Raw genomic sequence first — 54531 nt, 5'->3', positions numbered from 1 at the left:
CCGGCCCGGCCATCATGATCTCCTACATCCTCGGCGGCCTGGCGATCCTGGTGATCATGCGCGCCCTCGGCGAGATGGCGGTACACAATCCGGTGGCCGGTTCCTTCAGCCAGTACGCCAAGGACTACCTGGGCCCGCTGGCGGGCTTCATCACCGGCTGGAACTACTGGTTCCTCTGGCTGGTGACCTGTGTCGCCGAAATCACCGCCGTCGCCGTCTACATGGGTATCTGGTTCCCCGACGTGCCGCGCTGGATCTGGGCCCTGGCGGCCCTGGCGAGCATGGGCACGATCAACCTCATCGCGGTGCGTGCCTTCGGCGAGTTCGAGTTCTGGTTCGCCCTGATCAAGATCGTCACCATCCTGGCGATGGTGGTGGTCGGCATCGGCATGATCGCCTTCGGCTTCGGCAACGACGGCATCGCCACCGGCATCTCCAACCTCTGGGCCCACGGCGGCTTCATGCCCAATGGCATCCAGGGCGTGCTGATGTCGCTGCAGATGGTGATGTTCGCCTACCTCGGGGTGGAAATGATCGGCCTCACCGCCGGCGAAGCGCGTAACCCGACCAAGACCATTCCCAGCGCGATCAACTCGGTGTTCTGGCGCATCCTGCTGTTCTATGTCGGCTCGCTGTTCGTGATCATGTCGCTCTATCCGTGGAACGAGATCGGCACCCAGGGCAGCCCCTTCGTGATGACCTTCGAGCGCATGGGCATCAAGACCGCCGCCGGGATCATCAACTTCGTGGTGATCACCGCCGCACTGTCGTCCTGCAATGGCGGCATCTTCAGTACCGGGCGCATGCTCTACAGCCTGGCCCAGCATCGCCAGGCCCCGGCCTTCTTCGGCAAGGCCTCGCGCAGCGGCGTACCGCGCCGGGCGCTGATCCTGTCGATCCTGGCGCTGCTGCTGGGCGTGTTGCTGAACTACCTGGTGCCGGAGAAGGTATTCGTCTGGGTGACTTCCATCGCCACCTTCGGCGCGATCTGGACCTGGGCGATGATCCTGCTGGCCCAGTTGCGCTTCCGCAAGACGCTCAGCCCGGCCGAGTGCGACAAGCTGCAATACCGCATGTGGCTGTACCCGGTCAGTTCCTACCTGGCGCTGGCGTTCCTGGTGATGGTGGTGGTGCTGATGGCCTTCTTCGAGGACACCCGCATCGCCCTCTACATCGGCCCGCCGTTCATCCTGCTGCTGACCGTCCTGTACTACGCCTTCAACCTGGCGCCGAAGGAGCCTGCCGGCACCGGCTCGGTAAGCCGCGCGGCGTCCTGAGCGGTGTAGCGCCGGAAAAGAAAAGGGGCCTCGGACGAGGCCCTTTTTTCGTTGCGCCGATATCCGGTCCGGTGCATCCGGCGGATAATGCCGTTGGCGTTATTCGCCCTACCCAGGCTGGGGCATCAGCCCGCCAGCATGCTCAGCATCACCGCCGCCAGCAGGCCGACGTACACCCGTGCATGCAGCGCATCGGGAATCCGCCCGATCAGCGGGGTCGCCAGGCGGATGCCGAGCCAGCCGCCGCCGGCCAGGGTGGCGAAGGCCAGCAGGTCGATGTAGCCGACGAAGCCTCGGCCCAGGCCTTGCTCCTGGTAGCCGGCCAGGACCAGGTAGGTAAGGGTGCCGCCAAGAGCCACCGGCAGGCTCAGCGGGTTGGCCATGGAGGTCGCCTGGGTCATGCTCAGCCCGCAGCGGCGCAGCAGTGGTACGGTCATCACGCTGCCTCCGACGCCGAGGAAGGTGGCGATCGCACCGATCAGCGTTCCGCCCAGGCGCGTCTCGCCGACGCCCAGCGGCCGCGCCTGGCGCTCCTCGGCGCGGCTGAGGAAGCCGCGACGCAACAGGCAGTCGAGGATGGTGATGGCGAGGTAGGCGACGAAGGCCAGGCGAATGAAGTCGCCGCTGGCCAGGCCGACCAGCGCCGCGCCAAGCACCGCGCCGATACCGATGTACGCGCCCAGCGGCCAGACATAGGCGCGCAGCAGGCTGCCGGCGCGCCGGTGGCGATAGGTGGCGAGGGCGGCGTTGACGATCATCACGCAGGTCGAGGTGGCCACCGCGACCTGCATGGCCGCCTGGGCCAGCGGGTCGTCGGCGGCGCGACCGAGTTGCAGCAGGTGATAGAGCAGCGGCACCACCACGAAGCCGCCGCCAAAGCCGAACAACACGGCGCTGACCCCGGTGAGGCAGCCGCAGAGAAAGAGCAGGAGATAGAACATGGCGGGTTTCCGGAGCGAGAGCGGAAGGCCAGCTTAGGCGTCCCGGGACTGGCCCGCTTCGCGAGGTTGGCCAATACTATTCGCGTTTCGGCCAGGTGCTTCGACCATGCGCAACGCTTCCATCGAGCAGTACGACGCCACGCCCCGGGCCGTGGTGGCCATGGGTACCGACTATCCCGACGGCTACCTGCTGCCGCGCCATCGGCATCGTCGCGCGCAATTGCTGTACGGTGCCAGCGGGGTGATGCAGGTGCGTACCGGCGACGCCGGCTGGGTGGTGCCGCCACAGCGCGCAGTGTGGATTCCGCCGGGCGTCGAGCACGAGGTGCGAATGCTCGGGGTGAGCACCCGCAGCCTGTACATCGAGCCCGGCAGCGCCATGGCGATGCCGGCGCACTGCCAGGTGCTGGCGGTGTCGCCGCTGCTGCGGCAACTGTTGCTGGCGGCGGTGGACATGCCCCTGGAATACGACACCGAAGGTCGCGACGGCGCGTTGGCGACGCTGTTGCTCCATGAGCTGGCGGCGGCCGAGACGCTGCCGCTGCACGTGCCCTTGCCGCCCGAGCCGCGCTGGCTGGCGCTCTGCGAGGCGTTCCTCGTCGAGCCCGACATCCGCGCCAGCGCCGAACGCTGGGCCGGGTTGCTGCATACCAGCCTGCGCAGTTTCAACCGCACCTTCCGTCGCTACACCGGCCTCAGCTTCGGTGCCTGGAAGCAACGCGCCTGCGTGGTGCAGGCACTGGCGCGGCTGGCCGGCGGCGAAACGGTCACCGCCATCGCCCTGGACTGCGGCTACCAGAGCCCGGCAGCCTTCTCGACCATGTTCCGCCGGGTCCTCGGCCAGCCGCCCAGCGCCTTCCAGGCGGGCGCGCTCAGATCGCCAGGAGGTCCATGAAGCGGTTCACCGGCGTGGCTTCCAGCGATGCCTGGTGGCTGCACAGGTCGAAGATCCTCTGGCAGCGCTGCGGCGGGAAGCGCGTGGCCAGGTTGGCCTTGAACTTCTCCTGCAGCAGCGGGATGCCTTCGGCGCGCCGGCGGCGATGGCCGAGCGGGTACTCCACGGCGACCTGGCCGGTGCTGCTGCCGTCGTCGAAGAACACTTCCACGGCGTTGGCGATGGAGCGCTTGTCCGCCTCCAGGTATTCACGGCTGTAGCGCGGCTCCTCGACGATCTCCATTTTCTCGCGCAAGCGGTCGATCAGCGGGTGGGCGGCGTGGAAGGCGTCCTCGTAGTGCTCGGCCACCAGGTCGCCGAAGATCAGCGGCACGGCGGTCATGTACTGCAGGCAATGGTCGCGGTCTGCGGGGTTGGCCAGCGGGCCGACCTTGGAAATGATGCGGATCGCCGACTCGTGGGTGGTGATGACGATGCGGCTGATCCGTTGCAGGCGGTCCTTCACCAGCGGATGCAGGCGCACGGCGGCCTCGGCGGCGGTCTGCGCGTGGAATTCGGCGGGGAAGCTGATCTTGAACAGCACGTTTTCCATCACGTAGCTGCCGTAGCCCTGGGGGAAGCTGAAGCGCCGCTTGTCCTCGGGCTTGGTCGCCAGGTCCTTGCTGGTGTGGCTGAACAGGACATCGTAGAAACCCCACTGCGGCGCGCTGAGCACGCCGGGGATGCCCATCTCGCCGCGCAAGGCGATGTCCGCCAGGCGCACGCCGCGGCTCGTCGCGTCGCCAGCGGCCCAGGACTTGCGCGAGCCGGCGTTCGGTGCGTGACGGTAGGTGCGCAGGGCCTGGCCGTCGACGAAGGCGTGGGAGAGGGCGGCCAGCAGTTGCTCGCGGTCGGCCCCCATCAGCTTGGCGCAGACGGCGGTGGACGCGACCTTGACCAGCAGCACATGGTCGAGGCCGACGCGATTGAACGAGTTCTCCAGGGCGATCACGCCCTGGATCTCGTGGGCCATGATCATCGCTTCCAGTACCTGGCGCATGCTCAGCGGCGCTTCGCCGTTGGCCAGGCGTTTCTGCGAGAGGTGGTCGGCGACGGCGAGGATGCCGCCGAGGTTGTCCGAGGGATGGCCCCACTCGGCGGCCAGCCAGGTGTCGTTGTAGTCCAGCCAGCGGACGATGCAGCCGATGTCCCAGGCGGCCTTGACCGGGTCGAGCCGGAAGGAGGTGCCCGGCACCCGCGCGCCGTGCGGGACCAGGGTGCCCTCGACCAGCGGGCCGAGGTGCTTGGTGCATTCCGGGAAGCGCAGCGCCAGCAGGCCGCAGCCGAGGGTATCCATCAGGCAGTTGCGGGCGGTGTCCAGGGCCTCCGTGGAATCGATGCGGTAGTCCAGCACGTAGTCGGCGATGTCCTGCAGGACGGCGTCGTAGTCGGGACGTTGGTTGAGATCGACGTTGGCACTCATCGCGTACTCCAGTGGTTCGTAAGTGGTGGGTTTCCTCTCGGTCAGGCTGGTTCGGGGATGGTTTTTCTTGTCGTGGCTGCAAGACGCCCCGGCCTTTCGCGGTGGCGGAAGGCCGGGGCAAGGATAGGTCGGTTCAGAAGGCGTCGCCGGGTACGCGCACCCAGCCTTCCATGAGGATTCGCGCGCTGCGGCTCATGATCGCCTTGGTCACCGTCCATTCGCCGTTCGCCTGGCTGGCCTCGGCGCCCACTCGCAGGGTGCCGGAGGGATGGCCGAAGCGTACCGCGCTGCGTTCGCCGCCGCCGGCGGCGAGGTTCACCAGGGTGCCGGGAATGGCTGCGGCGGTGCCGATGGCCACCGCCGCGGTACCCATCATCGCGTGGTGCAGCTTGCCCATGGACAGCGCGCGGACCAGCAGGTCGATATCGCCGGCCGCCACCAGCTTGCCGCTGGCGGTGCGGTAGTCGCGGGGCGGGGCGACGAAGGCGATCTTCGGCGTGTGCTGGCGGGTCGCGGCTTCCTCGGGGGTCTTGATCAGGCCCATGCGCAGGGCGCCGGCGACGCGGATCCGTTCGAAGCGCGCCAGTTGCTGCGGGTCTCCGTTGATCTCTTCGCGCAGCTCGGTGCCGCGGTAGCCGATCTCCTCGGCATTGACGAACACCGTGGGAATCCCGGCGTTGATCATGGTCGCCTTGAAGGTACCGACCCCCGGCACCTCCAGATCGTCCACCAGGTTGCCGGTGGGGAACATGGCGCCGCCGTCCTCGCCGTCGTCGGACGGGTCGAGGAACTCCAGCACGATCTCGGCCGCCGGGAAGGTCACTCCGTCCAGCTCGAAGTCGCCGGTTTCCTGGACTTGGCCGCCGCTCACCGGCACGTGGGCGATGATGGTCTTGCCGATATTGGCCTGCCAGATGCGCACCTCGCAGATGCCGTCTTCCGGTATCCGCGCCGGATCCACCAGCCCGGCGTGCAGGGCGAAGGCGCCGGCCCCGGTGGAGAGATTGCCGCAGTTGCCGCTCCAGTCGACGAAGGGCTTGTCGATGGAGACCTGGCCGTAGAGGTAGTCGACGTCATGGCCCGGCTGGCTGCTCTTCGAGAGGATCACGCACTTGCTGGTGCTGGAGGTGGCGCCGCCCATCCCGTCGATGTGCGCGGCATAGGGGTCGGGGCTGCCGATCACCCGCATGAACAGCCGATCGCGCGCCTCGCCGGGGACCCGGCAGGATTCCGGCAGGTCTTCCAGGCGGAAGAACACGCCCTTGCTGGTGCCGCCGCGCAGGTAGGTGGCGGGGATGCGGATCTGGGGTGGGTGGGCCATGCGTCGTCGTCCTCGGCAATCGAATTCAGGGGCAGCGGCTGCGTTCGACAGCCGCTGCCGGTCGTCGGCGGATGACGCTACGCGTCGTCCGTCCTACCAGGGTGTTTCGCCGGCGCCATCAGGCGCCGGCCGCCTCCAGGAAGTCCTGGGCGAAGCGTTGCAGTACGCCGCCGGCTTCGTAGATGGAGACTTCCTCGTCGCTGTCCAGGCGGCAGGTCACCGGCACTTCGAGCCGCTCCCCGTCGCGCCGGTGGATGACCAGGGTCAGGTCGGCGCGCGGCCGGCGAGCGCCGAGCACGTCGAAGGTCTCGCTGCCGTCGATCCCCAGGGTCAGGCGGGTGGTACCCGGCTTGAACTCCAGCGGCAGCACGCCCATGCCGATCAGGTTGGTGCGGTGGATGCGCTCGAAGCCCTCGGCGACGATCGCCTCCACCCCGGCCAGGCGCACGCCCTTGGCTGCCCAGTCGCGCGAAGAACCCTGCCCGTAGTCGGCGCCGGCGACGATGATCAGCGGCTGCTTGCGCTCCATGTAGGTCTCGATGGCTTCCCACATGCGCATCACCTTGCCTTCCGGCTCGACCCGCGCCAGCGAACCCTGCTTCACGCTGCCGTCGGCGTTGCGCACCATCTCGTTGAACAGCTTCGGGTTGGCGAAGGTCGCGCGTTGTGCGGTGAGGTGGTCGCCGCGGTGGGTGGCGTAGGAGTTGAAGTCCTCCTCGGGCAGGCCCATTTTCGCCAGGTATTCGCCCGCCGCGCTGTCGGCGAGGATCGCGTTGGACGGCGACAGGTGGTCGGTGGTGATGTTGTCCGGCAGCACCGCCAGCGGGCGCATGCCGCGCAGGGTGCGTTCGCCGGCGAGGGCGCCTTCCCAGTACGGCGGGCGGCGGATGTAAGTGCTCGTCGGGCGCCAGGCGTAGAGCGGGTCGACCTTCTCGCGCTCGCCGTGGGTGATGTCGAACATCGGGATGTAGACCTGGCGGAACTGCTCGGGCTTCACCGCCGCCCTGACCACCGCGTCGATCTCCTCGTCGCTCGGCCAGAGGTCCTTCAGGCGGATCTCCTTGCCGTCCACCACGCCGAGCACGTCGCGCTCGATGTCGAAGCGGATGGTCCCGGCGATGGCGTAGGCCACCACCAGCGGCGGCGAGGCGAGGAAGGCCTGCTTGGCGTAGGGGTGGATGCGCCCGTCGAAGTTGCGGTTGCCGGAGAGCACCGCGGTGGCGTACAGGTCGCGCTCGACGATCTCCTGCTGGATCGCCGGGTCGAGGGCGCCGGACATGCCGTTGCAAGACGTACAGGCGTAGGCCACCACGCCGAAGCCGAGGGCTTCCAGGTGCGGCAGCAGGCCGGCTTCGCGCAGGTATTCGGTGACCACCTTGGAGCCGGGTGCCAGCGAGGTCTTCACCCATGGCTTGCGGACCAGGCCGAGGCGGTCGGCGTTGCGCGCCAGCAGGCCGGCGGCGATCACGTTGCGCGGGTTGCTGGTGTTGGTGCAACTGGTGATCGCGGCGATGATCACCGCGCCGTCCGGCATCAGGCCCTCGGCTTCCTCGGCGCGGGCCCGCTCGAGGTTGCCGGCGATGCCTTTCGCCGCCAGTTCGCTGGTGGCGACCCTGGCGTGCGGATTGGACGGGCCGGCCATGTTGCGCACCACGCTGGACAGGTCGAACTTCAGTACCCGCTCGTACTCGGCGTCGACCAGGCTGTCGGCCCAGAGTCCGGCGGTGCGCGCATAGGCCTCCACCAGGGCGACCTGCTCGTCGTCGCGGCCGGTGAGGCGCAGGTAGTCGATGGTCTGCTGGTCGATGGCGAACATCGCCGCGGTGGCGCCGTATTCCGGAGCCATGTTGGAGATGGTCGCGCGGTCGCCGAGGGTCAGGCTGGAGGCGCCTTCGCCGTAGAACTCCAGGTAGGCGCCGACCACCTTCTGCTTGCGCAGGAACTCGGTCAGGGCCAGCACCACGTCGGTGGCGGTGATGCCCGGCTGGCGACGGCCGCTCAGCTCGACGCCGACGATGTCCGGCAGGCGCATCCAGGAGGCGCGGCCGAGCATCACGTTTTCCGCTTCCAGGCCGCCGACGCCGATGGCGATCACGCCCAGGGCGTCGACGTGCGGGGTATGGCTGTCGGTGCCCACGCAGGTATCGGGGAAGGCCACGCCGTCGCGCGCCTGGATCACCGGCGACATTTTCTCCAGGTTGATCTGGTGCATGATGCCGTTGCCCGGCGGGATCACGTCGACGTTGCGGAAGGCCTGCTTGGTCCAGTCGATGAAGTGGAAGCGGTCCTCGTTGCGGCGGTCCTCGATGGCGCGGTTCTTGGCGAAGGCCTCGGGGTCGTAGCCGCCGCATTCCACCGCCAGCGAGTGGTCGACGATCAGTTGCACCGGCACCACCGGGTTGACCTGGGCCGGGTCGCCGCCCTTGTCGGCGATGGCGTCGCGCAGGCCGGCGAGGTCGACCAGCGCGGTCTGCCCGAGGATGTCATGGCAGACCACCCGCGCCGGGTACCAGGGGAAGTCGAGGTCGCGCTTGCGCTCGACCAGTTGGCGCAGCGAAGCCTCCAGGGTCGCCGGGTCGCAGCGGCGCACCAGGTTTTCGGCGAGCACGCGGGAGGTATAGGGCAGCTTGGCGTAGGCGCCGGGCTGGATCGCCTCGACCGCCTCGCGGGCGTCGAAGTAGTCCAGGCGGGTGCCGGGGAGCGGTTTGCGGTGTGCGCTGTTCATGGCTCGGACTCAATCACGGGGTGTTCGGAAGCGTGTCGCTCGCGCCGTGGCGCAGCCCACGCCGGCCTTTCGAATTCTGGGTGCGGCAACCGTCCGGCGCGCTCGCGTTCGGCGCGCCGGACGGCATGGATCAGCGTTGCTCCAGCGGCACGAACGCGCGCTGCTCGACGCCGGTGTACTCGGCGCTCGGGCGGATGATGCGGTTGTTGGCGCGCTGTTCGAAGACGTGGGCGGTCCAGCCGCTGGTCCGCGAGCAGACGAAGATCGGCGTGAACAGCTTGGTCGGGATGCCCATGAAGTGATACGCCGAGGCGTGGTAGAAGTCGGCGTTGGGGAACAGCTTCTTCTGCTCCCACATGGTCTTGTCGATGGCCTCGGAAACCGCGAACAGGACCTTGTCGCCGACCTCGTCGGCGAGCTGCTTCGACCAACCCTTGATCACTTCGTTGCGTGGGTCGGAATCCTTGTAGATGGCATGCCCGAAGCCCATGATCTTGTCCTTGCGCTCGAGCATCTTCAGCAGCTCGGCGGTGGCTTCCTGCGGCGAAGAGAAGCGTTCGATCAGTTCCATCGCCGCCTCGTTGGCGCCGCCGTGCAGCGGGCCGCGCAGCGAGCCGATGGCGCCGGTGACGCAGGAGTAGAGGTCGGACAGGGTCGAGGCGCAAACCCGCGCGGTGAAGGTGGATGCGTTGAACTCATGCTCGGCGTAGAGGATCAGCGAGACGTTCATCACCTTCACGTGCAGCTCGCTGGGCTTCTTGCCGTGGAGCAGGGCGAGGAAGTGCCCGCCGATGGTCGGCTCGTCGCTGTTGCAGTCGATGCGCTGGCCTTCGTGGGTGAAGCGGTACCAGTAGGTCATGATCGCCGGGAAGGCGGCGAGCAGGCGGTCGGCGACGTCGCGCTGCTGGTCGAAGCTCAGCTCCGGTTCCAGGGTGCCGAGGACCGAGGCGCCAGTGCGCATCACGTCCATCGGGTGGGCGTCCTTGGGAATCCGTTCGAGAACTTCCTTCAGCGCCTGCGGCAGGTCGCGCTGGCCCTGGAGCTTCTTCAGGTAGGCGTCGAGCTGTTGCTTGTTCGGCAGTTCGCCGTAGAGCAGCAGGTAGGCGACTTCCTCGAAGATCGCCGCCGCCGCCAGGTCGCGGACGTCGTAGCCACGGTAGGTCAGGCCGGCGCCTTCCTGGCCGACGGTGGACAGGGCTGTCTGACCGGCCACCTGGCCACGCAGGCCGGCGCCACTCAGTACTTTTGCTTCAGCCATTGCTCTCTCCTTTCTTGAACTTTTTCTGGATGCTGCAACTCGGTTTCACGGGGTTCGCGGACCGGCGCTCAGGCGCACGCCGGGCTCGATGTTCAGGCGTTCTTCTTCTGCGCGAAGAGCGCGTCGAGCTTCTGCTCGAAGCTGTGGTAATCGATGCGATCGTACAGCTCCATGCGGGTCTGCATGGTATCGATCACATTCTTCTGGGTGCCGTCGCGACGGATCGCGGTGTAGACGTTCTCCGCCGCCTTGTTCATGGCGCGGAAGGCCGACAGCGGGTAGAGCACCAGGGACACGTCGGCGGAGGCCAGTTCGTCGGTGGTGAACAGCGGGGTGGCGCCGAACTCGGTGATGTTGGCCAGCACCGGCACCTTCACCGCGGCGGCGAATTCCTTGTACATGGCCAGTTCGGTCATGGCTTCCGGGAAGATCATGTCGGCACCGGCCTCGACACAGGCGCAGGCGCGGTCGATGGCGGCCTGCAGGCCTTCCACGGCCAGCGCGTCGGTGCGCGCCATGATCACGAAGGAGTCGTCGCTGCGGGCATCGACGGCGGCCTTGATGCGGTCGACCATCTCCTGCTGCGAGACGATCTCCTTGTTCGGCCTATGGCCGCAGCGCTTGGCGCCGACCTGGTCCTCGATATGCATCGCGGCGGCGCCGAACTTGATCATCGACTTCACCGTGCGGGCGACGTTGAACGCCGAGGAGCCGAAGCCGGTGTCGACGTCCACCAGCAGCGGCAGGTCGCAGACGTCGGTGATCCGGCGCACGTCGGTGAGCACGTCGTCGAGGCCGCTGATACCCAGGTCCGGCAGGCCCAGGGAACCGGCGGCGACGCCGCCGCCGGACAGGTAGATGGCCTTGAAGCCGGCGCGCTTGGCCAGCAGGGCGTGGTTGGCGTTGATGGTGCCGACCACCTGCAGCGGGTGTTCGGTGGCCACGGCTTCGCGGAAGCGCTGGCCGGGGGTAAGGGACGTCTGGCTCATCACGGACCTCTTAGACGGTGGAGGAAGCGGAGGCGAGCTTCGCCGGCTGGGGTTCCAGCTGGCGCTCGATATTGCGGCGCGACGCACTGATGTGGCGGCGCATCAGCAGCTCGGCCAGTTCGCCGTCACGGTCGGCGATGGCGTCGAGAATGCGGTGGTGTTCGGCGAAGGCCTGGCGCGGCCGGTTCGGCGTGGTCGAGTACTGGATGCGGTACATCCGCACCAGTTGGTAGAGCTCGCCGCAGAGCATGCGGGTGAGAGTGGCGTTGCCGCTGCCCTGGATGATCCGGTAGTGGAAGTCGTAGTCGCCTTCCTGCTGGTAATAGCCGCGCCCGGCCTGGAACGCCTCGTCGCGCTCGTGGGTGTCGAGCACCCGGCGCAACTCGTCGATCTCGGCCTGGCTCATGCGCTCGGCGGCCAGTCGGCAGGCCATGCCTTCCAGGGACTCGCGGATCTCGTAGAGCTCGATCAGCTCGGCGTGGCTCAGCGACACCACCCGCGCCCCGACATGCGGCACCCGCACCAGCAGGCGCAGGCCTTCCAGGCGGTGGATCGCCTCGCGCAGCGGGCCGCGGCTGATGCCGTAGGTGCGCGCCAGCTCCGGCTCGGAGATCTTGCTGCCCGGCGCGATCTCGCCGCTGACGATGGCGCTCTGGATCTTGCGGAAGACGTGTTCCGACAAGGTCTCGCCGTCGTCATGGGCAATCTCGAGAGGGGGCGGGTTCTGGGTCATGGTACTGGCTGTTCGGGTCGATGTGTCGACAATGTTTGCGAAAGCTACCGCCTGGATTGCGTGGGGTCAATCATTCGTCGCTTGATTGTCGACAATCGTCTAATGCATCGCTGGTCTATGCTTTCCCCTCCAGCCGCTGTGCCAGGAGAGAGTTTCGTGGGCATCTATGACCGTTACGTGTTGCCGCGCCTGATCGACTTCGCCTGCGGCATGGGCGACGTGATGAAGCAGCGTTCGCTGCTGGTGCCGCGCGCCCATGGGCGGGTGCTGGAGATCGGTCTGGGCACCGGGCTCAACCTGGGCTTCTACGACGCGGCGAAGGTGTCGGCGATCGTCGGCGTCGACCCGGCCGCGCAAATGCAGGCGCTGGCCCGCGAGCGCGCGGCGCAAATCGGCATCCCGGTGGAAATGGTCGCCCTCGAGCTTGGCGAGATCCGCGCCGAGGCGGAAAGCTTCGACACCATCGTCTGCACTTTCACCCTTTGCTCCATCGCCGCGCCGCTGCCGGCGCTGGGCGAGATGCGTCGGGTGCTGAAGCGTGGCGGCGAATTGCTGTTCTGCGAGCATGGGCGCGCGCCGGACGCCTCGGTGCTGGCCTGGCAACGGCGCCTGACGCCCTGGTGGAAACCGCTGGCCGGCGGTTGCCACCTGGACCGCGACATGCCGGCCTTGCTGCGCGAGGCCGGCTTTCGCATCGACGAGCTGGAACAGGGCTACCTGCCCGGGCCGCGGCCGATGACCTACGTCTACCGCGGCGTCGCGCGCTGAATCCGGGCGGCCCTCAGAGCGCGTTGGGCAAGGGCGCGAACAGCGCGTCGATATCGGCCTCGTCGAGCTTCCAGCCGTCGCCGTTGCCTTCGCTGAACAGGCCGTCGGCGAGGGCGGCCTTTTCCTGCTGCAGGTGCTGGATCTTCTCTTCCACCGTGCCGCGGGCGATCAGCCGGTAGACGAACACCGGCTTGTCCTGGCCGATGCGGTAGGCGCGGTCGCTGGCCTGGTTCTCCACTGCCGGGTTCCACCAGGGATCGTAGTGGATCACGGTGTCCGCCGCGGTCAGGTTGAGGCCGACCCCGCCTGCCTTCAAGCTGATCAGGAACACCGGCACCTTGCCGCTCTGGAAGCGCTGTACCGGGGCGCGGCGGTCGCGGGTCTCGCCGGTCAGCAGGACGTAGTCGACGCCGCGCTGGCGCAGGGCGTCCTCGATCAGCGCGAGCATCGAGGTGAACTGCGAGAACAGCAGGACCCGGCGACCCTCGGCGATCAGTTCGTCGAGCATGTCGAGCAGGTAGGCCAGCTTGCCCGAGCTGAGCGCCCGGCCGCTGCGCGCGCCGTCTTCCTGGCGTTGCAGCAGGCGCGTGTCGCAGCAGACCTGGCGCAGCTTGAGCAGCGCCTCGAGGATCACGATGCGGCTGCGCGCCAGGCCGCGCCGGGCGATCTCCTCGCGGACCTTGCGGTCCAGCGCCAGGCGCACGGTCTCGTAGAGTTCGCGTTGCGCCTCGCTGAGTTCGACGAACTGGGTGAACTCGCTCTTCGGCGGCAGTTCCGAGGCCACCTGTTCCTTGGTCCGTCGCAGCAGGAACGGCCGCAGGCGCGCGGCCAGGTGACTGAGGCGTGCCTCGTCGCCGTGCTTCTCGATCGGCGTGCGGTAGTCCTGGGCGAACTGGCGGGCGTCGCCGAGCCAGCCGGGCATCAGGAAATGGAACAGCGACCAGAGTTCGCCGAGGTGGTTCTCCAGCGGCGTGCCGGTCAGGCACAGGCGATGCCGTGCCGCCAGCTCGCGGGCGGCGACGGCGGCCTTGGTGGTGGCGTTCTTGATGTTCTGCGCCTCGTCGAGGATCAGCAGGTGGAACCGCCGCTTGCCCAGCTCGGCGGCGTCGCGTGGCAGCAGGGCATAGGTGGTCAGCACCAGGTCGTGCTCGTCGATGCGGGCGAAGTCGCGGCGCCGGCCGGCGCCGTGCAGGGCCAGCACGCGCAGATCGGGGGCGAAGCGCTCGGCCTCGTCCAGCCAGTTGGGGATCAGGCTGGTGGGCATCACCACCAGCGCCGGCGTGTCGAGCCGCCCGGCCTGCTTTTCCAGGAGCACGTGGGCCAGCGACTGCAAGGTCTTGCCCAGCCCCATGTCGTCGGCCAGCACGCCGCCGCTGTCGAGTTCGCGCAGGGTCTGCATCCAGCTCAGGCCTTCGAGCTGGTAGGGCCGCAGTTCGGCGCGCAGGCCTTGCGGCGGGGTCGCCGGACGAGCCTGGAAACTGCGTAGGCGGCGGGCGAAGTCGCGCAGGTTGTCGCCGCCTTCCCAGGCCAGCGGCAACTCGTCGAGATCGGCCAGGCGCGCCGCGTCCGGTGCGCCCAGGCGCAGCTTGCGCTGCGGTTCGGGGTCGCCCAGGTAGAAGTCGGAAAGCGCCGCCAGCACCGGCTTCAGGCGGCCGAAGGGCAGCGCCACGCGCAGCGGCGGGTTGAGTTCCAGGCGCAGCACCAGTTGCTCTTCGTCGGCGTGCCGGGCGAGGGCGCGCGGATCGAGCAGGGCCGGACTGCGGCGGATCAGTTCGGTCAGCGCCGGCAGCAGGCTGACCCGCTGGCCGGCGACCTGGATGCCCAGTTCCAGCTCGAACCACTGGCGGTCGTCGGCTTCCTCGACCTCGGCGTACCAGGCGTCGATGGGCGTCAGGTCGTAGGCGAAGTCGGCGCGGATGTCGATGAACCAGCCTTGCTGGCGCAGGCGCGGCAGGTCGTCCTGCATGAAGTGCAGCCAGGCGTTGTCGCCGGGCAGTTCGAACATCTCGCCGGCGCTCTCCTCGAGCGCGTCGCTGCGCCGGGTCGCCGGCTTGAAGCCGAGGCGGCGCAGGGTCTCGCGGTATTCCTGCTCGTGCGCCGGACGCCGTTCGATACGCCGCTGGGCCTCCCGTGGCTCGCTGCCGGGACGCCCGGAAACCGCCTCGCCGGCATAGATGAAGGCCAGCGCCGCACGGTGCCGGGAAATGCTCTGCATGCGTCCGCTGCGCAGGTCGTAGCCGCTGTGCACGTGGCTGCCGAGGGTCAGCCGCGCATACGGCCGGGCCGGGTCGATGGCCAGGCTGAGCTGGGTGTCTGGGGCGGAGGGTGAAGTCATCCGGTATGTCCTTCGGCGAAACCAGCCGAAACCGCAAACAGCCGATATTACCAAGCTCGGCGCGCTTGCGCAGAGCGGAGATGGACGTATGGCGCGGCGGACGAATGCGACGGGATACGACCCGCACTCGTCGGACCCCGGCAATCCCTGGCGCGACGCGACCTGGCGGTCGTCCGGAGCAAGTACAAATGCGAACGTAATTGAGATACAGTCGCAAACCTTCCGAATCGACGACCGCCTCGCCACCCGCGAGCGCGGCGTCGCCGTGCCAGCCAGACGAGGTAGCGACGATGCAAGGCCCAGTTTCCACCCGGGACGCCGCCCCATGACCAGCCAGGCCCTGGCCGGCGGACTGTCCGTCACCGGCCGCATCCTCGTCGCGGTCCTGCTTGGCTACGCGCTGGCCTATGCGGTCACCGCCTGCCTGAGCATCTACCTGCCGCTGCCGCGTCCCGACCGGGTCTCGTTCGGCAGCCTCGGCTGCTTCGCCGTGTGGGTCGCGGCCATCGTCTACGCCTTCGCCGCGCGCAGCGCCTGGCGCGCCTGCTGGGTGCTGGCGCTGGCCAGCCTGGCGCTGGGCGGCCTGGCCTGGCTCGGCCTCGACTACGGAGCGCGTCCATGAACCTGCGTCAATCGATGTCCGGCCTGCATACCTGGTCGGGGCTGCTGGTCAGCTGGCTGCTGTTCGTCATCGTCTTCGCCGGCAGCCTGGCCAGCTTCGACAAGGAGCTGACCCGCTGGATGCAGCCGGACCTGCACCTGCCCGGCGCGCAGTCGCTGGGCGCCGACCAGGTGCGCGACTGGTTGCGCCAGCGCGCCCCCGATGCCCATGCCTGGTGGATGCTGCCGCCGAGCGAGCGGGCGCCCTACTGGAACGCCGGCTGGGAGCCGCGCGACGGCAGCGAGTTCAAGGTCTTTCAGCTGGACGCGGTGAGCGGCCAGCCGCTGCCGAAGACAGTCGGCGGCGAGTTCTTCTTCACCCTGCACTACGACCTGCACGCCGGCATGGTCGGCCTGTACATCGTCGGCATCGCCGGGATGCTGATGCTGGTGGCGCTGGTCAGCGGGACCATCGTGCACCGGCGGATCTTCAAGGACTTCTTCACCCTGCGCCCGCAGGCGGCGCGGCAGCGCGCCTGGCTCGACGCGCACAACGTGCTGGGGGTGATCGGCCTGCCGTTCCACCTGATGATCGCCTACACCGGCCTGGTGATCTTCATCGTCTACTACATGCAGGCGGGCCTGCAGGTGGTCTACCAGAACGATGGCGAGCGCTTCTTCCATGAAGTGCAGGGCTCCTACGAACGCGAGGAAGTCGGCCGCCCGGCGGGGCCGCCGGCGTCCATCGACGGCCTGATCGTCGAGGCCGGCAAGGTCTGGGGCGACGGCGGCGCGCCGGGCTGGATCAGCGTCCACCATCCCTATGACGAGGCGGCCACCGTGGACATCCGCCGGCGCGACGCCTCGCGCATCCTCGACGACCAGCGCACGGTCAACTTCGATGCCTCCAGCGGCGAACTGCTGCATGCCCAGCCGTCCTATGCGCCCGGCTACGCCACCTACGGCTGGCTGACCGGCCTGCACATGATCCAGTGGGGCGGCCAGTTGGTGCGCTGGATGTACCTGTTGCTCGGGCTGTCCGGGGCGATGATGATCTTCGGCGGGTTGCAGGTCTGGCTGGCCAAGCGCGAGGTCCGCGGCAGTCGTGGCGTTGGTCTGGTGCGGGCGCTGAACCTGGCGGTCTGCGGCGGCCTGCCGCTGGCCAGCCTGGCGCTGCTGTGGGGCAACCGCCTGCTGCCGACGCAACTGGCCGGCCGCGACACCTGGGAGATCCGCGTGTTTTGCGCCAGTTGGGCGCTGGTCGCGCTGTGGGCCATCGTCCGCCGCAACAGCGGGACCCTCGGTCGCACGCAACTGCGCCTCGCCGCCGTGCTGGCGCTGGGCCTGCCGCTGCTCGGCCTGCTGCGTAGCCCGGAAGGCAACCTGTTGGCCAGCCTGCAGCGCGGCGACTGGGTGCTGGCCGGCGTCGACCTCAGCCTGCTGGGCCTCGGCCTGCTCTGCGCCTGGCTAGGTTGGCGACGTCGGCAAGCGTCGAGCAAGCCCGTCCGGCGACGCCTGAACGTCCAGGAGGTGGCCTGATGCTGCTGGTCTTCGGCCTCAACCTGCTGGCTTTCACCGCTCTCTGCCTGGCCATGAACCGCCACCACAAGAACCTCCTCGGCCACGAGCCGTCGGCTTCCCGGGTGCTTCTGCTACGCGGCGTGGCGCTGCTCGACCTGGGCCTGGCACTGGCCTTCTCGATCCACCGGCAGGGCGTGGAGATCGGCATCGTCTTCTGGTCCTGCCTGCTGATGCTGGCGGCCGGCACGCTGGTCCTGCTGCTCGCCTGGCGGCCACGCTGGGCATTGCCTTGCGCCGCCGGAGTGCCGTTGCTCGGCGGGGTGCTGGCGCTGCTGCGCTGAAGGGCGCGCCGCCCATCCGTGCCTCGGGGGCGGTCCGGTCCAGCGTCTATGCTGGTGGTCGTGCTTTCCCCCGGAGGTATGCGCCATGCACACGCCCGCCAGCAACACCGTCGCCAGCGTCATTCCCTGCCTGCGTTACCGCGATGCGCCGGCCGCCATCGACTGGCTGTGCCGGACCTTTGGCTTCCAGCGCAAGCTGGTGGTGCCCGGCGAGGACGGACAGGTGCTCCACGCCGAGTTGACCTACGCCAGCCCGAACGGCGCCAACGGCATGCTGATGCTCGGCTCGAGCGTCCGCGACAACGCCTACGGTCGGCTGATGCGGCACGTCGACGAAGCCGGCGGCAATACCCAGAGCCTCTACCTGGTGGTCGCCGATCCCGACGCCCTGTTCCGCAGCGCCCAGGCCGCCGGCGCCGAGATCGTCATCGACATCAAGGACGAGGACTACGGCGGTCGCGGCTTCACTTGCCGCGATCCGGAGGGCCACGTCTGGAGCTTCGGCAGCTATGATCCCTGGGCATGAGGCCCCGTCCATTCACCACAGGAGACGCTGCATGAAAACGCTCACGCTGATCGATGGCCAGGAGGTCGCCGCCATCGGCCAGGGTACCTGGCATATCGGTGAGCAGCCCGGCGAACGCAAGCGCGAGGTCGCGGCGCTGCGCGAAGGCATCGAGCTGGGGATGACGCTGATCGATACCGCCGAGATGTACGCCGAGGGCGGCGCCGAAGACGTGGTCGGCGCGGCTATCGCGGGACGCCGCGAAGAGGTCTTCCTGGTCAGCAAGGTCTACCCGCACAACGCCAGCCGCAAGGGTCTGCCGGCGGCCTGCGAGCGCAGCCTGCGCCGGCTCGGTTGCGAAACCATCGACCTCTACCTGCTGCACTGGCAGGGCCGGTATCCGCTGGAGGAAACCATCGAAGCCTTCGAGCGGTTGCGCGACCAGGGCAAGATCCTGCGCTGGGGCGTGTCCAACTTCGACCTGGGCGACATGTACGAACTGGACGGCAGCGCCTGTGCCGCCAACCAGGTGATGTACAACCTGGAGGAACGCGGTATCGAATACGACCTGCTGCCCTGGTGCCAGGAGCGCGGCATGCCGGTGATGGCCTACTGTCCGGTGGGGCAGGGCGGCAGGCTGCTACGGCACCCGGCGCTCGGCGAGATCGCCGCGCGCCACGACGCCAGCAGCGCCCAGGTCGCCCTGGCCTGGCTACTGGAGCAGGGGGTGATCGCGATCCCGAAGGCGGTGACGTCCGCTCACATCCGCCAGAATGCAGCGGCGGCCGACCTGGAACTGAGCGCCGATGACCTGCGGGCGCTCGACCAGGCGTTTCCGCCGCCTACCCGCAAGCGAAACCTGGCGATCGTCTGAGTGGAGTACGGGAGAAACGGCCTGCGCTTGTTTCCCCTGGCCGCGGGAATATGACGAAGTTGGCGAGGAAATATTTAAAAAGGAATAAGTAAATATTTATTTCCTGCGTGGGAACTTTCTTCAACTTAACCTGTACTTTTCGCTGTCCCACAAAAAAGCCCCGTCGGGGACGGGGCTTTTCCTTGCATTCGCGCTGATGCTTGCATGATTCAGGCAGCCAGTGTTTTCTTGCGAACTCGATTGATCACTTCTTCCATTTTGCCGGAGTCGTCGTACTGCTCCGGATACAGGCGCTCGCTGTGGCAGGCCACGCCATGCTGGTCAACGATGGTGAAACTGAAGTTTCCTTTACGAGTTGCCTGGATCAGGCAGTCGAACGGCGCAAATGCGGCGGTTAGGGTGCGAATTGCATCCTGAGTACGATGTTGAATAGACATATTCTTATGTTCCTTTACTTTCACGCTTATGGAGCAGCGTATATTGCAAATGTTCCCGCTCCGTGACAGTGCCAAGAAAGCTTTGTGTCGGGGGAACGTACTGGTTATGCCGGCTTTTTTCGAAAAGAGCAAGCTGGCAGTTCAGGTACTAATCAGAGGATCGATTGGCAGGAAAGTTTCCAGGCCAGGATCCTGATCAATCTGCGGGTGGTATTGCGGGACGCCGGTCTTCCCATCGGCCCTGCGTGGCAGGGGATTGCTTCAGAAGAGTGGCGACCGAAGAACCATCGGAAGGCTGTAACCCTGATGGTAGAGCCCTTTTCATCTGTGGGCCCGGTCGTGGGGTAAAGCCTGATTGACTTTCAGTTTGGTACGCAGTCCCGGATTGTATGTCTTTCGACGAAGAAAGGCCAGGACATTTTTTGAGCAGATGTCGCCCCGGCGGCGGGAATGTTTGAGCATCTGTTTCGGCGGACGCCTGCCAACCGGGCAAAGGTTATGGGCCTGGCGTCGGCGGCGCGTGGCAGGATTGCCGTTCCATCGCCGCGCCGAGGTTATCCATGCCGTCGCCCGCTCGCACGCTGCTCGTGGCCTTCGTGTCCGCCTGGTTCCTGCTGGGTGGGCTGGGCCACTTCGTCTTCACCGATTTCTTCGTCGGCATCGTCCCGCCCTACGTGCCCTGGCCGCTGGCGGCGGTGTGGGTCAGCGGGGTCTTCGAACTGCTCGGCGCCGCCGCCCTGCTGGTGCCGGCATGGCGCCGGCTGGCGGCGTGCGGGCTGTTCATCCTGACCCTCTGCATGACCCCGGCCAACCTCTACATGTGGCAGCACCCCGACCTGTTCCCATCCTTCCCGCCGACGCTGCTGGCCGCTCGCCTGGCGCTGCAGGCGTTCCTCCTCGGCTGCATCCTGGCGCTGATGCTGGCGCGGGACGAGGCGCCGCTGGCACGACGCTAGGCGCAGGCGAAAAAAAGCCACTGTGCGGGGGTGGACAGTGGCCGGGAATGCCAGGAGATGGAGGAGCAATCGGACCTGGCGTGGATAGAGTAGTAGCCGCTCTGTCGAGGGTCTGTATGGCTATTGGTGAACTTTGTGAAGAAGTGCAAAGTAGAGCGGCCAACGGACGAACGGTGTTGCACGCGGCGGGACGCTCGCGGTAGTTTTTTCCCATGATCACGTTTCCCGTGGTCGCCCTCGAAGCCCGGCCCCAGCGCCGGGCTTCGTCGTTTCCGCCCGCCGCGCAACCGGACGCACCGGGCGGCGACCGCTGCGAAAGGCTCTGGGGTGCGCCCGCACGGCGTCCGGCCAACTTAAAGTTCGGTTGTGCCGGGTGCTGTCATAACGCCATCGTTCAGTGGCCTCGGTGAGCCCCCGTACCCCCAGTTCGCTGGGGCTTGCCTTTGGTGTATCCCTTTTGCCCGGCCGCGTGCCGGGCTTTTTTATGCCCGGTCTTCTTCCTTCCGGTTTAGCCGGGGCCCGCGTTTCCTTGGCCGGCCCCTGAACCTCATCGCTGCATCGACGTCCCTAGCTACAGGCGAGCCTGTGGCCGGGGGCTTTCCATCATCCGCAAAAAGGTGAAAACCATGCTGACCATCGACTACAACAGCTATCGCACCACTACCCCCTACGGCAAACGCGTGCGCTTCCTGGTGCTGCACTACACCGCGCTCGACTTCGCCGCCTCGGTCAAGGCGCTGACCACCGGCGCCGCCAGCGCCCACTACCTGATCCCGGCGCCGCACGACCCCAGCTACAAGGCCGCTGGCTTCAAGGGCCAGCGCATCTTCAACCTGGTCGCCGAGGAAGACCGCGCCTGGCACGCCGGCGTCAGCGGCTGGGCGCGCCGCGACAACCTCAACGACACCTCCATCGGCATCGAGATCGTCAACCTCGCCCGCGACGACGACGGCGTGTTCACCTTCCCCGACTACGAGCGCTCGCAGATCAACGCACTCAAGCAACTGGCGAAGAACATCCTGCAGCGCTACCCGGACATGACCCCGAAGAACGTGGTCGGCCACTCCGACATCGCCGTCGGGCGCAAGTCCGACCCGGGTCCGAAGCTGCCCTGGAAGGAACTCTACGAGGCCGGTATCGGCGCCTGGTACGACGACGCCACCCGCGATCGCTATCGCGAAGGCTTCGAGCGCGACGGCCTGCCGCCGCGCGCCGACCTGCTGGAGGCGTTCCGCCTGTACGGCTATGCGCTGCCGGCGACGGTCGACGACGCCTACTTCGCCAGCCTGCTGCGCGCCTTCCAGATGCATTTCCGCCCGGAGAACTACGACGGCGCGCTGGATGTGGAGACGGCGGCGATCCTCTACGCTCTGAACGAGAAATACCCGGCCTGAGCCATTAACCGCGAGCGGCCGCCCGATGCGGCGGCCGCTCCCTTGCCCACCCCCATGGAGGACTTGCCATGACTGCCGTCGCACAGGTCGTCGCCAAGGCGGAAATGCTGATCCGCCGCCCCATCGCCGAGGTCTTCGAAGCCTTCGTCGATCCGGCCATCACCGCCAGGTTCTGGTTCAGCCGCGGCGATGCCCGCCTCGAAGCCGGGAAACGGCTGCGCTGGCACTGGGACATGTACGGGGTTTCCCAGGAAATCGAAGTGAAGGACCTGCAGACGAACCGCCGCATCCTCATCGAATGGCCGAATGGCGACAGCAATCCTTCCCAGGTGGAGTGGCTGTTCGAGGAACTGCCCGGCGCCGGGACCTTCGTCAGCATCCGCAACAGCGGTTTCGTCGGCACCCCGGAAGAGGTCATCCCGCGGGTGGTCGACGCCACCGAAGGTTTCACCCTGGTGCTGGCCGGACTCAAGGCCTGCCTGGAGCATGGCATCGCCTTGAACCTGGTGGCCGACCGTTTTCCCCGCGGCCTCGATGGCTGAGCATTGCCTGAGTGCGCGTCCCGCACCGCGCAGCGTGCCCTCAGGCAATGCTCAGCCGAACGCGAAGTCGGCCAGCAGTTGCAGGTTCAGGCCGACGATCGCCAGCGCTACCGCCCAGGCCAGCCACCGGGTCCCGGTGCCGATCGCCAGCGGGCCCATCAGGCGCCGGTCGGAAACGAACTGTAGCAGCGGGATCACCGCCAGCGGCAACTGCATCGACAGGATCACCTGGCTGAAGATCAGCAGCCGCGTGGTGCCGTCCTCGCCGTAGAGCAGGGTCACCAGCAGCACCGGCAGCACCGCGACGCCACGGGTCAGCAGGCGCCGCGCCCAGGGCGCCAGGCGCAGGCGGAGGAAGCCCTCCATGACGATCTGCCCGGCCAGGGTGGTGGTGACCGTCGAGTTGAGGCCGGACGCGAGCAGCGCCACGGCGAACAGCAGCGAGGCGAGTTCCAGGCCGAGCAATGGCGAGAGCAGCGCGTGGGCCTGCTCGATATCGACCACCTCGGTGTGCCCGTTGCGGTGGAACACGCTGGCGGCGACGATCAGGATCGCCGCGTTGACCAGCAGCGCCAGGGTCAGCGCCAGGCTGCTGTCGGCCACCGCCCAGCGCAGCGCCTGGCGCTTGCCGGCAAGGCTGCGCGGGTAGGCGCGGCTCTGCACCAGCGAGGAATGCAGGTAGAGGTTGTGCGGCATGACGGTCGCGCCGACGATGCCGATCGCCAGGTACAGGGCAGCCGGGTCGCTGAGCACCCGCGGGCTCGGCAAGAACCCTTGGAGCACCTCGCCGAGTTCGGGACGCGAGAGCAGCAACTGTACCGCGAAGCAGGCGAAGATCAGTGTCAGCAACGCCACCACGAAGGCCTCCAGCGGCCGCTGGCCACGTCCGATCAGGACCAGCACCAGCAGCGCGTCGCCCACGCAGAGCAAGGCGCCCCAGGCCAGCGGCAGGCCGAACAGCAGCTTCAGGGCGATGGCGGTGCCGATCACCTCGGCCAGGTCGCAGGCGATGATCGCCGTCTCGCAGGCCAGCCACAGCAGGCGGCAGGTGCTCGGCGAGTAGCGTTCGCGGCAGGCCTGGGCCAGGTCCAGGCCGCTGGCGATGCCCAGGCGCGCGGACAGCGCCTGCAGCAGCATCGCCATCAGGCTGGAGAGCAGGATTACCGAGAGCAGCAGGTAGCCCAGTTGCGCGCCGCCGGCGACGTCGGTGGCCCAGTTGCCCGGGTCCATGTAGCCCACCGCGACCAGGTAGCCGGGGCCGGCGAAGGCCAGCAGGCGGCGCCACCAGTGGCCGCCGCCGGGGACTTCGACCGGCTGGGCGCGACCGGGCTCGGCGGCCTGGGGGGCCGGGGTATCCTTCGCGGACATGACGAAGCTCCTGCCGGACGCGTGCCGGCGCTGCGCGCGCCTTTCCCGGCGCGCCGTGGCGCGCGGGTTGGGCGAGCGGTTCAGGGGGCAGGAAGGAGGAAGTCGGTCAGGCCGAGGCCGCCAGTTGCCGGTGCAGGTCCAGCAGGTCGCTGGCGATCAGGTCCCAGTCCTGCTCGGCGGCGAGGTCCTGGGACTGGCCGGGGCCGTATTCCAGCGGCCGGGCGATGAACGCGGTCTTCAGGCCGAGGGCGCGCGCGGCCTTGAGGTCGTAGTTGTGCGCCGCGCAGAGCATCACCTCCTGCGGCGGCAGGTCGAGCAGGCGGCAGGCGCCGAGGTAGACCTGCGGGTCGGGCTTGTAGTGGCCGAACAGGTCGGCGCACAGCAGCATGTCCCAGGGCAGCCCGGCGTGCCGCGCGACGTCGAGCATCAGCGCGGTGTTGCCGTTGCTCAGCGCGGCGAGCCAGTAGTCGGCCTTCAGCGCGTGCATCCCGGCGAGCGTGTCCGGCCACGGCCGCAGGCGGTGCCAGAAGCCAGTGATGCGTTGCAGCAGGGCCTCGTCCAGCGCCAGGCCGAACTCTCCGGCCAGGGCCTCGAGACTCTGCCGGTGCAACTGGTCGAGGTGCTGCCAGGGCGCCTGGCCGTTGCGTACCCGGTCCATCGCCGGCTTGTATTGCTGGCGCCAGCGGTCGGTCAGTTCCACGCAGGGCAGGGTCCCGCCGAGTTCGCGCTCCAACGCCTGGAACTGCTCGATCAGGCTGGAACGCCAGTCCACCAGGGTACCGAACACATCGAACAGGATCGCGCGCATCGTGCCTCCTCGGCCGTGGCCGTCATCGCTTCAGTGCTTCTGTGGCAGCGCGGTGGGCAGGCCGCGGCCGCTCCAGGCGGTGACCACAAGGGCTACCGCCGCCATCAGGCAGAGCGCCAGCCAGCCGGGGACGAAGCTGTGGCTGAAGTCCTTGAGCAGCCCCAGCGCCGGCGGCGCGAGAACGATCGCCAACTGGTTGATGGCCATCGCCAGGCCGAGGGCGAAGCCGGTCTTGCCGACCGGCGCGGTATCCGCCACATAGGCCACCCAGGGACCGTACCAGCCGAAGCCGAAGAAGCCCAGCCAGGCCACTACCAGGCCCATCCCCAACGGTGATTGCAGGGGCAGCAGGACCAGCGCCAGCAGGCCGAGGATCACCGCGCCGAGGCAGACCATCACCGGGAAGTAGCGCCCGGCGCGGCAGCGGTCGCTCCAGGCGGCCAGCAGGATGCGCCCGGCGACGCCGCTGCCCTGGGCGACGAACAGCAGGGTCGCGGCCATGCCGATGCCGATCTCCAGGGTCTCGTGCAGGTAGAGCACGGTGAACACCAGGATGCCGTACTGCACCGAGATCAGCGCCACCCCGGAACAGACGATGTTCTTCATCGCCGGGTCGGTGATCATCGCCAGCCGCGACTTCACCACCGCGCCCAGGTCGCGTTCGGCGGGGTTCGCGCCGGGCGCGGGGGCGTCCGGCGGGGTGCGGTAGAAGAGCATGAAGGCCAGCGCGCCGAGGAACGCTACCAGGCCGCCGGCGAGGAATGCGCTGCGCCAGCCGTAGATCCCCGCCAGGTACGGCAGCAGCGCGGCGGACAGCGCGCCGCCCAGCGGCAGCCCGGCCTGGCGGATGCCCATGGCGAAGCCCAGCTGGGTCTTGGCGAACCAGCGTGACACCGACTTGCTGCCGCCCGGCTGCGCCGTGCTGTAGCCGGCGCCGACGACCACCAGGAACAGCAGGATGGTCAGGTAGTCGGTGGCCCACAGCGAGGCGCAGAGGGCCAGCGCGACGATCAGCGTGCCGAGGCCGACCACCAGCCGCTCGGAGTAGCGGTCGAGCAGCTCGCCGGCCACCAGCAGGCCGACGATCGGCACCAGCTGCGCCGCCGACACCAGCAGGCCGATCTGTAGCGACGAGAGTTGCAGGTCGTTCTGGATGAACACGGCGATCGCGCCGATGCCCTGGACGAAGAAGCAGGCGCAGGCCTGGGCGAAGGTGGCGATCAGCAGGATGACCCAGCGGTAGCGCTGGGTCGGGTTCGCGGCGAGGGCGGCGGTCACTGGACGAACTCCCGTGCGAGGGTGAAGTTGGCTTCGCCGAGCGGATGCAGGCGCTGCAGCGACAGGTATTCGCCGAGGGTGCGTTCCATGCCCATGCGCTGGAAGATCCGTTCGCCGTCGAGCTCGGCCTCGGCGCCGTTGGCGCGCAGTTCGTCGAGAGCCTGGCGCAGCAACTGGCAGTTGTCGCTGAGCGTCACCTGGCCGTCATCGTCCACCGCGTAGGGCGTGTCCTCCATGCCGACCCGCAGCACGTCGACCTGGCTGTCCGCCTGCGCGGCATAGGCGGCCAGCCGGCGTAGCGCGCAGAGCGGGGTGCCGGCGCGAGGGCCGACGTCGAGCGGTCGGAAGTGCTGCGCGGCATGCTGCGGCATCACCGCCGCGCCGACCGTGATGCTGACCTTGCGCTTGCGCACGCCGGGTTCGCCGATGTCGTACTCCAGGCTCTTGGCGCTCTCGATCACCGCGCGGAACTGCTGGTAGGTCTCCGGGAACGGCAGGCGTGGCGAGAAGCCGAACAGCAGGATCACGTTCAACTGGCCGGAACCGCCCAGGCGCAGGCGCGGGTGCTCCACGGCGAAACGGGTCATGGCGTAGCTGCGCACATGCTGCACCCACTCCACCTCGTGGAACAGGCCGAGCTTCTGGCGCGCCTGGATGGCGTTGCGGTAGACCTGGAACTGGGTCATCGGCGAGGTCACCCCGTAGTCGGCGCCCTTGCTGGTGGAGTGGGTCTGCAACTCGGCCTTTTCCAGCGCCGTCGACGGCTGGTAGTCGCGCAGGTCGGCGAGGAAGGCCGGGCTGGAGGCATAGTCGAGGTCGAGCTTGCGCCTTTGCTTCTCCAGCTCGCAGATCACCTGCAATTCGATGGCCGCCTGGATCGTCACGAAGTGCGCACCGCCCAGGTGCAGCGGGATGGCGCAGTGGCTGACCCGCTCCCACTCGCCGAAGCGGCGGATGTTCTCCTGCACCTCGCTGCCGTTGCGGCTGGCGCCGAAGCTCAACATCAGGTCGGGGAAGCGGTTCTGCAGGGCGCGGCTGACCGCCTGGTAGATGTCGTTGTCGGTGGTCTGTTCCTGGGTCAGCGGGTTGCGCGCGTGATAGTGGTAGTAGCGGCAACCCATCTCGTAGAGCTGGCGCGCTTCGTCCAGCAGTTCGCCGGGGGCGGTGCGGATGGTGGCGCCGGTGCAGATGCTGTCGAGCAGGCGGTCGCCGGTGGCGGCGTGGTTGCGCGGGGTGAACTTGGCGCCGGTGGAGGCGCATCCGAGAATCAGGGTTTTCCGGGATCCGGTCATGGTCGTCTTTCCTCCATTCATCATTCCATTGAGGGCGGAGCGGTCCGCGGCGGACCGAAAGGCTGCCCAGGGCGTCGAAAGTCGTCGGTGTCTCAGGCAGGTGAAAGATGTCGCTGGCGGGATCGTTATGCGTTGTTCTACGAGAGGGATTTAAACCGCATGGCGGCGGCCGTGCGCGGCGCATTCGGCAACGCTCGTTGCCGCCGGCACAAAGACCTTGCGCAAATCGCCCGGCGTTGCGCCAACCGCCGGCACGGCGGCGCAACGTTGCCATTCGCGCAAGGTCGCTCAACTGGCGGCGCGCTGTCGCAGGCAATCCTCCAGGGCCTCGCCGAGGCGCTCTATCTCGCCGTCGTCGGTTAGGTAGTGCGGAGTCAGGCGCAGTACCCCCGGCAGCGCCTGCTCGCGCAGCGCCCAGCGGGCATACTGTGGGCCGATGTAGGAGGCGTTCACGCCGCGCGCGTGGAGGCGCTTCAGCCATTGCTCGCCGCTCAGTTCGGGGGCTGCGTAGGTCATCAACGCGCTGGAGTGCGGCCCTTGCTCCAGTGGCGTCCAGCCGAGCCGGCGGTAGAGCTGCTGGGCGATGCGTTCGCGCAACTGGCGGTTACGCCGGGCGATGCGCCGGACGTCGGTCTGCAACAGGTAGTCGCAACTGGCCTTGAGCGCCAGGCGCAGCCCCGGGTTGAACTCCGAGCATTCGAAGCGCCGCGCGTCATCCCGTGCCTGCAGGGCGAAGGCGTCGCTCCATTGCGCGCCGCCGACGTCCAGCCCGTCGGGCAGGGCCAGGCGCTCCAGGGCACGTTCGCCGAGATAGAGCACGCCGAGTCCCTTCGGCCCGCGCAGCCACTTGCGCGGCGGGAACACCAGCACGTCGCAGCCGATCGCCTCCACCGCCAGCGGCAACTGGCCGACCGCATGGCTGGCATCGAGGAAGAACAGCCCGTCATGGGCGCGGATGCGCTCGGCCACGCCCTCCAGCGCGGTAGCCGCGCCATGCCCGGTGGGCACCGCGCTGAGCGACAGCAGCGGCGTCTGGCCGGGGGCGAGGTCGTGCAACTGCTCGTCGAGCCGTTGCAACAGCTGTGCGGCGTCGCCGCGCGCGTCGATCAGGCGCAGCTCCAGCCCGCGCTGCTGGCGCGCGGCGAGCAGGCACAGGCTGTTGGAACCGTATTCGTCGAAGCTGCTGATCGCCCGTATCCGTGGATGGGCGGCCAGGGCCGCGGCAAAGGCCACCGACCATGCGCGGCTGGCGCAGTCGAGCAGGGCGATGTGCCGTGGCTGGGTGCAGAGCACTCGCGCGACGCTGTCGCGGACCGCCAGCAAGGGCTCGGCGAAATGCTCGGCGGCGCGCTGCACGCCCCAGCGCCGCTCGGCTTCCAGCCAGCTGTCGAGGGCGTCGTAGAGCACCTGCGGCGGCAGGCTGGCGGAGCCATGGGCGAAGTGCGCGTAGCTGCCCCAGGCCGGGGTCTCGCGGCGCAGGCGCAGCAGTTCGTCGGCACCGAAGGCGTCGGGGGCGGCGGGGAAGAGCGCGCTCATGGCCGCACCGCCGCGATCAGTTCCACCTCCACCGCGGCGCCGCGCGGCAGCTCGGCCACGCCGACGGCGGCGCGGGCGTGGCCGCCGCGCGCGCCGAGCACCTCGTCGAAATATTCGCTGGCGGCATCGATCACCGCCGGCTGCTGGACGAAACCCGCCGCGCTGGCGACGTAGCCGGTCACCTTGAGCAGCCGCTCGACCCGTTGCAGGCCGCCCAGCGCCTCCTCCAGCGCCTGCAGGCAGCGCGCCGCGCAGAGCCGGGCGGCCTGGCGGGCCTGTTCCAGGTCGAGTTCGCTGCCGACCTTGCCGGTCCAGCGCAGCTCGCCGTGCTGGCGCGGCAACTGGCCGCTGACGTAGGCGATGCCGGCGTGGAGCACCACCGGCTGGTAGGCGCCGCCGGCGACGATGGCCGGAGCGGGGGATGTCTGCATGGTCCTGTCCTCGTGGCGGACCCGCCCGGCCACGATGCTCGGGCGGGTCGATGGCTGGAAAAGCGCGACCTCACTACTGTGGGCCGCTTTTCCCGGTCTGTTTTGCGGGAGTCGACGAGCTGCTTGCCAAATCGGCAAAACAAACCGAACTTTAGCCTTGCAACAGGCACCGCCGCGCGAAGTAGACTGAAAACGCCCGACCGTTGAGGAACGCGCAACGATGATCGACCTGGTGATGCTCAAGGACTTCCTCGTCCTCTGTCGGATCAAGAGCTTCAGCCGTGCGGCGCAGGAGTGCCATGTCTCCGTGTCCGGGCTCAGCCGGCGTATCCAGACCCTGGAACAGTGGCTCGGCGCGCCGGTCTTCGAGCGCCACAAGCACGCCCTCGAACTGACCGAGGCCGGCCGCCAGTTGCAAGGCGTGGCGCAGGACGCGGTGCGCGCCCTGGACAACCTGCGCCAGTCGATCCGCGAGCGCGACGAAGACGCCCAGCGGCGCATTCGTTTCTGCGCCCCGCACATCCTCTCCTCGGTGTTCTTCCCGCACTGGATTCCGCGCCTGCAGGCGGACTTCCGCAGCGCCAAGTTCAGCGTCGACTGCGATTACCTGCCGCAATGCCTGTCGCGCCTGCGCGACGGCTCGGTGGACTACGTGGTGGCGTTGCTCGACGAAGGCGAGGCGGTGTCGCGCCGCCTGGGCATCGACAGCGAAGCCGAGTTCCAGCGCCTGGAGCTTGGCCACGAACAACTGGTGGCGGTCTGCGCGCCGGACGCCGCCGGCCAGCCGCTGTTCAACCTCGACCGCCTGCAGACCGAAGCGCTATCGTTCCTCGGCTACTCCGAGGAATGCCACCTGGGCTGGGCCCTGGAACCGCTGCTGCGCGACAGCGGCCTGTTCCTCCAGCGCCATCACAGCTCCAGCCAGACCGAGGGGCTGCGCTTCTTCGCCCAGTCGCGCCTGGGCGTCGCCTGGCTGCCGCATACCCTGGTCCGCGAGGACCTCGCCAGCCGTCGCCTGGTGCGCGCCGGCGGCCAGCGCTTCGACGTGCCGTTGCGCTACACCCTGATCCGTCGCCGCCTGCCGCTACCCGGCGAGGCCGAACGCCTGTGGACCTTCCTCGGCGAGCTGGCGCGCCCGGCGCCGCGCTACGCGGTGGTCGGCGCGGCCTCCTGAGCCGCCGTCTCGGCCAGCAGGGCGCGGCGGAATTCACCGACCAGGTCGTCCTGCGCCGAACCGCTGCGGCTGACCATCACCAGCTCGCGCTGGAATTCCAGCGCGCCCAGTTCGATCACCCGTACCCGCGCCGGCTCGCGTAGCCACAGCCCGGCCCGGGGCAGCAGCGCCACGCCGAGACCGTTCTCCACCATCCGCGCGATCGCGTCGATCTCATCCAGCTCCATCACCTGGCGTGGCCTGAGCTGTTGCGCCTCGAGGAAATCGCCCACCAGGCGACCGCCGAAGGACACATGGTCGTAGCGGATGAACGGTTGCGTGCGCAGCAATTCCAGCGCATCCGTCGCAGTGCATTGCGGCGGCGCGATCAGCACGAACGGCTGGCGCTCGACCCGTTGCGCGGAGAGCCCGCGCGGCAGGTTGAACGGCGGGCGGATGAGGATCGCCAGGTCCAGTTCGGCGGCGTCCACCTGGTCCAGCAGGTGCAGCGAGACGCCCGGCACCACCTGCGGCTCGATGTGTGGCGCCTGTTCGGCGAGGCGCTTGAGCACCTCCGGCAGCAGCCCGGTCTGCGCCGTGTTCACCGCACCGATGCGCAGGCGTCCGCGCGGGCTGTCGCCCTGGCCGATGCCGTCGAACAGCGCGAGGATCTGCTCGGCCGTACGCACCGCCTGCCGCCCGACCTCGTTCAGGTGCGCCGCGCGCGGTGTGCGCTTGAACAACTCGACGCCGACGCTGCGTTCCAGCGCGCGGATCTGCGCGCTCACCGCCGACTGCGTCAGCCCCACCTGTTCCCCCGCCGCGGCGAAGGAGCCCCGGCGCGCCACGGCGACCAGGGTGCGGAGTTCGCGGATCATCCAAGCCTCGAAAAAAGTGTTGCTCAGGCGAAATATTATGCGCTTTCCATCGAAATTGGCACGACAAATAATCCCGGCACACCCACAGAGGAACCACGCCATGAGCCTGATGCCCTTCCACCTCGCCATCCCCGTCCACGACCTGCCGGCCGCCCGGCGCTTTTACGGCGAGGTCTTCGGCCTGAGCGAAGGCCGCTCCGCCGAGCACTGGGTCGACTTCGACTTCTTCGGCCACCAGTTGGTCATCCACCAGCATCCGCAGACCGATTCCCAGCGCCACGCCGGCAGCAACCCGGTGGACGGCCACGACGTGCCGGTGCCGCACTTCGGCGTGGTCCTCGCATGGGACGACTGGCACGCCCTGGCCGAACGCCTGAAGCAGCGCGGCACCCGCTTCGTGATCGAGCCCTACATCCGCTTCAAGGGCCAGGTCGGCGAGCAGGCCACGCTGTTTCTCTTCGACCCCTGCGGCAACGCGCTGGAGTTCAAGAGCTTCCGCGACATGGGTCAGTTGTTCGCCAAGTGAGATTGCCGGCGCTCCGCCTGGAGGCTGCGCTTACTGCGCGCAGTCCGTGCAGAACTCCAGCGCCGCGCAGCTGGACTGCTCATCCGGCAGGCTCGACGTCGCGCACTCTTTCTTGCGCACCACGCTGCCCAGCGGCGCCAGCTTGAACCGCTCCGGCGGCGGGCTGGCCGGCTTTGCGCTTTCCGTCCCGTCGAGGTCGGGCTTGAAGGCGTGTTCAAGGTCGCCCAGGCGTTCGTCCAGGGTGGCGGAGGAGGCGAGGGCGGGCGTCAGGGCCAGGATGAGCAGGAGAACGCGGTAGAGCATAGGGTTTCCGGTGTGGGTGGCGATGCGCTGGAGCCGGGCACGGCATCCCCGCATGACGAGGAATCGAAGCGGCCATTCAAGGCGATTGCGTGTTGGCGATGGGATGCGCTCGCCCTCTGTTTGGCATTTTGTGAAGCGCTTCGCACCTTGCCCGAGCGGCGCTTTGTCCGGGCAAACCGTCACCGCACAGTCCCCTTCCACCTACATCCCCCTGCGACGCACCTCGCAATGCAACCAGCATCCCGGCTGCGCCACCCTCTACCTGGACTGCAGCGCAGCCAGCGAAGACCTGTTCAACACCGCCCGCCGCCGGCTGGAGTCGGCGATCGGAACGCTGAGCGTCCTCGACCTGCTCGACGAAACCGAAGAACCCGGTGAAAGCATCTGTCGCATCACCGGCTCCTTGCTGTCGCTGTTCGAGGCGGAATACGCACGCAGACACCGATAACCGACGGAGGCGGTGCCCCCGGCCCGTTCTCGTTAATGGTCATAAATAGCCAAGGCTGGGCAGGACTGGGGCTGGATCGGAGGGGACGGGCCAAGCTCTGTGCTATGCCGGCCTGTATGGGCGAGTAATTTCGACACTTTTTCGACACACGGAATGAGGCTGCCTCGCTGGTCCTGGTTCGTCCGTCTGGCGCCGGATCGTCTTCAGGACTCCGTGCGTTCTGTCCGTTGTCGGGAAGCGGTCTCTTTAAGTAGGATTCCTTTGATGGAATATTCCCTGGGGGTTATATTTTGTGGCGTGGGATATCGAGTACACCGACGAGTTCGGTGATTGGTGGGGTTCTCTGTCCGAGGATGAGCAGGAGTCGCTAGCTGTGACGGTTCGCTTGCTTGAGGAGCGGGGGCCATCCTTGGGGCACCCCCACAGCAGCGGCATCAATGGCTCCCGCCATGGCCATATGAGAGAGCTACGGACTCAACACGGCGGGCGACCTTTCCGAACGCTTTACGCGTTTGACCCCAGACGCTCCGCGATACTGCTGATCGGTGGCGACAAGACTGGCGATGATCGTTGGTACGAATTGAACGTGCCCATTGCCGACCGCCTCTATGACGAACATTTGCACCAGCTCCGTGAGGAGGGACTGATCGATGGTTAAGAAATTCTCCGACCTTCGGGCGCAAATGTCGCCTGAGGCACAGGCCCGCGTCGAGGCCAAGGCCCAGGAACTGTTGGCTGAAATGCCCCTGAATGAGTTGCGCCAGGCTAGAGGCTTGTCGCAGAAGATGCTGTCTGAAGTGCTGCAGGTGCAGCAGCCGGCAATTGCCAAAATGGAGCGGCGTACGGATATGTACATCTCCACCTTGCGCAGCCACATCGAAGCCATGGGCGGTCAGCTGGAAGTGATTGCACGCTTCCCGGATGGCGCGGTGAAAATCAGCAACTTCGCGGATATCGAAGAGGCAGGCGCCTAAGGAAGCTCCGAACAAGTCAGTCACACGCAACCGATTGGCGACCTGACTCCTTTTTCAGCCCAGCCTTCGGGGGCTGATTCACCCGAAGCCAGGCTTTTGCCCTGGCTTCTGTGTTTTACAGGCGTACCTCTCCTGCGCCGGCCAGCAAGTGCCGACGAGCCATCCATAGGTTCGACAGGGCGAACAGCGTCACCAGTTACGCGGTGTTCTTGGTCAGTCCCCCGAAGCGCACCTGCAAGGCCTGTTCGGCTACGCCTGCGAGGCTTACAAGCTTCTCGCCCGTGATGCCGTGTATGACCCGTTCTGGTCGCTGATCATGCAGGACGTGAAGGTCCAGGTCGAAGCCGACCCGCTGATCGAACGCGTCGAATACCGCCGCTACCACAAGACGACCATGGGCTTCTCCGGCAAGAACTGCGAGATGTTCCTGGGCCAGTTCATCTGCCTGATCGCACGGGAGCGCATCCCCGCAAAAAAGGCGATTGAGTCCGCCCACCGACTGGAGTTCTGGCACGTCATCGAAGACCACTATCTGGCCAAGGGTTGGACTCGCCGCGAGCTGGAGCAGTACATCAAGCACCTGATTTCCGACCGCTACCTCAGGCGAGGCTATGCCGTCTGATGAGCATCACCAAGCTCCCGGACGGCCTCTGGTTCGTTGACGTCGAACCGATCAAGGACAAGCGCTTCCGCAAGCGGTTCAAGACCAAGGGCGAGGCCCAGCGCTTCGAAGCCACGGTGCGGCAGAAGTGCACAGAGAACCCGGCGTGGAGCATCAAACCCAAGGATCGCCGAAGGCTCTCCGAGCTGGTGCAAGTCTGGTACGACCTGCACGGCCATTCACTGCGCGACGCGCCTCGACGACTCTCCAAGCTGCTGCAATTGGCTGCCCGATAGGGTGACCCGGTAGCGACGGCCCTGGATGCATCCTCTTACGCGAGCTTGCGGCGGAAGCGGCTGGAGGAGGGGATATCCGGGAAGACCCTGAACAACGAACTGGGATATATCCGCGCGGTGTTCAATGAGCTGAAGGACCTAGGCCAGATCGACTACGACAACCCGCTGGCCGGAGTGAAGCTGCTCAAGCTGCAAGAGCGTGAACTGTCGTGGCTGATGACCGAGCAGATCGGCGAACTTCTCGAATCAATCCGCAGCCGTTGCGACAACCCGCATACGGAGCTGGTGACACTGCTCTGCCTGGCTACGGGGGCTAGATGGTCCGAGGCGGAAAAGCTCCCCGCGCAACGACTCCAGGGCAACGTCGTGACCTATGCCGGAACGAAGTCAGGGAAGGTGCGCCACGTACCGATTCCACCAGAGCTGGCTGACCGGGTGAGGGCGCATTGGCGAATGCATGGTCCGTTCACATCCTGCATCACATCCTTCCGACGCGCCCTGGAGCGAACCACGATTCGGTTGCCGCAAGGGCAAGCCAGTCACGCTCTACGGCACACCTTCGCCAGTCACTTTATGATGAATGGCAGCAATATCCTCACCCTACAGAAAATCCTGGGGCATTCGACCCTGACGATGACCATGCGTTACGCGCATCTGTCGCCTGGTCATCTGCAGGATGCCATCCGTTTTGGGCCGAATATAGATATTACCCTTGCTTCATACTAGTCGCGCATATATTTATTTATTGATTCGAATAGAGTTTTAATGCTTTCTATGTGCTCTCGTCTGATGTTGTTCTTTTTGTCAAGAAGTCCAGCTTTTTCTTCTGTGGCTTCTCTGGCGCTCTTGGTCCTAATGTCATCTGCTGGAATATTGCAGAAATTGTAATTGGGGAAGAGTGGGCGAAGTTTTTCAGTTTCCTCTAATTTGTCTCCATCGAGTATGGCTGTTACTTTTTTAAAACCTAGGTCAGAGAGTATTTTGCAGAGATGTATGATATTTCCCGCTCCTCCTGCACCCCAGCCAAAAAAATTACCAGAAATTTTTTTCTCTAAGGAATTTGCTATTTGAGGGAATAGCACAACGTCTTCCTGTCCTTCAGTGAGAATAATTCCATCATCTTGAAAGAACAACTCTCTGGCATCCAGTCCAAAAGTGTGTGGGTTGTAAATGTTGCCAGAAGAAAGTTTATTTATAGCTTCTGTCGATTCAGGTGTGAGCTGATGGACTTTGCTGCCGCTTTTGGTGGAGATGACTCGGGTTATTTTTGCGCCATTTTTTAGGGCGGATATATTTATGAAATAGGGAGAGTGCGTGGATATTATAATCTGCCGATCTTTTGAATATCTGTAAAATACATCTGAAAGCCGCCGTTGTAACGATGGGTGTAGGGAAAGCTCGGGTTCGTCAATGACAATTATGTCTTTGGCGGTAGAGTCGTATAGGGAGTCGATAATAGAGAATATACTTACTATCCCTTCTCCAAGGCCATCACTAGAGTGGGAGTGTCCTGAGTTAAAGAATTTTAGGAAATACCCCCCTTGCTCCGAGAGGTCAATAGCCCAGTCGGGGGTAAAACCCAGAACTTCAGATAGTAACTTGTTGAATTCTGTCTTTAGCTCTTCTGAGCTGGTGATTTTAAATAACCTGGACTCAAAGCCATCCAGCATTGGTGATCGAGCGCTGGGAAGGCCAAATTGCTGAATTCTAGTTTGTCGATCATTAATACCTCCCTTCCCAAAAAAAGGGGAGAAAGTTCGTCTTGAGGGAAGGCAGAATATTTTTGAGTCTGATCTTGGAATGGTGTGGATCGCTTCGCTTGATCCCTTTTGGATGGAGTGAATTCTCTCTTCAATATCTGTGAATGAATATACTATATTTATAAATTCTGTTGACGCATTCCGAACACCTGAAGAAAAGCTAGGTGTGTTATAGCCTGATCTTGCTCTTAGGCATTCAAGGATGGTTGATTTACCAGAATTATTTGCTCCGGTTATGATGCTAAGCCCGCTGCCTTCTTTGTTTTGGACTGGCACGGCAAAATTTACCGTTGCTAGCTCCTTGAATCCGCGGTAACCACTGATTTGTATTTTTTCTAGCGCCATCACTGTGCCATCCATGTAAGCAGGTGAGTGAAGGCTACCTGAATTGAAAGAGGATTTGCATCAGTGTGAGCGTTTCGACACGATTTCGACACGTATCGCTGGAAACGAAAAAACCCCTGAAATTAGCTAGGAAAATCAGGGGCTTATCGTTTGAATTTGGTGGAGCCGGGGGGATTTGAACCCCCGTCCGCCAGCTCTCCGCTATCGGTTCTACATGCTTAGCCAGCTCTACTGAGTTAACTCCGCGCCGCCCGAGTGGCAGGGTGCTTGGAGCGAGCTGTATGAGTTTTAGCCGTTACGTCTACAGCGAACTTGGCGGCGATCCTGTTCTATCTGACAGTCGTTTCGGGTTTACAGGCATCCCCTAGCGACTGCTAGCCGCATTAAGCAGCTAGAGCGTAGTTGTCGTCGTTGGCAACTATAAGTTTGCAGCAGCGAATTTACGAGTTCTGCTACCAGCTCGGCATGCCCCTCAAGTTTTGTTACCGGCGTCGAATCCTAATCGGCCCCAAAACCTTGACAGGTCGACGACCAGTCTACGGCAAAGGGCTGCGAGAGTCCAATCCGCCGCTCATAAACCTTTGACGCCGCTGGGTTTCCCCTCCGGAGGCGGGCTCAGGTCCAGGGGTTTGTCCGGTGCCTTGGCGTTCTGCCCGGGCGCCAGCTGTTTTTCCACATCCGCCTGGATCGCCTGCAACACCGGTTGCAGGTCGCGCATGTTGTCGCGGACCTCGGGGTAAGGGTGGTCCTTGGCGAAAGCGGCGACGCGTTCCAGCAACTGGGCGCGCACCGGGGAGGGCAGGTGGATGAACAGCTCGGGCATTTCCTTGGCCAGTTCGGCGGAGTAGAGCACCAGGTCCTGGCGCTCGAACTGGGCGGTGAGACCGAGGTAGTCGAGGGCGCTGCCGGTGAGCATCGCCGCGGCCGCCTTGGTTTCCTGCATGCCCTGCAGGCGCGCGGGGTTGCGCTGCTCGGCCTGGGACAGGGTCATCCAGAATTCGACGGTGAGGGTGAACAGGATCGACTGCTCGCGCAGCGAGTAGCTCATCAGGCCCAGCGCCTCGGCGCCGTAGGGCTGCTTGGCGGCGCGGAAGTCGAAGTACAGGCGCATTAGCTCCTTGAGCTTGAACAGTACTTCGCGGGCCTCGTTCTGGCGGATCTCCAGGGGGCTGTAGATGTTCAGCTGCGGGCGGAAGTTTTCCTCGCTGACCATGCGCAGGTAGAGCGGCCCGGTGAATTCGCCGCTGCGTCGCGGCAGGGCGTTCTTCTGGGTTTCCTCGATCTTCTTCAGGGCGTCGATCAGCACCTGGTAGTCGTGGCTGTCCCAGGGCTTCTGGATGTCCGGGATGCGCTGGCCGAGGTAGTAGAGGTCGGCGGCCGCGAGCGGGCGGCCGAGAACCAGTAAAAGGATGGCCAGCGGCCAGAGCAGGCGGCGTGATAGGGTCGGCACGGACTTTCCTTGCGGGGCGCGTGGATCGGCCTAGGTTAGCGATGGCCGGGGCCGCCGTCACCCCGCGCTTCGATTGGGGCGGACGGGATGGCAACGGCGCAGTGGGACGGCTTGCAGGCGGTATTCGAGGACCTCGGCGGCTACGGCGCGCTGGCGCGCCAGGCGGCGCAGGGCGAGGGGCCGCTGGTGGGGCATCTGCAACGGACCAACATCCAGCTCGCGGCGATCCCGGTGTTCACCCGCAAGGGAGTCGCCGAGACCACGGTCAACGACCTGCTGGAGGCGGCGCGGGTCTCGCGGCGGACTTTCTACAAGTATTTCGCCGGCAAGCTGGAGGTGCTGGAAAGCATCTACCACAGCGCCGTGCAATTGCTGCTGGCGCGCTTCGGCGGGCTGCGCAGCGAGGCAGGCAGCGACGAGGACTGGCTGCGGGCGATGGTCTCGCTGTTCTTCGACTACCACCTGGCGGTCGGTCCGATCATCCGCATGATGCAGGAGGAGGCCCTGCATGCCGGCTCGCCGCTGGCGGCGCACCGGCAGCGCGCGCACCTGAAGATTATCGAGCTGTGGGCCGAGCGCCTGGGCGCCCAGGGCGCGGCCCACGATGCGCTGACCTACCGGGTGCTGATCTGGGCGATGGAGGCGGCTTCGCTGGAGCTGCTCAATGCCAGCGACCCGCTGGAGCTGCCGCGGGTCAAGCGGGTGCTCGGCGACCTGCTGGTGGGTACGCTCTGTCCCAGCACCCAGGCTCCGACGAGACTGCAAGGGTAACAGCCGGGCAGTCGCCGCTCGCGCCTACAGAACCTAGGTTGGGCTCGCAGCCCGCCGTGGCCATGCTCTGATGCCCTGTCATAACAACAAGACGGGAGACGTGCGTCCATGTCCGCGACACCCTATCTGCTGCAACCGCCGCTGGCGGTCGGATTCGCCCGCCTGGGCTTCGGCTCCCTCTCGCTGGAGTCGTTGCGCGAGCGCTACGCCGCACCGTCCAGCGGCTCGCGCTTCATCGAGCTGGACGGTTTCCCGCTGCACTACCGCGACGAAGGCAGCCGCGACAAGCCGGTACTGGTGATGATCCACGGCGTGGTCGCCTCGCTGCACACCTGGGACGACTGGGTGAAGGCGATGTCGCCGTACTTCCGCATCGTGCGCTTCGACGTACCGGGCTTCGGCCTGACCGGGCCGGGGCGTGACAGCCGTTACTCTGGCGAGCGCATGGTGGCGATCCTCGGCCAGTTGCTCGATTTCCTGAAGATCGACAAGGCCTCGATCGCCGGCAACTCCCTGGGCGGCTATATCGCCTGGAACTTCGCCCTGGCGCAGCCGCAGCGGGTGGAGCGGCTGGTGCTGATCGACCCGGCTGGCTACCAGATGCGCAAGGTGCCGTGGATGATCGCCTCGGCGGCGCTGCCCGGCTCGACCCTGGCGATGCCGCTGTGGATGCCGCGAGCGCTGATCGCCCAGGGCATCAAGGAAGTCTATGGCGAGCCGGGGCGGATCAAGCCGGGGGTGGTCGACCGCTACTACGACCTGAGCCGCCGCCCGGGCAACCGCAAGGGCATGATGGAGATCTTCCGCGTGTTGCTGAAGGTCAACCGCGAGGAACTCGGCACCTCCGGCGAACGCATCGCCCGGATCGTCGCGCCGACCCTGCTGATGTGGGGCGAACGCGACCGCTGGATCTCGCCGAAGCACGTACCGCTGTGGCAACGCGACCTGCCGGGGATCCAGGTGAAGACCTATCCGGGCGTCGGGCATATCCCCATGGAGGAGATTCCCGAGCAGACCGCGGCGGATGCACTGCGCTTCCTGATGGCCTGATCCCAGGCCGTCATGAAGAAGCCCGCGCTGGTCAGTCGCGGGCTTTTTAATGCATGGACGAAAGGCCGAAATACCAGGCGAGGAGGGTCAGGCGGCCTTCGGTTCCGGTTCGAACTGGTCGCGGTACTGCTCGATGAGGTGCAGGTTATTGTGCTGCCAGGGGTGGAAGTCCTTCTTGTAGAAGTCCAGGTACACGCCCACCAGCGAGCGGAACACGCCGTCCTTGCCCCACAGCCACTTGATGCCGTCGCGCCAGACCTTGAAGTTCCACAGCAGGCCGTCGCGCTTGAGCATGTGGACCAGGCCCTTGGTGGTGTCGAGGGCGAAGAAGAAGGTGCCCTGGACCATCGCCCGGCGGCGCAGCCTGGCCTTGCCGTTGACCAGCATGAACACGTCGTAGGCCACCGCCTTGTGCTCGGTTTCCTCCAGTGCGTGCCAGCGCCACAGGCGGGCCATGGTCGGGTCGGCGCCTTCCAGCCACCTGGGGTTGCTCAGCAGGCCGTCGGCCATGATCGCGGTGAGGTGCTCCAGGGCCGCGGTGGCCGCCAGTTGCCGCGACGGGTGCAGTTTCTGCTGGGCGAAGCGGATGCGCCGCTTGGCGCCGCCTTCCAGGCGGTCGATGTCGTAGCCGAGGGCGCGCAGGCGGTCGCTGTAGACCAGGTGCTCGCGGCTGTGGTGGCCTTCCTGGCCGATGAAGCCACGGATCTGTTGCTTCAGCGCCGGGTCCTCGACCCGCTCGCGGTAGTGGCGCACGGAGTCGATGAAGAAGCGCTCGCCATCGGGGAACAGCACCGACATGGCGTTGAACATGTGGGTCTTGAAAGCGTCGCCGCTGTGCCAATGGCGCGGCATCGGATCGGGCAGGTCGAAGTCCAGATGACGCGGGCGGATCTCCAGACCTTCGGGGGTGGTGCTGGCCATAGCGGCTCCCTGTGATGGTGAAGGACCATGGGATCGACTATCGCTTGCGGGGGATAGCCTCACAAGGTTATCTTCTGCCAACTTTCCGGTCATATCCGGCCAGCGGTCAGAACAATAAACAGCCATGAAACAACCGCTCAATTTCACCGCCGAACTGGTGCCGGTGGCCTATGCCGAGGCACTCCTCGATCTTGTCGCGGAGTACGGCGTATCCCGCCAGGCGCTGTTCGACGCTGCGCGGGTGCGTCCCGAGGTGCTGGACAGCCCGAACGGCCGCCTGTCCTTCCTCGACTTCAACCAGCTCACCTACGGCGCCCAGGCCCTGTGCGGCGAGCCGGCGCTGGGGCTGGTGCTCGGCCAGCGCCTGAACGTCTCCGCCCACGGCATCCTCGGCTACGCGGTGCTGTCCAGCGCCAACCTGGGCAAGGCCATCCAGTTCGCCCTCAAGTACTACCGGGTGCTCGGCCTGGCCTACGAACTGGAACTGGTGCTCGATGACGGCCGCGCCGAGTTGCGCGCGGTGGAGTCGATGCCGCTGGGCGCCGCTTCGGTGTTCGCCGCCGAGGGCCTGATGGCGACGCTGTATTCCATCGCCTGCTTCCTGGTCGGCGAGCCGTTGCAGGACGTGCGGGTCGGCTTCGCCTATCCGCCGCCGGCCCATGCCCGGCGCTACGCCGAGGTGTTCGGGGTGGCCGCGGAGTTCGAGCAGCCCTGGCACTGGCTGAGCATGCCCAGCGAGTACCTGGAACGACCGATGGCGCTGGCCAACCCGGCCACGGTGCAGATGTGCGAGCAGCAGTGCGAGGCGCTGCTGGCCACCCTGGACGTCCAGGAAGGCCTGCTGACCCGTGTGCGCCGCCTGCTGCTGGCGCGTCCCGGCGACTTCCCCGATCTCGAACAGGCCGCCCGCGAACTGCACACCAGCGGGCGCAGCCTGCGCCGGCACCTGTCGTCGTTGGGCACCACCTACCAGCAGGTCCTCGACGATGTGCGCAAGCGCCTGGCCCTGCAATACCTGACCACCACCCAGCTACCGCTGTACGAGATCGCCCTGCTGCTCGGCTTCAACGATTCGTCGAACTTCCGCCGGGCGTTTCGCAAGTGGACCGGCAAGCTGCCCAGCGACTACCGCGAAGCGCCCTGAGCCGACGCCGGCGATCCTCGGCAGCGGATGGATGTGCCATGCTTGGCGTTTCATAGAAATCCATGGCGCGCTTGCCGCGCCGACCGTGATCGGAGTCTTGCATGTCGACATCCCCCGCGCTGATCCGCGAAACCTTTCCCGTCGGGCCTTTGCAGTGCAACTGCACCATCATTGGCGATCCGCTGACCAGGAAGGCCATCGTCGTCGATCCGGGCGGCGACCACGAACTGATCCTGCAGCGCCTCGACCGCCTCGGCCTGCAGGTGGTCAGCATCATCCATACCCACGCGCACCTGGATCACTTCCTCGCCTCCGGCGAGATGAAGAAGCGCACCGGCGCCAGCCTGCACCTGCACAAGGACGACCAGTTCCTCTGGGACAACCTGGAGATGCAGTGCCAACTGTTCGGCGTGCCCTACACGCCGGTGCCGGACCCGGACCGCTGGCTGGCCGACGACGAGGAACTGGCCTGCGGTTGCGGAGTGGCACTGCACACGCCGGGGCATACGCCGGGCTCGATGAGTTTCTGGTTCCCCCGGGCGAAGCTGCTGATCGCCGGCGACACCCTGTTCCGCCGTGGCATCGGCCGCACCGACCTGTGGGGCGGCGACTCGGCGGCGATCCAGCGTTCGATCAGGCAGCGTCTGTACAGCCTCGACGAGGACGCCACGGTGGTCGCCGGCCATGGCCCGGACACCACGCTGGGCGAAGAGATGCGCGAGAACCCCTTCGTCAGGGGCTGAAAAGGATTTTTCCGAGCATCGGGAATTTTGCCACTTGGCTATGCTCTAAGATATCGCCCGCCCCTCACGCAGGGGCGTTTCAGTACCTCGAGGAGTAGTTTTCCCATGTTCACCTCCCGTTGCCTGCCTCTGGCCGCAGCCGTCACCGCACTGGCGCTGCTCGCCGGTTGTGCCAACAACAACCCCTACGACACGCAAAGCCAAAGCCAGGGTGGCATGAGCAAGACGGCCAAGTACGGCGGACTGGGTGCGCTGGCCGGCGCCGTCGCCGGCGCTGCGATCGACCACAACAACCGTGGCAAGGGCGCGCTGATCGGCGCTGCCGTTGCCGGCGCGGCCGCCGCGGGTTATGGCTACTACGCCGACAAGCAGGAAGCCGAGCTGCGTCGGCAGATGGAAGGCACCGGCGTGGAAGTGCAGCGCCAAGGTGACGACATCAAGCTGATCATGCCGGGCAACATCACCTTCGCCACCGATTCGGCGAACATCGCCCCGAGCTTCTACGCGCCGCTGAACAACCTGGCGAACTCGTTCAAGCAGTACAACCAGAACACCATCGAGATCGTCGGCTACACCGACAGCACCGGCAGCCGCCAGCACAACATGGACCTGTCCCAGCGTCGTGCGCAGAGCGTGGCCGGCTACCTGACCGCCCAGGGCGTCGACGGCACCCGCCTGAGCACCCGCGGCATGGGCCCGGACCAGCCGATCGCGAGCAACTCCACTGCCGACGGTCGCGCGCAGAACCGGCGCGTCGAGGTCAACCTGCGACCGGTTCCGGGCGCCCAGGGCCCGGCGCAGACCCAGCCGCAGTACTGATCGCGGCCTGGACGAAAAAGCCCGCCATTCGGCGGGCTTTTTCATGGGCGCTGGTCGGCGCTCTTCGTCCTACGCCTTGGCGTTACCGGGAAACTCGCGGTGCAGGCTGTCGAGCAACTGGTCCTTGCGCTCCCACAGCTGGTTGACCCATTGCTGGAATTCCGCGCGGTAGCCGGCGTCCTGGTCGTAGCTCTTGCCGACGAACTGGCGCGGAATCTCCAGTTCCTCGAAGCGCACCACGACGTCCTTCAGGCGTCCGGAAAGCAGGCACCAGAAGGTCGGGCTGCCGTCCGGGTAGTGGATGGTCACGTTGACCAGGGTCTTCAATTGCTCGCCCATTGCGTCGAGGACGAAGGCGATACCGCCGGCCTTGGGCTTGAGCAGGTGGCGGAACGGCGACTGCTGCTCGTCGTGCTTGGCGCGGGTGAAACGGGTGCCTTCGAGGAAGTTGAACACCGCTACCGGGATGCGGCTGAACTTGGCGCAGGCCTTGCGCGTGGTCGCCAGGTCCTGGCCTTTCTTCTCCGGGTGCCTGGCCAGGTAGGCCTTGCTGTAGCGCTTCATGAAGGGGAAATCGAGGGCCCACCAGCACAGGCCGATGATCGGGACCCAGATCAGTTCCTGCTTGAGGAAGAAGCGCAGCAGCGGGATGCGTCGGTTCAACTGGTATTGCAGGACGAGGATGTCGACCCAGCTCTGGTGGTTGCTGGTGACCAGGTAGGAGTGTTGGTACTCCAGGCCCTCCAGGCCCTGGACGTTCCAGCGGGTGCGCTGGACCAGGTTCATCCAGCCCTTGTTGCAGGCGATCCAGCCTTCGGCGATCAGGCTCATGATCTTGCTGCACAGGCGCTGGGCGGCGGCGAACGGCAGGAGCAGCTTGACCAGGGTCATGCCGAACAGCAGGCAGGCCCAGCACAGGGTGCTGGACACCAGCAGCAGGCCGGCCAGGGAGCCGCGCAGGAAATGGGGGAGAAACGACAGCATCAAGGAGTCCTTGTACGTAGGCGCCCGGCCAGGGCCGGGCGCGTGGAGCGGGGCGTGGTCCCGCCGTTCACATGGCACATCCTCGTGCCTGGCCGAAGCCAGTGCCGCCCACTGGGCGGCGTTCCTTCAGGCCGGGGCCTGGGCGTCCGCCTGGATGGCGGTGAGGGCGATGGTGTAGACGATGTCTTCCACCAGCGCGCCGCGCGACAGGTCGTTCACCGGTTTGCGCAGGCCTTGCAGCATCGGCCCGACGCTGACGCAATCGGCGCTGCGCTGCACCGCCTTGTAGGTGGTGTTGCCGGTGTTCAGGTCGGGGAAGATGAACACCGTGGCCTGCCCGGCCACCGGGCTGTTCGGCGCCTTCTGGCGGCCGACGCTGGCGATGGCGGCGGCATCATACTGCAAGGGTCCGTCGATCAACAGGTCGGGGCGCTGCTCGCGCGCCAGGCGGGTGGCCTCGCGAACCTTGTCGACATCCACCCCGGAACCGGAGTCGCCGGTGGAGTAGCTGATCATCGCGACCCGTGCCGGGATGCCGAAAGCCTGCGCCGACGCGGCACTCTGCACGGCGATCTCGGCCAGGTCACTGGCCGAAGGATCGGGATTCACCGCGCAATCGCCGTAGACCAGCACCTGGTCCGGTAACAACATGAAAAACACTGACGACACCAGGTTGTAGCCGGGCGCGGTCTTGATCAGTTGCAGCGCCGGGCGGATGGTGCTGGCGGTGGTGTGGATGGCGCCGGAGACCAGGCCGTCGACCTCGTCCAGGGCAAGCATCATGGTCGCCAGGACCACGCTGTCCTCCAGTTGCTGCTCCGCCATCGGCGCGTTCAGCCCCTTGCCCTTGCGCAGCTCGACCATCGGTTCGACGTAGCGCTGCCGCACCAGGTCAGGGTCGATGATCTCCAGGCCTTCCGGTAGCACGATGCCCTGGGCATGGGCCACCGCCTGGACCTCTTCCGGCTTGGCCAGCAGCACGCAGCGGGCGATGCCGCGCGCCTGGCAGATCGCCGCCGCCTGTACGGTGCGCGGCTCGCTGCCCTCGGGCAGGACGATGCGCTTGCCGGCCTTCTGCGCGCGTTGCACCACCTGGTAGCGGAACGCCGGCGGCGACAGGCGCAGCTCGCGCGGCGTGCCGCAGCGCTGCTTGAGCCATTCGAAATCGATGTGCCCGGCGACGAACTCGGTGACCCGCTCGGCGCGCTCGCGGTCGTCCACCGGGATTTCCTTGTTCATCCGGTTCAGGTTGGTCGCGGTGTCGTAGGAGCCGGTGGCCACCGACAGCACCGGCAGGCCGCCCTGCAGGGCGCCGCGGCAGAGTTCCATGATCCGCGGGTCGGGCGGGAAGTCGCTGCACAGCAGCAGGCCGGCCAAGGGTACGCCGTTCATCGCGGCCAGGCTGGCGGCGAGGATGATGTCGTCGCGGTCGCCGGGGGTCACCACCAGCACGCCGGGCTTGAGCAGTTGCACGGTGTTGGGCACGGCGCGGGCGCATAGCACGATCTTCTGCACCCGGCGCTGCTCGTAGTCGCCGGCGTTGATCACCCGTGCGCTGAGCAGGTCGGCGATGTCGCGGGTGCGCGCGGCGTTGAGTTCGTCCTGCCAGGGAATGCAGCCGATCAGGCGGAAGTCGTCGCGCAGCAGCGGCGAGTGTTCGGTGAGGCGCCGGGCGAAGTCCGCCACGCCGTCCTCGGCGTTGGCCGCGTCGGCCTCGCCGCGGACCTTGTTGAGGATCACCCCGAGCACCTTCGGATCGCGCGGGCCGCCGAACAGCTGGGCCTGGATCTCGATACGGTCGGTCAGTTCGGTGAGCGTCTCGTTTTCCGGCGCGGAGACCAGGATCACCTCGGCGTCGAGACTCTTCGCCAGGTGGAAGTTGACCCGCGCGGCGTAGCTGGCGTGACGGGTCGGTACCATGCCTTCGACGATCACCACGTCCTTGTCGGCGGCGGCGCGCTGGTAGAGGCTGATGATCTCTTCGAGCAGTTCGTCCAGTTGGCCGTCGCCGAGCATGCGCTCGACCTGGGCCAGCGGCAGCGGCTTCGGCGTATCCAGGCCGTGGGTGCGCGCCACCAGTTCGCTGGAGCGCTCCGGGCCGAGGTCGCCGGGATGCAGTTGGGCGATGGGTTTGAAGAAGCCAACCTTCAGCCCGGCGCGTTCCAGGGCGCGAAGCAGGCCGAGGCTGATCGAGGTGAGGCCGACGCCGAAACCGGTCGGGGCGATGAAGAAGGTATGCATCTGGGCTCCTTAAGCCGTGCGTTTGGCCACGCCGCCTGGTTGGGCGGGGGCGTCGATCCAGTTCAGTCGAGCAGGGCCAGCGTGTCGAGGGCGATCTGCCGCTCTTCGTTGGTCGGGATCACCAGTACCCGCGGATGCCCCGCGGCCTGGATCGGCCCGGCGACGCCGCGCACGCAGCGGGCGTTGGCCTCCTGGTCGAGGCGCAGGTCGAACAGCCGCAGGTGGGCGGCGGTCTTGGCGCGCACCAGCGGCGAGTTCTCGCCGATGCCACCGGTGAAGATCACCCCGTCCAGTTGCGGCAGGGCGCAGCTCATTGCCGCCAGGGACTTGGCCAGGCGGTAGCAGAACACCTCGATCGCCAGGGCCGCGCCGGGGTGGCCCTGCTCGCGCTCCTGCTCCAGGGTGCGCATGTCGTTGGACAGGTCGGAGAGGCCGAGCAGGCCACTTTCGTTGTTCAGCATCGAGTCGATGCGCTCCAGGCTCCAGCCCAGGGTCCGCGCCAGGTGGCTGTGCAGGTTGGGGTCGACGTCGCCGCTGCGGGTGCCCATTACCAGGCCTTCCAGCGGGGTCAGGCCCATGCTGGTGTCGAGGCTCTGGCCGTTGACGATGGCGCAGGTCGAACTGCCGTTGCCGAGGTGGGCGCTGAGCCAACTGCTGTCGCCGACCGCCAACCCGGCCATTTCCGCGGCGCGGTGGCTGACGTAGCGGTGGCTGGTGCCGTGGAAGCCGTAGCGGCGTACGCCATGCTCGCGGTAGAGGGCTTCCGGCAGGGCGTAGCGGTAGGCGTGCTCCGGCAGGCTCTGGTGGAAGGCGGTGTCGAACACGGCGACGTGGGGCAGCTTGGGAAACAGCGTCATCGCTGCCTCGATGCCTTGCAGGTTGGCCGGGTTGTGCAGCGGCGCCAGCGGCGCGGTGGCCCGGATCGCCTCGACCACCCGGTCGTCGATGCGCGTGGCATGGGTGAACAGCTCGCCGCCATGCACCACCCGGTGGCCGATGCCGTGGAGCTTGCCGCCCGCGGCGTTCTGCACCATCGGCAGCAACTGGGCGAGGGCGGCGCGGTGGTCGGCGTTGGGAATCATCAGGCTGTCGCTGTCGCCGCCGCGCTTCCAGCGCAGCACCGCATCGCGGCTGCCCAGGCGCTCGGCGAGGCCGTGCAGGGGAAACAGGGAGTGGGCCTCGTTGACCAGGGCGAACTTGATCGACGAACTGCCGCAGTTGATCACCAGTATGTTGCGTGAGGGCATCACTGCTCCTTGGTCTGCTCTTCTTCTTCCCGGGCACACCAGCCGCAGCGAAATTCGCGGCCGAGCTGTCTGTGCCGCTCGTTTTCGTCAAGGACCCAGGCGCGCGATTGCCAGGGCGGTTGGTGGCGCAGGTGTTGAGTATGGCCACAGGACAAGACTGCCACCCAATGGCCTTCCTCGTCCTGATGAAAATCAATCACCCGCGACGGCGCTCGCGCGCCCCGTTCATCAGGGGCGCGGTCGCTTTCGGGGCTATTGATGCGTACACTTACGCATTCATCTTCTTTATCGAAAAGGTTTCGAACCATGCAGATCGCGGCCAACAAGGCGGTTTCCATCGACTATACCCTGACCAACGACGCCGGGGATGTCATCGACAGTTCCGCTGGTGGCGCGCCGCTGGTCTACCTGCACGGTGCCGGCAACATCATCGTCGGCCTGGAGAAGGCCCTGGAAGGCAAGAACGTCGGTGACGAACTGAGCGTCGCCATCGAGCCGGAAGACGCCTATGGCGAATACAGCGCCGAACTGGTCGCGACCCTGACCCGCGAGATGTTCGAAGGCGTCGACGAACTGGAAGTCGGCATGCAGTTCCACGCCTCGGCTCCGGACGGCGGCATGCAGATCGTCACCATCCGCGACATCGACGGCGACGACGTGACCGTCGACGGCAACCATCCGCTGGCCGGCCAGCGCCTGAACTTCAAGGTCAAGGTAGTCGACGTGCGCGAGGCCAACGCCGAGGAAATCGCCCACGGCCACATCCATGGCGAAGGCGGTCACCACCACTGATCGGCGTTCATTCGCCGATTGATGGCCTGGGCCGTCCGCCGGCGGAACTGCTAAGCTGGTATAGCGAAAGGCGCCTGTGGGCGCCTTTCGCGTCATGCGCCATGCCTGGGCTCTTTACCCCGTCCCTGGGGATGCGCCGCAGCCAGGGTTCTTGCCCGGTGCGGGGCTTGGCACGTTGTGTCGCTGAATGCGCAAGGAGTACGTCATGAGTGCCTTTCACGATCTCACCCTGCAGGGGTTGGATGGACAGGACCTGCCGCTTTCCCCGTTCAAGGGCAAGGTGCTGCTGGTGGTCAATGTCGCCTCCAAATGCGGCCTGACACCCCAGTACGCCGGCCTGGAGAATCTCTACCAGACCTACCGCGAGCGCGGTTTCGCGGTGCTCGGCGTGCCCTGCAACCAGTTCGCCGGGCAGGAACCGGGCAGCGAGGCGGATATCCAGTCCTTCTGCAGCCTGAACTATGGCGTCAGCTTCCCGATGAGCGCCAAGGTCGAGGTCAACGGCAGCGCGCGGCATCCGCTCTATCGCCTGCTGGCGGGCGAGGGCGCGGAGTTTCCCGGCGACATCACCTGGAACTTCGAGAAATTCCTGCTCGGTCCCGACGGTCGCGTGCTGGCGCGTTTTAGCCCGCGCACGGCGCCGGACGATCCGGCCCTGGTGCAAGCCATCGAGAAGGCCCTGGGTTGATCTCCCGCGGGACGCGTTCGCGTCCCGCCGCTTCCTTTCCTGTCTTGCGCCGCTTCATGACGCAACGCGATAAGCCCCTGCCTGTAACGCCTGATCACCGCCGTTGATAATGCTGGGCGGACGAGACGACCGGTCATATTCTCTCGTTCCATGACTAGCAACCGTCTCGACAAGCGCGAACTGATCCTGGCCAAGGGCTCCGAGGTCATGACCCGACGTGGCTACCACGGCACCGGGGTGCTGGAGATCGTCCAGGCCGCGCGCATCCCCAAGGGCTCCTTCTATCACTACTTCGATAGCAAGGAAGCTTTCGCCCAGCAGGCCCTGGAGCACGTCTACGCGCCGCGCCTGGCGCGCTACGCCCAGGCCCTCGGCGATAGCCGCTTCAGCCCGCGCGAGCGGGTGCTGCGCTACTACGGCGAGCTGCTGGAGCACTTCGCCCGCCAGGAAAAGCCCGAATACCACTGCTTCATCGGCAGCCTGAGCTTCGAGATGGCCGAGCTGTCGCCGCCGATCGCGGCCAAGGTCGAGTCGATCCTGCAGGCTTCCGCGCGAATCCTCCAGGACTGTCTGGAGCAGGCGCGCGAGGCCGGCGAACTGGCCGCCGACGAGGACTGCGCGAGCCTGGCCGGCTTCATCGGCTTCGCCTGGCAGGGCGCCCTGGCGCGCTTCAAGGTCGGCACCGGCCTCGCTCCGCTGAATGCTTTCATGTCGCGCCTGGAGTTGCTGCTCCGCGCCTGATACCTGCCCGAACCTCCCATTCCCCCTCAGGAGTCCGTCCATGAGTGCCCCCGTAGAAGCCCTGTTCCAACCGTTCCGCCTCGGCGCCCTGGAACTGCCCACCCGTGTGGTGATGGCACCGATGACCCGCAACTTTTCCCCCGGCGGCGTACCCAACGCCAAGGTCGTCGAGTACTACCGCCGGCGCGCCGCCGCCGGCGTCGGCCTGATCGTCAGCGAAGGCACAACGGTCGGCCACAAGGCCGCCAACGGCTATCCGAACGTGCCGCGCTTCTATGGCGAGGACGCCCTGGCCGGCTGGAAGCAGGTGGTCGACGCGGTGCATGCCGAGGGCGGGCGCATCGTTCCGCAGCTCTGGCACGTCGGCAGCGTTCGGCGCCTGGGCGTGGAGCCGGACGCCAGCGTGCCCGGCTACGGCCCGATGGAGAAGGCCAAGGACGGCAAGGTGCTGGTCCACGGCATGAGCAAGGCCGACATCCAGGAAGTCATCGCCGCCTTCGCCCAGGCCGCCCGCGACGCCCAGGCGATCGGCATGGACGGGGTGGAGATCCACGGCGCCCACGGCTACCTGATCGACCAGTTCTTCTGGGAAGGCAGCAACCAGCGGGACGACGAGTACGGCGGCAGCCTGGCCAATCGCTCGCGCTTCGCCGTCGAGCTGGTGCGGGCGGTGCGCGCGGCGGTCGGCGCGGATTTCCCGATCATCTTCCGCTTCTCTCAATGGAAGCAGCAGGACTATTCCGCGCGCCTGGTGGAAACCCCGGAGGGCCTGCGCGAGTTCCTCGCGCCGCTGGTGGAGGCCGGCGTCGATATCTTCCACTGCTCGACCCGCCGCTTCTGGATTCCCGAGTTCGAAGGCTCGGAACTCAACCTGGCCGGCTGGACCCGCGAGCTGACCGGCAAGCCGACCATTACCGTGGGTAACGTCGGCCTGGACGGCAGCGAGTTCCTGCAATTCTTCGGCAAAACCGACGAGGTGGCGCAGCCGGCGAGCATCGACGGCCTGGTGGAGCGCCTGGACAAGGGCGAGTTCGACCTGGTCGCGGTGGGCCGCGCGCTGCTGGTGGATCCGGAGTGGGCGGTGAAGGTCCGCGAGGGGCGTATCGGCGACATCAAGCCGTTCAGCCGCGAGGCCCTGGCCAGCCTGGTCTGAAGGCGCGTCCGCGACGCACCGGCCCGGCGCCGCGCCAGCAAGCAGATCCCACCCCTCGGGGTGGGATTTTTCATGGCCGTGATTTTTTCCGAAAACCCGCCCTGCGACCGGCTGACTTCAAAGTCCGAAACCGGCATTGTATGACCGCCAACACAACAATAGGCCGAGAAACGGCCAGAGGAGCGAATCCATGCGTATCGGCCTGGTGGTCGACGCGACCTGCGACCTGCCGCCCGAATTCCTCGCCGCCCACGGCATCCGCGTGATGCCGATCGGGATCCGCCTGGGCGAGCAGCGGCTCATCGATCGACGCGACCCCGACACCACCCTGAGCTTCTACCGCGACCACCTGCCCAAGGTCGGTAGCAAGGACGGCAGCCAGCCGCTCTCCGCCGCCGAGTTGCAACAATGGTTCCTCGACGAACTGGTGACCGACTTCGACTACGTGGTCTGCCTCACCGTCGACAGCCTGCGCAGTCCGATCTTCGAGCACGCCACCCAGGCCTCCTTCGGCCTGCTCCAGCACTACCACGAGCGCCGCCACGCGGCCGGCATCGCCGGTCCCTTCACCCTGCGCGTACTCGACAGTCACTCGGTGTTCGCCGGCATCGCCTGCCTGGCGGCCGAGGGCACGCGCCTGCTGGCGCAGGGCAGCCACCCCAACGCGCTGCGCACGCGCCTCGAACAGCTCAGCCAGCAGACCTGCACCTACCTGGTCGCCGACGACCTGGGCCACTTGCGCCGGCGCGGCTTCCAGAAGGGCGATCGCAGCGGTTTCGTCGACCGGGTCAAGGGCGCGGCGCTGGGGTTGGGCTCGCTGCTCGACGTCAAGCCGGTGTTCAGCCTGGCCGATGGCGAGGACAAACCGGTGGCGCTCTCGCCGAGCTTCGAGAAGTCGGCGGAGAAGCTGTTCGGCTATGCCCTGGCGCGGGTACAGGCGGGTGAGCTGCTGGCACCGCAACTGGGTCTCAGCTATGCCGGCGATCCGACCGCGCTGCGCGACCTGCCGGGCTTCGCCGCGCTGGAGAACGCCTGCCGCGAGCGCGACATCCACTTGCACCTGGGCATGCTCAGCCCTACCGGCGGCATCAACCTGGGCGCCGGGGCCATGAGCCTGGGCTTCATCGCCACGCCGAAAGCCTTTGCCTGAGAGCTACTCGCGGCTGCGAGGCAAGGCCCCGCCATCCTCTGCCGGCGGCCGCTCGGGCTTCGACCGAGCGGGCTGGACCAGCGGACTGGCGCAGGCGTCTTCCAGGTAGTTCTGGAAGTGCTCGACGATACTGTCCCAACCTTGCCGGCTGGCGTGTTGGCGGGCGTTGAGACGGACCCGGCGCAGGCGTTCCTGGTCGTCCAGCAGCCAACTGGCGACTTCGACGAAGCCGCTCTTGTCGCCCGGCGCGGCGAGCACGCCGTTGTGCCCATGGCGGATGTGCTGGCCGGCGGCGGCCTGGTCGAAGGCGACCACCGCGAGGCCGGCGGCCTGGGCTTCGAGGACCACGTTGCCGAAGGTCTCCGACAGGCTTGGGAAGAGGAACAGGTCGCCCGAGGCGTAGTGGGCGGCCAGGGTTTCGCCGCGCTGGACGCCGCAGAACAGCGCTTCGGGCAGGTCCCGTTCGAGGTGCCTGCGCTCCGGCCCGTCGCCCACCAGTACCAGGCGCAGCTTCAGCTGCGGATGGGCGGCGCAGAGCGCGCGGAAGGTGCCGCCGAGCAGGCCGAGGTTCTTCTCTGCCGCCAGCCGGCCGACGTGCAGCACGGCGATGTCCTGTTCGCCCAGGCCCCAGCGCCGGCGTAGTTCGGGATCGCGCCGGGAGGGATGGAAGAGTTGGCTGTCGACCCCGCGGGAGAGCAGGTTGAGACGTTCGAAACCGCGCCGCTGCAATTCCATGCGCTGGCTGCCGCTGGGCACCAGGGTCATCTGCGTGCGGTTGTGGAACCAGCGCAGGTAGCCGGTGACCAGCCGGGTCAGCGGACCGAAGCCGTAGTGCTCGCTGTACTGCTGGAAGTTGGTGTGGAAGCCGCTGACCGCCGGGATGCCCAGGCGCCGCGCGGCGCGCAGGGCAGAGAAGCCGAGCGGGCCTTCGGTGGCGATGTAGAGCACGTCCGGGCGCTGGCGCTTCCAGCAGCGCAGCAGCTTGTGCAGGCTCGACATGCCCCATTGCAGGCCGGGGTAGCCGGGCAACGGCCAGCCGCGGGTCAGCACCAGCTCGGCGTCGCTGCGCCGGCCGTCGTCGCCGGGCTGGCGCGGGCGCACCACCTGGACCCGATGGCCAAGCTGCTGGAGACCGGCATGCAGGCGACCCAGGGTATTGGCGACGCCGTTGACTTCCGGTGGGTAGGTTTCGCTGATCAGGGCGATGCTTAGAGGTCTGCTCATGACGTCAGTGTCGACCGACGCCGTGTAGCGGATGTGAAGTTTTGGTGACGCTTGCGTGACGGCGCCCCTGTCGGGGCGCCGTGGATTTCAGCGTTGCAGCAGGCGTGGGTTCTCCTCGCCGAAGATCTGCTTGCGCAGGGCCTTGAGGCGTTCGTCGATGGCGGCGTGACGCTGCTCCTCGTCGTCGACGCTGGCGAGCACCTCGGCGATCACCTTGTCCGACTCTTGCGCGTATTCGCGCAGTTGCTCTTCCTCGCCAGGCGTCGGCGCTTGCTGCTGGACGGAGGCGTTGTCCTTGAGCGCCATCCAGATCTCGAAGTCGAGCGCCTCGCGGCGCCTGGCATCGGCCTCCACATAGGGCGTCAGACGCTGGATCTCCTCGAAGGTCTGGCGCGGATCGGCGCCGACCGCCACCTCGCGCTTGAGCTGTTCGATCAGGCCTTCGGCGGCCTGCTTGCGTTCGATCTCGGACATCTGCCCGGCGTTGCGGCCGAACTCGCCGAGTTGCTGTTCCAGGTTGTCGGGAGCGGTGGCTGTATTCATCTCGGGGGCTCGGGAAGGAATGGAAGGTTTTGCCGCCGGTGTGGCCTGCGGGGGAGACGCGAAGGGCGCGACGGGCGCCGGCTCCGATGGGTAAAGCAACAGGACGGCGCCGATGGCCGTGCCGCAGAGCAGCAGGGCCAGCAAGGTCCAGGTCAGGGTAGGTCTCATGCGATGGACTCCTCGCTTCAGGTCGCTGCGATGTCGAGCAATGGATCGCTCCTGCTCGGCTTGCCGGTCTCGACGTGTCCGGCCAGGCGGCGGAAATAGTTGGCTTCCGTATTGCTGGCGGTCACGCTGAGGTCGTACCAGCCCTGGCTGCTGCGTAACAGCCACACTTCACTGATCGCCTGGTTCGGTTCGAGTTCATAGCGACGGCTGCCCTCCCGGGTATAGGCCGGGTTCGGCGTCACCGTCACGCTGCACGGCAGGCGGCCGAGATTGCGGATGTTCAACTGCAGGTTGCCGTTGCGTTGATAGGTGACCGATACCTCGGGCCGCGCCATCTGCGCGGCGAGATGCAGGTTGCCGTGGAACTCGCGGAAGAAGCCGTTGGGGCCGTGCACCTCGAAGGCGTAGCGGCCGTTGGCGTCGAGCAGGTCGTCGAGTTCGTCGTTGAGGGTCCGGCCCAGTTCCTCTCCGCTTTCCTGGACCACCGGATAGCTGGTCACGGTATAGAAGCGCGGATTGCCGACTTCCCGCGGCTGCACCTGGAATACCGCAGCGGAGTGTCCCTGCGGATTGCCCGGCAGGCTCATGCCGTCGTTGCCCAGGGTCAGGCGCAGCTTGCCGGCGGCGATGTCGAGGGCCAGCGTGGCGTGCAACTGGTAGGGCACCGCGAGGGTAGGGCGCTGGCCCTTTTCCTGGCCGGGCAGGCTCTTCGGCTCGTAGGACCAGTATTTGGGACTGGGCCGGTAGAACTGCTGCCAGTAGGCGTCCTCCTTGCGCGCGTCGCTCTGCGGGACGTTGGTCAGGTCGGGGGCGACCTGGGTATCGCCTGCG

The 54531-nt window shown here is 66.6% G+C and carries 53 protein-coding genes, 1 other RNA gene and 3 pseudogenes (2 of these 57 cut by a window edge); 28 read left to right on the top strand and 29 right to left on the bottom strand.

The window, feature by feature from the left end; all coding sequences use genetic code 11:
• Positions 1-1277, top strand: the 3' portion of a protein-coding gene (locus tag ACI766_RS22290; RefSeq protein WP_003103066.1) for an amino acid permease. Its footprint begins 139 nt before the window's first position; only the last 1277 of its 1416 coding nucleotides appear in the window; its start codon lies off the left edge, out of view; it ends in the stop codon at positions 1275-1277.
• Between the two features lie 125 nt (positions 1278-1402).
• On the opposite strand, the gene ACI766_RS22285 is transcribed toward ACI766_RS22290, so the two are convergent.
• Entirely contained in the window at positions 1403-2218 is an 816-nt protein-coding gene (locus tag ACI766_RS22285) for a sulfite exporter TauE/SafE family protein (RefSeq protein WP_003159593.1), read from the bottom strand.
• A 106-nt stretch (positions 2219-2324) separates the two neighbouring features.
• Between ACI766_RS22285 and ACI766_RS22280 the strand changes: the two genes are divergently transcribed.
• Complete coding sequence (locus tag ACI766_RS22280) at positions 2325-3113, top strand: AraC family transcriptional regulator (protein WP_003103062.1); 789 nt, start codon at positions 2325-2327, stop codon at positions 3111-3113.
• Here the strand turns inward: ACI766_RS22280 and prpD are convergent.
• From prpD to ACI766_RS22250, 6 genes are all read right to left on the bottom strand, one after another.
• Complete coding sequence (prpD, locus tag ACI766_RS22275) at positions 3091-4575, bottom strand: 2-methylcitrate dehydratase (protein WP_003103059.1); 1485 nt, start codon at positions 4573-4575, stop codon at positions 3091-3093. The genes ACI766_RS22280 and prpD overlap by 23 nt on opposite strands.
• Positions 4576-4708: 133 nt before the next feature.
• Complete coding sequence (gene prpF / locus ACI766_RS22270; protein WP_003103056.1) at positions 4709-5896, bottom strand: 2-methylaconitate cis-trans isomerase PrpF; 1188 nt, start codon at positions 5894-5896, stop codon at positions 4709-4711.
• Positions 5897-6014: 118 nt separating this feature from the next.
• Positions 6015-8621 (bottom strand): Fe/S-dependent 2-methylisocitrate dehydratase AcnD, encoded by a 2607-nt coding sequence (acnD, locus tag ACI766_RS22265; RefSeq protein ID WP_003085627.1) that lies wholly within the window; start codon positions 8619-8621, stop codon positions 6015-6017.
• 130 nt (positions 8622-8751) lie between these two features.
• Positions 8752-9879, bottom strand: a complete 1128-nt coding sequence (prpC, locus tag ACI766_RS22260; RefSeq protein ID WP_003103050.1) for a 2-methylcitrate synthase — start codon at positions 9877-9879, stop codon at positions 8752-8754.
• A gap of 92 nt (positions 9880-9971) precedes the next feature.
• On the bottom strand, positions 9972-10868 hold the full coding sequence (gene prpB, locus ACI766_RS22255; protein ID WP_003103044.1) for a methylisocitrate lyase: 897 nt from the start codon (positions 10866-10868) through the stop codon (positions 9972-9974).
• 10 nt (positions 10869-10878) lie between these two features.
• Positions 10879-11601 carry a GntR family transcriptional regulator gene (locus ACI766_RS22250; protein WP_003085635.1) on the bottom strand — a complete coding sequence of 241 codons (723 nt, stop codon included), beginning with the start codon at positions 11599-11601 and terminating at the stop codon, positions 10879-10881.
• A gap of 117 nt (positions 11602-11718) precedes the next feature.
• On the opposite strand from ACI766_RS22250, the gene ACI766_RS22245 reads away from it, so the two are divergent.
• Complete coding sequence (locus tag ACI766_RS22245) at positions 11719-12369, top strand: class I SAM-dependent methyltransferase (protein WP_003118644.1); 651 nt, start codon at positions 11719-11721, stop codon at positions 12367-12369.
• A gap of 13 nt (positions 12370-12382) precedes the next feature.
• On the opposite strand, the gene ACI766_RS22240 is transcribed toward ACI766_RS22245, so the two are convergent.
• A complete protein-coding gene (locus ACI766_RS22240) occupies positions 12383-14374 on the bottom strand; it encodes a DEAD/DEAH box helicase (protein ID WP_073647892.1) in 1992 nt (663 codons plus the stop codon).
• Positions 14375-15029: 655 nt separating this feature from the next.
• On the opposite strand from ACI766_RS22240, the gene ACI766_RS22235 reads away from it, so the two are divergent.
• The 5 genes from ACI766_RS22235 to ACI766_RS22215 all read left to right on the top strand — a co-directional run bounded on the left by ACI766_RS22235 (position 15030) and on the right by ACI766_RS22215 (position 18545).
• Complete coding sequence (locus ACI766_RS22235) at positions 15030-15326, top strand: DUF3649 domain-containing protein (RefSeq protein WP_003085639.1); 297 nt, start codon at positions 15030-15032, stop codon at positions 15324-15326.
• Positions 15323-16843, top strand: a complete 1521-nt coding sequence (locus ACI766_RS22230) for a PepSY-associated TM helix domain-containing protein (RefSeq protein ID WP_003103038.1) — start codon at positions 15323-15325, stop codon at positions 16841-16843. Before ACI766_RS22235 ends, ACI766_RS22230 begins: the two co-directional genes overlap by 4 nt.
• Positions 16843-17166 carry a DUF3325 domain-containing protein gene (locus tag ACI766_RS22225; RefSeq protein ID WP_003103035.1) on the top strand — a complete coding sequence of 108 codons (324 nt, stop codon included), beginning with the start codon at positions 16843-16845 and terminating at the stop codon, positions 17164-17166. Before ACI766_RS22230 ends, ACI766_RS22225 begins: the two co-directional genes overlap by 1 nt.
• 85 nt (positions 17167-17251) lie before the next feature.
• Complete coding sequence (locus tag ACI766_RS22220) at positions 17252-17692, top strand: VOC family protein (protein WP_003085641.1); 441 nt, start codon at positions 17252-17254, stop codon at positions 17690-17692.
• 31 nt (positions 17693-17723) lie between these two features.
• The gene (locus ACI766_RS22215) at positions 17724-18545 is read left to right on the top strand and encodes an aldo/keto reductase (protein WP_003109743.1); all 822 of its coding nucleotides are present in this window, start codon (positions 17724-17726) and stop codon (positions 18543-18545) included.
• Positions 18546-18754: 209 nt separating this feature from the next.
• Here ACI766_RS22215 and ACI766_RS22210 read toward each other — a convergent pair whose 3' ends face one another.
• A complete protein-coding gene (locus ACI766_RS22210; RefSeq protein ID WP_003085644.1) occupies positions 18755-18982 on the bottom strand; it encodes a hypothetical protein in 228 nt (75 codons plus the stop codon).
• 560 nt (positions 18983-19542) lie between these two features.
• Here ACI766_RS22210 and ACI766_RS22205 point away from each other — a divergent pair.
• From ACI766_RS22205 to ACI766_RS22195, 3 genes are all read left to right on the top strand, one after another.
• Positions 19543-19938: a hypothetical protein gene (locus tag ACI766_RS22205; RefSeq protein WP_025270878.1), complete on the top strand. Its 396-nt coding sequence runs from the start codon at positions 19543-19545 to the stop codon at positions 19936-19938.
• A gap of 626 nt (positions 19939-20564) precedes the next feature.
• Positions 20565-21332, top strand: a complete 768-nt coding sequence (ampDh3, locus tag ACI766_RS22200; RefSeq protein WP_003114198.1) for an N-acetylmuramoyl-L-alanine amidase AmpDh3 — start codon at positions 20565-20567, stop codon at positions 21330-21332.
• A 68-nt stretch (positions 21333-21400) separates the two neighbouring features.
• Entirely contained in the window at positions 21401-21874 is a 474-nt protein-coding gene (locus ACI766_RS22195) for an SRPBCC family protein (protein WP_003085649.1), read from the top strand.
• 51 nt (positions 21875-21925) lie between these two features.
• Here the strand turns inward: ACI766_RS22195 and ACI766_RS22190 are convergent, their stop codons facing one another.
• From ACI766_RS22190 to ACI766_RS22165, 6 genes are all read right to left on the bottom strand, one after another.
• Entirely contained in the window at positions 21926-23242 is a 1317-nt protein-coding gene (locus ACI766_RS22190) for an Nramp family divalent metal transporter (RefSeq protein WP_017002477.1), read from the bottom strand.
• Between the two features lie 106 nt (positions 23243-23348).
• Positions 23349-24050, bottom strand: coding sequence for a haloacid dehalogenase type II (locus ACI766_RS22185; protein ID WP_003106623.1), 702 nt, complete (start codon positions 24048-24050; stop codon positions 23349-23351).
• Positions 24051-24080: 30 nt separating this feature from the next.
• A complete protein-coding gene (locus ACI766_RS22180; RefSeq protein WP_003085654.1) occupies positions 24081-25328 on the bottom strand; it encodes an MFS transporter in 1248 nt (415 codons plus the stop codon).
• Entirely contained in the window at positions 25325-26620 is a 1296-nt protein-coding gene (locus ACI766_RS22175; RefSeq protein WP_003159598.1) for a 3-keto-5-aminohexanoate cleavage protein, read from the bottom strand. The genes ACI766_RS22180 and ACI766_RS22175 overlap by 4 nt, the downstream gene beginning before the upstream one ends.
• Positions 26621-26908: 288 nt before the next feature.
• A complete protein-coding gene (locus ACI766_RS22170) occupies positions 26909-28156 on the bottom strand; it encodes an aminotransferase class V-fold PLP-dependent enzyme (RefSeq protein WP_025297299.1) in 1248 nt (415 codons plus the stop codon).
• Positions 28153-28587, bottom strand: a complete 435-nt coding sequence (locus tag ACI766_RS22165) for a RidA family protein (RefSeq protein WP_003116494.1) — start codon at positions 28585-28587, stop codon at positions 28153-28155. Before ACI766_RS22165 ends, ACI766_RS22170 begins: the two co-directional genes overlap by 4 nt.
• Positions 28588-28807: 220 nt before the next feature.
• Between ACI766_RS22165 and ACI766_RS22160 the strand changes: the two genes are divergently transcribed.
• Positions 28808-29761: a LysR family transcriptional regulator gene (locus ACI766_RS22160; RefSeq protein WP_003085661.1), complete on the top strand. Its 954-nt coding sequence runs from the start codon at positions 28808-28810 to the stop codon at positions 29759-29761.
• On the opposite strand, the gene ACI766_RS22155 is transcribed toward ACI766_RS22160, so the two are convergent.
• Positions 29734-30618 (bottom strand): LysR substrate-binding domain-containing protein, encoded by an 885-nt coding sequence (locus ACI766_RS22155; protein WP_003085663.1) that lies wholly within the window; start codon positions 30616-30618, stop codon positions 29734-29736. The genes ACI766_RS22160 and ACI766_RS22155 overlap by 28 nt on opposite strands.
• A 100-nt stretch (positions 30619-30718) precedes the next feature.
• Between ACI766_RS22155 and ACI766_RS22150 the strand changes: the two genes are divergently transcribed.
• Positions 30719-31144: a VOC family protein gene (locus ACI766_RS22150; protein ID WP_003085665.1), complete on the top strand. Its 426-nt coding sequence runs from the start codon at positions 30719-30721 to the stop codon at positions 31142-31144.
• Positions 31145-31174: 30 nt separating this feature from the next.
• Here ACI766_RS22150 and ACI766_RS22145 read toward each other — a convergent pair whose 3' ends face one another.
• Positions 31175-31447: a hypothetical protein gene (locus ACI766_RS22145; protein WP_023086584.1), complete on the bottom strand. Its 273-nt coding sequence runs from the start codon at positions 31445-31447 to the stop codon at positions 31175-31177.
• Between the two features lie 163 nt (positions 31448-31610).
• Here ACI766_RS22145 and ACI766_RS22140 point away from each other — a divergent pair, with 163 nt between their 5' ends.
• The 3 genes from ACI766_RS22140 (at position 31611) to ACI766_RS22130 (ending at position 32869) form a co-directional block, all read left to right on the top strand.
• The gene (locus ACI766_RS22140; protein ID WP_023086583.1) at positions 31611-31895 is read left to right on the top strand and encodes a hypothetical protein; all 285 of its coding nucleotides are present in this window, start codon (positions 31611-31613) and stop codon (positions 31893-31895) included.
• Positions 31896-32187: 292 nt separating this feature from the next.
• Complete coding sequence (locus ACI766_RS22135; RefSeq protein ID WP_003111825.1) at positions 32188-32553, top strand: type II toxin-antitoxin system RelE/ParE family toxin; 366 nt, start codon at positions 32188-32190, stop codon at positions 32551-32553.
• Positions 32546-32869, top strand: coding sequence for an XRE family transcriptional regulator (locus ACI766_RS22130; RefSeq protein ID WP_003085668.1), 324 nt, complete (start codon positions 32546-32548; stop codon positions 32867-32869). The genes ACI766_RS22135 and ACI766_RS22130 overlap by 8 nt, the downstream gene beginning before the upstream one ends.
• A 115-nt stretch (positions 32870-32984) precedes the next feature.
• Here ACI766_RS22130 and ACI766_RS22125 read toward each other — a convergent pair.
• A pseudogene (locus ACI766_RS22125) lies at positions 32985-33104 on the bottom strand (IS5/IS1182 family transposase); the annotation flags it as partial.
• Here ACI766_RS22125 and ACI766_RS22120 point away from each other — a divergent pair.
• Positions 33099-33491, top strand: a pseudogene (locus ACI766_RS22120) (hypothetical protein); the annotation flags it as partial. The pseudogenes ACI766_RS22125 and ACI766_RS22120 sit on opposite strands and share 6 nt — an antisense overlap.
• Positions 33491-34492, top strand: a pseudogene (locus ACI766_RS22115) (tyrosine-type recombinase/integrase). The pseudogenes ACI766_RS22120 and ACI766_RS22115, both read left to right, overlap by 1 nt.
• Here the strand turns inward: ACI766_RS22115 and ACI766_RS22110 are convergent.
• From ACI766_RS22110 to ACI766_RS22100, 3 genes are all read right to left on the bottom strand, one after another.
• Positions 34489-35871, bottom strand: coding sequence for an ATP-dependent nuclease (locus tag ACI766_RS22110; protein WP_023086580.1), 1383 nt, complete (start codon positions 35869-35871; stop codon positions 34489-34491). The pseudogene ACI766_RS22115 and the gene ACI766_RS22110 overlap by 4 nt on opposite strands.
• A gap of 157 nt (positions 35872-36028) precedes the next feature.
• Positions 36029-36381, bottom strand: a transfer-messenger RNA (tmRNA) gene (ssrA, locus tag ACI766_RS22105).
• Positions 36382-36442: 61 nt separating this feature from the next.
• On the bottom strand, positions 36443-37321 hold the full coding sequence (locus ACI766_RS22100) for a hypothetical protein (protein WP_023086579.1): 879 nt from the start codon (positions 37319-37321) through the stop codon (positions 36443-36445).
• An 87-nt stretch (positions 37322-37408) separates the two neighbouring features.
• Here ACI766_RS22100 and ACI766_RS22095 point away from each other — a divergent pair, with 87 nt between their 5' ends.
• Together ACI766_RS22095 and ACI766_RS22090 are read left to right on the top strand one after the other, a co-directional pair.
• Positions 37409-38092 carry a TetR/AcrR family transcriptional regulator gene (locus tag ACI766_RS22095; protein ID WP_003085795.1) on the top strand — a complete coding sequence of 228 codons (684 nt, stop codon included), beginning with the start codon at positions 37409-37411 and terminating at the stop codon, positions 38090-38092.
• A 108-nt stretch (positions 38093-38200) separates the two neighbouring features.
• The gene (locus ACI766_RS22090; RefSeq protein ID WP_003085798.1) at positions 38201-39142 is read left to right on the top strand and encodes an alpha/beta fold hydrolase; all 942 of its coding nucleotides are present in this window, start codon (positions 38201-38203) and stop codon (positions 39140-39142) included.
• A gap of 87 nt (positions 39143-39229) precedes the next feature.
• On the opposite strand, the gene ACI766_RS22085 is transcribed toward ACI766_RS22090, so the two are convergent.
• Positions 39230-40063: a metal-dependent hydrolase gene (locus ACI766_RS22085; RefSeq protein ID WP_003109433.1), complete on the bottom strand. Its 834-nt coding sequence runs from the start codon at positions 40061-40063 to the stop codon at positions 39230-39232.
• A gap of 124 nt (positions 40064-40187) precedes the next feature.
• Between ACI766_RS22085 and oruR the strand changes: the two genes are divergently transcribed.
• The 3 genes from oruR (at position 40188) to ACI766_RS22070 (ending at position 42769) form a co-directional block, all read left to right on the top strand.
• Positions 40188-41207, top strand: a complete 1020-nt coding sequence (gene oruR, locus ACI766_RS22080) for an ornithine utilization transcriptional regulator OruR (protein ID WP_023086578.1) — start codon at positions 40188-40190, stop codon at positions 41205-41207.
• 101 nt (positions 41208-41308) lie between these two features.
• Complete coding sequence (locus ACI766_RS22075) at positions 41309-41950, top strand: MBL fold metallo-hydrolase (RefSeq protein WP_023086577.1); 642 nt, start codon at positions 41309-41311, stop codon at positions 41948-41950.
• 105 nt (positions 41951-42055) lie between these two features.
• Entirely contained in the window at positions 42056-42769 is a 714-nt protein-coding gene (locus ACI766_RS22070) for an OmpA family protein (RefSeq protein ID WP_003085808.1), read from the top strand.
• 69 nt (positions 42770-42838) lie between these two features.
• On the opposite strand, the gene ACI766_RS22065 is transcribed toward ACI766_RS22070, so the two are convergent.
• From ACI766_RS22065 to ACI766_RS22050, 4 genes are all read right to left on the bottom strand, one after another.
• On the bottom strand, positions 42839-43753 hold the full coding sequence (locus ACI766_RS22065) for an acyltransferase (protein ID WP_003085811.1): 915 nt from the start codon (positions 43751-43753) through the stop codon (positions 42839-42841).
• 126 nt (positions 43754-43879) lie between these two features.
• Entirely contained in the window at positions 43880-45994 is a 2115-nt protein-coding gene (gene pta / locus ACI766_RS22060) for a phosphate acetyltransferase (protein ID WP_087823800.1), read from the bottom strand.
• A gap of 62 nt (positions 45995-46056) precedes the next feature.
• Positions 46057-47241 carry an acetate kinase gene (locus ACI766_RS22055; RefSeq protein WP_003085814.1) on the bottom strand — a complete coding sequence of 395 codons (1185 nt, stop codon included), beginning with the start codon at positions 47239-47241 and terminating at the stop codon, positions 46057-46059.
• Complete coding sequence (locus tag ACI766_RS22050; protein ID WP_003109430.1) at positions 47241-47579, bottom strand: DUF3565 domain-containing protein; 339 nt, start codon at positions 47577-47579, stop codon at positions 47241-47243. Before ACI766_RS22050 ends, ACI766_RS22055 begins: the two co-directional genes overlap by 1 nt.
• On the opposite strand from ACI766_RS22050, the gene ACI766_RS22045 reads away from it, so the two are divergent.
• The 5 genes from ACI766_RS22045 to ACI766_RS22025 all read left to right on the top strand — a co-directional run bounded on the left by ACI766_RS22045 (position 47548) and on the right by ACI766_RS22025 (position 51765).
• Positions 47548-48033 carry an FKBP-type peptidyl-prolyl cis-trans isomerase gene (locus ACI766_RS22045; protein ID WP_003085816.1) on the top strand — a complete coding sequence of 162 codons (486 nt, stop codon included), beginning with the start codon at positions 47548-47550 and terminating at the stop codon, positions 48031-48033. The two genes, ACI766_RS22050 and ACI766_RS22045, sit on opposite strands and share 32 nt — an antisense overlap.
• A 205-nt stretch (positions 48034-48238) precedes the next feature.
• Positions 48239-48721, top strand: a complete 483-nt coding sequence (locus tag ACI766_RS22040) for a glutathione peroxidase (RefSeq protein ID WP_003109429.1) — start codon at positions 48239-48241, stop codon at positions 48719-48721.
• A 150-nt stretch (positions 48722-48871) separates the two neighbouring features.
• On the top strand, positions 48872-49462 hold the full coding sequence (locus ACI766_RS22035; RefSeq protein WP_003120763.1) for a TetR/AcrR family transcriptional regulator: 591 nt from the start codon (positions 48872-48874) through the stop codon (positions 49460-49462).
• Positions 49463-49502: 40 nt separating this feature from the next.
• On the top strand, positions 49503-50615 hold the full coding sequence (locus ACI766_RS22030) for an NADH:flavin oxidoreductase (protein ID WP_003085824.1): 1113 nt from the start codon (positions 49503-49505) through the stop codon (positions 50613-50615).
• Between the two features lie 190 nt (positions 50616-50805).
• A complete protein-coding gene (locus tag ACI766_RS22025) occupies positions 50806-51765 on the top strand; it encodes a DegV family protein (protein WP_003114223.1) in 960 nt (319 codons plus the stop codon).
• A 3-nt stretch (positions 51766-51768) separates the two neighbouring features.
• Here the strand turns inward: ACI766_RS22025 and ACI766_RS22020 are convergent, their stop codons facing one another.
• The 3 genes from ACI766_RS22020 to ACI766_RS22010 form a co-directional block, all read right to left on the bottom strand.
• Positions 51769-52989 (bottom strand): glycosyltransferase family 4 protein, encoded by a 1221-nt coding sequence (locus ACI766_RS22020; protein WP_003116486.1) that lies wholly within the window; start codon positions 52987-52989, stop codon positions 51769-51771.
• An 87-nt stretch (positions 52990-53076) separates the two neighbouring features.
• Positions 53077-53700 carry a phospholipase C accessory protein PlcR gene (gene plcR / locus ACI766_RS22015; RefSeq protein WP_003120761.1) on the bottom strand — a complete coding sequence of 208 codons (624 nt, stop codon included), beginning with the start codon at positions 53698-53700 and terminating at the stop codon, positions 53077-53079.
• A 17-nt stretch (positions 53701-53717) separates the two neighbouring features.
• On the bottom strand, positions 53718-54531 hold the end of the coding sequence (locus ACI766_RS22010) for a phosphocholine-specific phospholipase C (protein WP_003145652.1). The gene runs 1379 nt beyond the window's last position; only the last 814 of its 2193 coding nucleotides appear in the window; its start codon lies beyond the right edge, outside the window; it ends in the stop codon at positions 53718-53720.

This window comes from Pseudomonas sp. DL, assembly GCF_047199225.1.
GTDB classification, from domain to species: Bacteria; Pseudomonadota; Gammaproteobacteria; order Pseudomonadales; family Pseudomonadaceae; genus Pseudomonas; species Pseudomonas aeruginosa.
This window is presented reverse-complemented; position numbering and strand designations above follow the sequence as displayed.

Coding starts and splice junctions, on each gene's coding strand:
- ACI766_RS22085 (WP_003109433.1), bottom strand. CDS start 40,063: ATGGCCAGCACCACCCCCGAAGGTCTGGAGATCCGCCCGCGTCATCTG.
- ACI766_RS22110 (WP_023086580.1), bottom strand. CDS start 35,871: ATGGCGCTAGAAAAAATACAAATCAGTGGTTACCGCGGATTCAAGGAG.
- oruR (WP_023086578.1), top strand. CDS start 40,188: ATGAAACAACCGCTCAATTTCACCGCCGAACTGGTGCCGGTGGCCTAT.
- plcR (WP_003120761.1), bottom strand. CDS start 53,700: ATGAGACCTACCCTGACCTGGACCTTGCTGGCCCTGCTGCTCTGCGGC.
- ACI766_RS22230 (WP_003103038.1), top strand. CDS start 15,323: ATGAACCTGCGTCAATCGATGTCCGGCCTGCATACCTGGTCGGGGCTG.
- ACI766_RS22045 (WP_003085816.1), top strand. CDS start 47,548: ATGCAGATCGCGGCCAACAAGGCGGTTTCCATCGACTATACCCTGACC.
- ACI766_RS22035 (WP_003120763.1), top strand. CDS start 48,872: ATGACTAGCAACCGTCTCGACAAGCGCGAACTGATCCTGGCCAAGGGC.
- ACI766_RS22145 (WP_023086584.1), bottom strand. CDS start 31,447: ATGCTCTACCGCGTTCTCCTGCTCATCCTGGCCCTGACGCCCGCCCTC.
- ACI766_RS22020 (WP_003116486.1), bottom strand. CDS start 52,989: ATGAGCAGACCTCTAAGCATCGCCCTGATCAGCGAAACCTACCCACCG.
- ACI766_RS22075 (WP_023086577.1), top strand. CDS start 41,309: ATGTCGACATCCCCCGCGCTGATCCGCGAAACCTTTCCCGTCGGGCCT.
- ACI766_RS22205 (WP_025270878.1), top strand. CDS start 19,543: ATGCCGTCGCCCGCTCGCACGCTGCTCGTGGCCTTCGTGTCCGCCTGG.
- ACI766_RS22025 (WP_003114223.1), top strand. CDS start 50,806: ATGCGTATCGGCCTGGTGGTCGACGCGACCTGCGACCTGCCGCCCGAA.
- ACI766_RS22050 (WP_003109430.1), bottom strand. CDS start 47,579: ATGGAAACCGCCTTGTTGGCCGCGATCTGCATGGTTCGAAACCTTTTC.
- prpC (WP_003103050.1), bottom strand. CDS start 9,879: ATGGCTGAAGCAAAAGTACTGAGTGGCGCCGGCCTGCGTGGCCAGGTG.
- ACI766_RS22240 (WP_073647892.1), bottom strand. CDS start 14,374: ATGTTCGAACTGCCCGGCGACAACGCCTGGCTGCACTTCATGCAGGAC.
- ACI766_RS22170 (WP_025297299.1), bottom strand. CDS start 28,156: ATGAGCGCGCTCTTCCCCGCCGCCCCCGACGCCTTCGGTGCCGACGAA.
- ACI766_RS22055 (WP_003085814.1), bottom strand. CDS start 47,241: ATGCCCTCACGCAACATACTGGTGATCAACTGCGGCAGTTCGTCGATC.
- prpB (WP_003103044.1), bottom strand. CDS start 10,868: ATGAGCCAGACGTCCCTTACCCCCGGCCAGCGCTTCCGCGAAGCCGTG.
- ACI766_RS22210 (WP_003085644.1), bottom strand. CDS start 18,982: ATGTCTATTCAACATCGTACTCAGGATGCAATTCGCACCCTAACCGCC.
- pta (WP_087823800.1), bottom strand. CDS start 45,994: ATGCATACCTTCTTCATCGCCCCGACCGGTTTCGGCGTCGGCCTCACC.
- ACI766_RS22220 (WP_003085641.1), top strand. CDS start 17,252: ATGCACACGCCCGCCAGCAACACCGTCGCCAGCGTCATTCCCTGCCTG.
- ACI766_RS22185 (WP_003106623.1), bottom strand. CDS start 24,050: ATGCGCGCGATCCTGTTCGATGTGTTCGGTACCCTGGTGGACTGGCGT.
- ACI766_RS22155 (WP_003085663.1), bottom strand. CDS start 30,618: ATGATCCGCGAACTCCGCACCCTGGTCGCCGTGGCGCGCCGGGGCTCC.
- ampDh3 (WP_003114198.1), top strand. CDS start 20,565: ATGCTGACCATCGACTACAACAGCTATCGCACCACTACCCCCTACGGC.
- ACI766_RS22225 (WP_003103035.1), top strand. CDS start 16,843: ATGCTGCTGGTCTTCGGCCTCAACCTGCTGGCTTTCACCGCTCTCTGC.
- ACI766_RS22175 (WP_003159598.1), bottom strand. CDS start 26,620: ATGACCGGATCCCGGAAAACCCTGATTCTCGGATGCGCCTCCACCGGC.
- prpF (WP_003103056.1), bottom strand. CDS start 5,896: ATGGCCCACCCACCCCAGATCCGCATCCCCGCCACCTACCTGCGCGGC.
- ACI766_RS22150 (WP_003085665.1), top strand. CDS start 30,719: ATGAGCCTGATGCCCTTCCACCTCGCCATCCCCGTCCACGACCTGCCG.
- ACI766_RS22250 (WP_003085635.1), bottom strand. CDS start 11,601: ATGACCCAGAACCCGCCCCCTCTCGAGATTGCCCATGACGACGGCGAG.
- ACI766_RS22280 (WP_003103062.1), top strand. CDS start 2,325: ATGCGCAACGCTTCCATCGAGCAGTACGACGCCACGCCCCGGGCCGTG.
- ACI766_RS22165 (WP_003116494.1), bottom strand. CDS start 28,587: ATGCAGACATCCCCCGCTCCGGCCATCGTCGCCGGCGGCGCCTACCAG.
- ACI766_RS22095 (WP_003085795.1), top strand. CDS start 37,409: ATGGCAACGGCGCAGTGGGACGGCTTGCAGGCGGTATTCGAGGACCTC.
- ACI766_RS22160 (WP_003085661.1), top strand. CDS start 28,808: ATGATCGACCTGGTGATGCTCAAGGACTTCCTCGTCCTCTGTCGGATC.
- ACI766_RS22040 (WP_003109429.1), top strand. CDS start 48,239: ATGAGTGCCTTTCACGATCTCACCCTGCAGGGGTTGGATGGACAGGAC.
- ACI766_RS22195 (WP_003085649.1), top strand. CDS start 21,401: ATGACTGCCGTCGCACAGGTCGTCGCCAAGGCGGAAATGCTGATCCGC.
- acnD (WP_003085627.1), bottom strand. CDS start 8,621: ATGAACAGCGCACACCGCAAACCGCTCCCCGGCACCCGCCTGGACTAC.
- prpD (WP_003103059.1), bottom strand. CDS start 4,575: ATGAGTGCCAACGTCGATCTCAACCAACGTCCCGACTACGACGCCGTC.
- ACI766_RS22130 (WP_003085668.1), top strand. CDS start 32,546: ATGGTTAAGAAATTCTCCGACCTTCGGGCGCAAATGTCGCCTGAGGCA.
- ACI766_RS22090 (WP_003085798.1), top strand. CDS start 38,201: ATGTCCGCGACACCCTATCTGCTGCAACCGCCGCTGGCGGTCGGATTC.
- ACI766_RS22235 (WP_003085639.1), top strand. CDS start 15,030: ATGACCAGCCAGGCCCTGGCCGGCGGACTGTCCGTCACCGGCCGCATC.
- ACI766_RS22215 (WP_003109743.1), top strand. CDS start 17,724: ATGAAAACGCTCACGCTGATCGATGGCCAGGAGGTCGCCGCCATCGGC.
- ACI766_RS22285 (WP_003159593.1), bottom strand. CDS start 2,218: ATGTTCTATCTCCTGCTCTTTCTCTGCGGCTGCCTCACCGGGGTCAGC.
- ACI766_RS22030 (WP_003085824.1), top strand. CDS start 49,503: ATGAGTGCCCCCGTAGAAGCCCTGTTCCAACCGTTCCGCCTCGGCGCC.
- ACI766_RS22245 (WP_003118644.1), top strand. CDS start 11,719: ATGCTTTCCCCTCCAGCCGCTGTGCCAGGAGAGAGTTTCGTGGGCATC.
- ACI766_RS22065 (WP_003085811.1), bottom strand. CDS start 43,753: ATGCTGTCGTTTCTCCCCCATTTCCTGCGCGGCTCCCTGGCCGGCCTG.
- ACI766_RS22190 (WP_017002477.1), bottom strand. CDS start 23,242: ATGTCCGCGAAGGATACCCCGGCCCCCCAGGCCGCCGAGCCCGGTCGC.
- ACI766_RS22070 (WP_003085808.1), top strand. CDS start 42,056: ATGTTCACCTCCCGTTGCCTGCCTCTGGCCGCAGCCGTCACCGCACTG.